We start from the raw sequence: 56,644 nt of genomic DNA on the forward strand, positions 1-56,644 counted from the left end.
GACCTTCATCCCCGGCGTGCTGTCGTGGAACGACTCGAACAACAACAAGGCGTTCCTCAACGGCGAGCTCAGCCTGACGCTGAACGGCATCTCGATCTGGACCGTCGGAAAGAACTCGACCGATCCGAAGCAGCAGGAGATCGCCAAGGACATGAACCACGCGCCGATGCCGATCGGTCCGGTCGGCGTGTCGACCGAGCAGCAGAACGTGCTGGTTTATTACGGCTACAAGCACTCGAAGTATCCGAAGGCGGTCAAGGAATACATCAAGTTCATGATGGACAAGGCGAACTACGACGCCTGGGAGGTCTCCTCCAACGGCTACGTGTCGCCGCCGCTTCCGGCCTACAACGACAACCCGGTGTGGACGTCGGATCCGAAGATCACGCCGTATCGCGACTGCCTGAAGCGCTGCCGCGACAACGGCTATGCCGGCGATCTCGGCTATGCCTCGGCCGCGGTGATGGGCGACTTCGTCGTCGTCGACATGTTCGCCGAGGCGGCGTCGGGCTCGGTGACGCCGAAGGCGGCAGCCGCACGCGCAGCCGAGCGCGCCAAGCGCTACTATCAGGTCTGATCAGCTCCAATCTACGCGGCATCCGGTTCGCCGGACGCCGCGACTTTTCGTCGAGGGGAATCCGACATGGCAGTTATGGCCGAGTCCACTGTCGCGCAGGCCAAGCGCAGCAGCTTGTGGACCAGAGCATTCGAGAGCCGGCATTTCCTCGGCGCGATGTTCATGGTGCCGGCAATCGCCATCCTCATCCTGTTTCTGGCTTACCCGCTGGCGCTGGGCTTCTGGCTCGGCATGACCGACACCAAGATCGGCGGCGCCGGGCGCTACATCGGCTTCCAGAATTTCGTCTCGCTGGCGAAGGACTCAGTGTTCTGGCTTTCGGTGTTCAACACGATCTTCTACACGGTCGCCGCCAGCGCGGTGAAATTCGCCATCGGCCTTTACCTGGCGCTGCTGCTCAACGAGCGGCTGCCGATGAAGTCGATGATCCGGGCGATCGTGCTGTTGCCCTTCGTCGTGCCCACAGTGCTCTCTGCGATCGCGTTCTGGTGGATTTATGACAGCCAGTTCTCGATCATCTCCTGGGTGTTGATCAAGGCCGGCCTGATCACGCGCTATATCGATTTCCTTGGCGATCCCTGGAATGCGCGCTGGTCGGTCGTCGCCGCCAATATCTGGCGCGGCGTGCCTTTCGTGGCGATCACGCTGCTGGCGGGATTACAGACCATCTCGCCCTCGCTCTATGAGGCCGCCAATCTCGACGGCGCCACCAATCTGCAGCGCTTCCGCCACATCACGCTGCCGATGCTGTCGCCGATCATCGCGGTCGTGATGACGTTCTCGGTGCTGATGACCTTCACCGACTTTCAGCTCATCTACACCATCACGCGGGGTGGACCGATCAACTCCACCCATCTGATGGCGACGCTGTCGTTCCAGCGCGCCATCACCGGCGGCAATCTCGGCGAGGGGGCGGCGATCTCGAACGCGATGATTCCGTTCCTGGTCGCGGCGATCCTGCTCAGCTTTTTCGGGCTTCAGCGTTCCCGCTGGCAGCAGGGCGGGAGGGACTGACCATGACCACGGCAGACGACCAAAGCGTCGGAATGGACTATCTCGAGAGCTTCCCGCGGAAGTTTTTTCGGGTCTACCTTCCGCTCGGCCTGATCATCTTCTTCCTGCTGTTCCCGTTCTACTGGATGGCGGTCGCGACGTTCAAGCCGGACGCGGAGATGTACGACTACGAAAAGTACAATCCGTTCTGGATCGTGCATCCGACGCTGGAGCACATCAAGAAGCTGTTCTTCGACACCGACTATCCGCTCTGGATGTGGAACACCGTGATCGTCTCGGTGTCCTCGACCTTCATCTCCCTGTTCGCCAGCGTCTGCGCCGCCTATGCGATCGAACGCCTTCGCTACAAGGGCTCGCGCTATGTCGGCCTTGCGATCTTCCTCGGCTATCTGGTGCCGCCCTCCATTCTGTTCATTCCGCTGGCGGCGATCGTGTTTCAGCTCGGGCTGTTCGACGGCAATTTGGCGCTGATCCTGACCTATCCGACCTTCCTGATCCCGTTCTGCACCTGGCTCCTGATGGGCTATTTCCGCACCATCCCCTATGAGCTGGAGGAGTGTGCGCTGATCGACGGGGCGACGCGGCTGCAGATTCTGATGAAGATCACGCTGCCGCTTTCGCTGCCGGGCGTGATCTCGGCGGGCATCTTCGCCTTCACGTTGTCCTGGAACGAGTTCATTTACGCGCTGACCTTCATCTCCTCGTCCGAAAACAAGACGATCCCGGTCGGCGCGATCACCGAGCTCGTCAATGGCGACGTCTACCACTGGGGGGCCCTGATGGCGGCGGCTCTGACCGGCTCGGTTCCCGTAGTTATCCTTTATTCCTTCTTCGTGGAGTATTATGTGTCGGCGATGACCGGCGCCGTGAAGGAATGATCGCGGGGCCTGCCTCGAGAGCGCGCCAGGACGAATTGCCGAAATCGGCGCGTTCCGGCCAATAAAAAGGAGTAGGCTCTTGCACATTCTGGTTCTGGGCGCCGCCGGCATGGTCGGCCGCAAATTGTGCGAACGGTTGTCGCGCGACGGCCGGCTCGGCAAGAGCGACATCACCAAGCTGACCATGCATGACGTGGTCGAGCCGAAGGCGCCCGAAAGAGCCGGTTTTGCCGTCGAGACCGTGTCGAGCGATTTCGCCGTGCCGGGTGCGGCCGAAAAGCTGATCGCCGGCCGTCCGGACGTGATCTTTCATCTCGCCGCGATCGTCTCGGGCGAAGCCGAGCTCGATTTCGACAAGGGCTACCGCATCAATCTCGACGGCACGCGAATGCTGCTCGATGCCGTCAGGCTTGCAGGCGGCGGCTACAAGCCGCGCGTGGTCTTCACGTCCTCGATCGCGGTGTTCGGCGCGCCGTTCCCCGATGCGATCGGCGACGAGTTCTTCCACACGCCGCTTCTGAGCTACGGTACGCAGAAGGCGATCGGCGAATTACTGCTGGCCGACTATTCCCGCCGCGGCTTCCTCGATGGCATCGGCATCCGCCTGCCGACCATCTGCATCAGGCCCGGCCTGCCCAACAAGGCGGCATCGGGCTTCTTCTCCAACATCCTGCGCGAGCCGCTGGCCGGCAAGGAAGCGGTTCTTCCCGTGTCCGAGGACGTCCGCCACTGGCATGCCACGCCGCGCTCCGCCGTCGGCTTCCTGCTGCATGCCGGCACCATGGACCTCGCCGCGGTGGGGCCGCGCCGTAATTTGACCATGCCGGGCCTGTCGGCGACGGTTGGCGAGCAGATCGCTGCGCTGAAGCGCGTCGCCGGCGACAAGGTCGCCGCCCGCATCAAGCGGGAGCCCGATCCCTTTATCGTCGGCATCGTCGGCGGCTGGCCGCGCAACTTCAATGCAAAGCGGTCGCTCGAGCTCGGCTTCACCACTGCCGAGAAGACTTTCGACGACATCATCCGCATTCACATCGAAGACGAGCTCGGCGGCAATTTCGTCGCCTGATCTCTGACTGAGCGGGTAAAGTGATGGCGAGCGTTGCTTGCATCGGCGAATGCATGGTCGAGCTCCGGCAGGCCCAGGGTGGACAATCCGCCGGACCTTCCAGCGGGCAGGGCGGGGGCCTCTACTCGCGTGGATTCGGCGGCGACACCCTCAACACGGCCGTTTACCTCGCGCGGCTCGAGATCAAGGTCGATTATTTCACCGCGCTTGGCGACGATGCCCTGAGCGATGAGATGATCGCGGCCTGGACTGCGGAGGGCGTCGGCACGAGGCGCGTCGCGCGGCTGCCGGGCAAGCTGCCCGGCCTCTACATGATCCAGCTGGATGCGAAGGGAGAGCGCCAGTTCTTCCACTGGCGCGACAGTGCGGCGGCGCGCCAGCTGATGAACCTGCCGGAGACGGACGATCTCCTCAACTCGCTGATGAGCTACGACATCGTCTATCTCTCTGCGATCACGCTCTCGATCTACGACGCGGCCGGGCGCGAGCGCCTGTTCGCGGCGATCAAGCGCGCGCGTCTGCTTGGCACCCGCTTCGTGTTCGACACCAATTTTCGCGCGCGGGGATGGCCGGATCGTGAGGTCGCGCGCCAGGTGTTTTCAGCGGCCTTCGCGGCAGCCGACATCGTGCTGACCTCGACCGAGGATCTGCTCGCCCTCTATCCCGGTGAGAGCCACGAGCAGTTGATGGCGCGCATCCCAAGCTCCGAGCTGGTGTTCCGGCTCGCCGAGCCGGTCAGCCTGCTGCGCTTTCCCGGGGGGCCCTATGAGGTCCGCGCGGAGCCCATGACTAAACCCGTGGTCGACACCACCGCGGCCGGCGATAGCTTTGCGGCGGCCTATATCGCGGCACGGCTCGCCGGTTCCGACCCGGTCGAGGCCGCCCAGGCCGGGCACCGCCTCGCCAGCCTCGTCATCTGCTATTCCGGCGCCATCATTCCGGGTTATGCCATGCCGCCGAAGAAACGGCACCGGCCGGCGACCACGCGTCAAGCGACCAAGTGAAACGAAAGCCAAGATGACCACGACTGCCCAACAGAACCACCTCGCCGCGCTGTTCAAGGCCGCGACTGTCATTCCCGTCCTCACCATCGAGCGTATCCAGGATGCGGTGCCGCTGGCGCGTGCGCTGGTGGCCGGCGGCGTCCGCACGCTGGAGGTGACCATGCGTACCCCTGTTGCGATCGAGGCGGCGAGGGCGATGATGGCCGAGGTGCCCGAGGCGGTGGTCGGCATCGGCACGATTCTCAATCCGGCCGACTTTACCCGTGTCGAGAAGCTCGGCGTTGCGTTCGGCATCAGCCCGGGCTTGTCCCCGGACCTCTTGAAGGCCGCCACCCATAGCTCCTTGCCGTTTGCGCCGGGTATCGCCACGGCCTCCGAGCTGATGATGGCGCTGTCCTACGGCTTCGACATCGCAAAATTTTTCCCGGCCGAGCAGGCCGGCGGCATCAAGGGGCTGCGCTCGCTGGGTGGGCCGTTCCCGAACGTGCGGTTCTGCCCGACCGGCGGGGTCGGCGAGGCCAATGCGGCAACCTGGCTCGCGGAGCCCAACGTGGTCGCGGTCGGCGGTTCCTGGCTGTGCCCGACGGCGGAGATCAGGGCCGGGAACTGGGCCGGCATAACTGCCATCTGCCAGCGCACCCTCGAGGCCCTTAAACCCGCGTGAAGTCTTGCCATCCCTGAGCTAAGACTTAGGTCAGCAAGAGACCGCCAGGGAGAATGACCATGACCGCCAGCATCGTCGGATGGGCGCATACGCCGTTCGGCAAGTTCGACACCGAGACTGTGGAAAGCCTTGTGGTGAAGGTCGCCAATGAGGCGCTGGCGGATGCCGGCATTTCGGCCGGCGATGTCGACGAGATCGTGCTCGGCCATTTCAACGCCGGCTTCTCGCCCCAGGATTTTACCGCCTCGCTGGTGCTCCAGGCCGACCCGAAGCTGCGCTTCAAGCCGGCGACCCGGGTCGAGAACGCCTGCGCCACCGGCTCCGCCGCCGTCCATCAGGGCGTGCGCGCGATCGCGGCCGGCGCGGCCAGGATTGTCCTCGTTGTCGGGGTCGAACAGATGACGCGCACGCCGGGCCCGGAGATCGGCAAGAACCTGCTCAAGGCGTCCTATCTTCCCGAGGACGGCGACACTGTCGGCGGCTTCGCCGGCGTGTTCGGCAAGATCGCCAGCTCCTATTTCCAGAAATACGGCGACCAGTCCGATGCACTGGCGCTGATCGCGGCCAAGAACCATAAGAACGGCGTCGCCAATCCCTTCGCCCAGATGCGCAAGGACTTTGGCTTCGACTTCTGCCGCGCCGAGAGCGAGAAGAACCCCTACGTCGCCGGCCCCCTGAAGCGCACCGACTGCTCGCTGGTCTCGGACGGTGCCGCTGCCCTGGTGCTGGCCGACGCGGAAACCGCCAAGGGCATGAGCAAGTCGATCGGCTTCCGCGCCACCGCGCACGCCCAGGATTTCCTGCCGATGTCCAAGCGCGACATCCTCCAGTTCGAGGGCTGCACGGTCGCTTGGCAGCGCGCACTGGAGAAGGCGGGCGTTACACTTTCCGATCTCTCCTTCGTCGAGACCCATGACTGCTTCACCGTCGCCGAGCTGATCGAGTACGAAGCGATGGGCTTGACGCCGCGGGGGCAGGGTGCCCGTGCCATCAAGGAAGGCTGGACGCTCAAGGACGGCAAGCTGCCGGTCAATCCGTCCGGTGGCCTGAAAGCCAAGGGCCATCCGATCGGCGCCACCGGCGTCTCCATGCACGTGATGACCGCGATGCAGCTCGCCGGCCAAGCGCCCGAGGGCATGCAGCTTAAGAATGCAAAGCTCGGCGGCATTTTCAACATGGGCGGTGCGGCGGTTGCCAACTACGTCTCCGTGCTGGAGCCGCTGAAGTAAGGCTGCTGCACGGTAGGCAAGGCGTGAAGCGCCGTGCCCACCTTCTTATCTTGCGCTAGATCATGGTGGGCTCGCTGGGGGCCCTTAAAGCTCTTGATCGATTTGCAGGGGATGCATCATGAGCAATGACTACGAAGATTCGCTGTCGATGGACGCACTCAACGATCGCATCGCGATTCTCGAGGACAATATCCGCCAGCTCATCGAGCAGGCCGCGGCCGCCTCGGGTGAGCAGAACGAGTCGCGGATCGCTGACCGCATCAACCAGCAGAATGATGAGCTCGACCGCCTCCTCAAGATTCGCGATTCCCGTCAGAAGAAATAGCCGCCTTTCGCCGCCGGCGCATGCGGCCATACGCCGGCGGCTCTTGCGCATGCGCCGCCACTGCCGTTAGCTGGACCGAGATCGCAGGCCTCACTTGAGGCCGCGCAATCGGGAGCGAACGATGGGGCCGCTGAAGGGCATCAAGGTCGTCGACATGACCACCGTGCTGATGGGCCCCTATGCGACCCAGATGCTCGGCGATTACGGCGCAGACGTCATCAAGGTGGAGTCTCTGGACGGCGACGTCACCCGCCTGATCGGCCCGATGCGGCACGCAGGCATGGGCCCGGTGTTTCTCAACACCAACCGTAGCAAGCGCTCGATCTGCCTTGACCTGAAGAAGCCCGCCGGCCGCGAGGCCGTGCTGCGCTTGCTGAAAGACGCCGACGTTCTCGTCTACAACGTCCGCCCGCAGGCTATGGCGCGGCTTCAACTCGGCTATGACGTTGTTGCCAAGATCAATCCGCGTCTGGTCTATGCCGGCGTGTTCGGCTTCGGCCAGGACGGGCCGTATGCTGCAAAACCCGCCTATGACGATCTGATCCAGGGTGCCACCGCGCTGCCGGCCTTGATGGCGCAGACCGGTGACGGTGTGCCGCGCTATGTGCCGAACGCACTGGTCGATCGCATTGTAGGCTTGGCTGCCGTGGGCGCGATCTGCGCCAGCCTCGTGCACCGCGACCGCACCGGCCGCGGCCAGCGCGTCGACATCCCGATGTTCGAGACCATGGCCGGCTTCGTCATGGGCGACCATATGGGCGGATTGACCTATGAGCCCCCGCTCGACAAGGGCGGTTACGCCCGCCACCTCTCGCGCGACCGCCGGCCCTACAAGACATCGGACGGTTATCTCAGCGTCATCGTCTACAACGACAAGCAGTGGGAGAACTTCTTCAAGGCGACGGGACGCGACGACCTGCGCGCCGACGCGATGTTCGCGACATTCGCCGGCCGCGCCGCCAATATCGACGTCGTCTATGCCGAGCTCGCGCGCATCTTCGAGACGCGCAGCACCGCGGAATGGATCGACCTGCTCACCAAGGCCGACGTGCCGGTGATGCCCATGCACGACCTCGCGTCGATGCTGCACGATGAGCATCTGGAGGCGACCGGCTTTTTCCCAGTGGTGAACCATCCAACTGAAGGGCCGATCCGGAGCATGAGGGTGACGGCCACCTGGTCCGAAACCGAAGCCGAACCGGTGCGGCTCGCGCCGCAGCTCAACGAGCACGGCGCGGAAATCCTGCGCGAGATCGGCTATTCCGCCGACGAGATCGACGCCATGGTCCGCGATGGCGTCACCCGTTCGCCGCCCCGGAATGACGATGCACTGGTGCGCCCATGAGCTTCATCACCGGCGTCGGTCTCACGCCTTTCGGCAAGCACGAAGACTCGTCCTCGCTGGAGCTGATGAGCAAGGCCGCGCAGGCTGCGCTCGACGATGCCGGGCTCAAGCGTGCCGAGATCGACGGCATCCTCTGCGGCTACTCCACCGTCTCGCCGCACATCATGTTGGCGACCGTTTTTGCCGAGCATTTTGGCATCCGCCCCAGTTACGCCCATGCCGTCCAGGTCGGTGGCGCGACCGGGCTCGCGATGACCATGCTCGCCCATCATCTCGTCGAAGCGGGCGTCGCCCGCAATGTGCTCGTCGTGGCCGGCGAGAACCGCCTCACTGGACAGAGCCGCGACGCCTCGATCCAAGCGCTGGCGCAGGTCGGCCATCCCGACTACGAACTGCCGCTCGGCCCGACCATCCCCGCCTATTACGGCCTCGTCGCTAACAGATACATGCACGAGTACGGCGTGACGGAAGAAGACCTCGCCGAATTCGCGGTGCTGATGCGCACCCACGCCTGCACTCATCCTGGTGCGCAATTCCAGGATCCCATCGAGGTCGCTGACGTCATGGCCTCGAAGCCGGTGGCGATGCCGCTGAAGCTGCTCGATTGCTGCCCGGTGTCCGACGGCGGCGCAGCCTTCGTCGTCAGTCGCGAGCGGACCGGAGAGGCCGGCGTGCGCATTCGCGGCTGTGCCCAGGCTCATACCCATCAGCACGTCACTGCAGCGCCGCGCTTAAGCGAACTCGGCGCCGAGATATCCGTCGCCCGCGCCAGGGAGGCCACCGGCCTGGCGATTTCCGACGTGCGCTACGCGGCGATCTACGACAGCTTTACCATCACGCTCGCGATGCTGCTGGAAGATCTTGGCCTCGCTGGCCGGGGCGAGGCAGCCGCGCGCGTGCGCGTTGGCCATTTCAGCCGCAATGGAGCGATGCCGCTGAACACCCATGGCGGCCTGCTCAGCTACGGTCATTGCGGCGTTGGTGGCGCCATGGCGCATCTCGTCGAAACGCATCTGCAGATGACGGGGCGGGCGGCGAATCGTCAGGTGCGCGACGCCTCGATCGCGCTGCTGCACGGCGACGGCGGCGTGCTGTCGTCTCACGTCAGCATGTTCCTGGAGCGGGTGCGATGAGCGAGCGTCTAGCCGACTGGACCAAGGGCGAACAGGCCGTCATTTATCAGACCTGCACCGCATGCGGCCATGTGCAGTATATTCGTCGCGCCTTCTGCGCGGCCTGCGGCGCGTCCGATCCGCGCGAGCAGTGCGCCAGCGGCAAGGGCAGGGTCTACGCGACGTCGCTGGTCTGCCGCGCCGCCACGCCCGAGACGCGCGCGTACGTGCCCTACAACATCCTGCTGGTCGATTGCGCCGAGGGTTTTCGCATGATAGCGCATGGTGAGAATGATCTCGCCATCGGCGATGAGGTCAGTGCGAGCTTCAAACTGTTCGCCGGCAAGCTGGTGCCGTTCTTCGCCAAAGACAGATAGCGAACTTTGGATGCTCGAATGTAGCCCGGATGGAGCGAATCGAAATCCGGGTTTTCGCCTCACCGACAGACTTTCCCGGATTGCGCTGCGCTCCATCCGGGCTACTGCAGCAAAGCGAGCGGTGGGATCCGTCATTCGGGGGCGGTCCTGAGAGACCGAGCCTGGAACGGGAATTCTGGGCCTGGCCTGTGCGAGGGCCACCCCGGAATGACGAAAGCTCTCACCCGACTCTTAACTAGCGCCCGTAGAACAGGATGCTGGCGATGACGAGCATCGCCATCACCGCCAGCATATGCGCGAACGCTTCCGAGGCCGCCCCCTTGGTGGCTTCCTTCATTCCATTTTCTCCCTAGACTTGGGCGTGACTCATCGATGCGCGGTTAGCGCCCAACGGCCAATTGTTTTTACTCGGAACACCCCTTGCGAGTATCCGCCGCGATCAAGTCCCCACGCGGCGAATATCGACTGTGCCAAGGTCGTTCAGCAATGCGGCGGCATTTTGACTCGATGTTGTTGCTCCTGCGGACGCGCAAGAATACAGTTTCGTGGAAATTTCGCCGCTAACGACAAAAAGCATCAAAGGCTTAGGGAAAAACTTCAGGAAAATCATGGCCCGCATCAACTACAGCGACCCGTCCAAGGCATCCGACCGCACCCGCGAGATCCTCGACAAGAACCGCAATGCCAACATCTTCCGGATGATGTCGCATTCGCCGAGCTATTTCGAGCAGTACTGCCGGCTCGGCGGCGCCATCCGCCACAAGGGCGAGCTCGATCCGATCGTGCGCGAACTCGCGATCACCCGCACCGGCATTTTGTGCGAGGCGCCGTATGAGATCGTCGCGCACAAGCGCATCGGCAAGAATGTCGGCGTCACCGACGAGCAGAACGAGGCGCTCGAGAACTGGCAGGCCGCGAACTGTTTCAATGAAGTGCAGCGCGCCGCGCTCGCCTTCACCGACGAGATCGTCAAGCTGAACAAGCCGACGGATGCGACCTTCAAGGCGATCTCATCGAAGCTGACGCCGGCCGCACTGGTTGAACTGCAGCTCTCGGTCGGATTCTACATCATGACGTCAAAGTTTCTGGAGACCTTCGAGATCGACCTTCAGCCGGTCACCGAAGTGGTCGGCTGATCGAGCAATTGCTGTGAGGGATGCTCATGACGATCGATGAATATGCCGCCTGGGCTGCAACGATTGCGAAAGTCGATGAGCGTCCGTCGAACGAACGGCTGTCCTATCTCGGGCTCGGCCTCGCCGGCGAGTCCGGCGAAGTCGCCGACCATATCAAGAAGCTGCTCCGCGATGACTGGCTCGACCAGGCGGGCCTCGTCGAAGAGCTCGGCGATGTCATCTATTACTGGGCCTGCCTCTGCGTGGCGACCGGCCAGCAGCCATCGGAGCTGCTCAAGACCAGTGCCGCCAAGATCAAGCGGCGGATCAGCGAGGCGGCGAGCCGCTAGGCCGCTCAGGTGGAGGTCAAGATATCCACTTTGGCGTTGGCGACGATCAGGCGCTCGGCCAGAAGCTGCGCAAGATTGCGCATGATGCGTTCGCTGGCGTGCGGGTGCTGCTTGCGGAAGCGCTCGAACGCTTTCAGAGGCGCCTCGAACGCGGTCGCAGCCATATCCGCGAACACGTCCGCGGAGCGGGTGGTCTCGATCAGGGCCATCTCGCCGAACGCCATGCCGGCGGTGAGTGTTGCGAGCCGCACTCCGTCGGGCAGGGTGACATGCACCGCGCCGCTGCGCAGGAAGAACAGGGAATCGGCTGCGGCGCCAGTGGTGAGGATTTTCGCGCCAGACTGATAGATCCGGATCGTGCAGATCGAGGCGAGGTCGGTCAGCTCTTCCGCGCTGAGGCCTGCGAGCAGCGGCTGCTCGGAAAGCTCGGTGGTCTCGTGAAAATCGATCGAGCCGCCATAGCGGTAGACGATCTGGTCTTCGGCCCATTCGATCGCGGTGTCGAGCACATAGAAGTCGCGGACGTTCTTCAGCTCCGCGGTCCACTCCCGCAGGCTGTCCCATTCTTTGGAGGCGCGCCTGACGCCTGACAGGACGACGGTCACATTCAGCGCCGCCAGCTCCTCGAACGCTTCAGCCACCAGCCGCGCCCCGGCGCGTGTGGTGGAGGTGACGCGGTGGAGATCGAAAATCACGAATTGCGGCCGCGGCCGGCCCGCAAGCCGGCGTGAGACATAGTCGACCGCCGACAGCGACAGCGTGCCGACCAGCTCGATGATCCGCACCTCCTGCTCGTGGGCTGCGAGAATATCGCGCTCCTGCGGGCGGCGCACGCGCCGCGACGGGCTCTTGCCGATGTCGTAATCGGCGATGACGGCGTTGCGTGCGTCGTCGCTGCGGTTGAGCATATGCAGATCGTAATGCGAGGACAGCGCCTCGCAGACCTTGATGCCGCGCACGCTGTTGCCGTGCTTGTCGAGCCTTGGCGAATAGCTGCCGAGCCCGAGGCGGGCGGGGAGTGCGGCGAGAATTCCGCCGCCGACGCCACTCTTGGCGGGGATGCCGATCCGATAGATCCATTCGCCGGCATAGTCGTACATGCCCGACGACGTCATCACCGACAGCGTGCGCGAGATCGCGTAAGGCGTCAGCACCTGCTCGCCGGTAACCGGGTTGACGCCACGGTTGGCGAGCGTTGCCGCCATCACCGCGATGTCGCGCGCGGTGACCAGCACCGCGCATTGCCGGAAATAGACGTCGAGTACGGCCGCGACATTGTCCGAGATCACCGCATTGGTCTTGAGGAGATAGCCGATGGCGCGGTTGCGGTCGCCGGTCTGGCTTTCGGAAGCGTAGACGGCCTCGTCGACGGCGAGGTCGCGGCCGGCAAAACGACTGAGCGCGAGGCGAATTTGCTCGAAGGCGTCCGGACCCTTGCTGTCGTGGATCAGCCCGGTGCAGGCGATCGCGCCGGCATTGACCATCGGGTTGAATGGATGATTCTCCGAGTTGAGCCGGATCGAGTTGAAAGGATCGCCGGAGGGCTCGACGCCGATTGCGCTCTCCACCCTGTTTGCGCCGAGCAGGTCCAGCGCCAGCGCGAACACGAACGGCTTTGACATCGACTGGATGGTGAAGGGCGCCCTGGAGTCGCCGACCTCGTAGACATGACCGTCCAGGGTCGCGAGGCTGATGCCGAAACAGGCAGGATCGGCCTTGCCGAGCTCGGGAATGTAGTCGGCGACCGCGCCCGAGGTCTCTGCCGAGAATTCGTTGAGGCAATTGTCCAGAAACCGCAGCAAAGGCGGCTTCGAGCGCGTCCAGGCGGTAGCGAGAGGCGAAAGCGGTTTCATTGCCTCTCTTTGTGCAACGCAATCAGGGCACGCGCAACCCGTCCGGCACCACGGTCTGCCGCCGGACCAGCAGCAGGGCGAGCAAAATCGTGGGGATCAGGATGGCGAGGCCGAGCAGCGTCACCTGCATCTGCGACAGCGGCATGATGCCGCCGCCGGGGGTGGCCACCACGAAACCGCCGATCACCAGCAGCACGCGGATGGGCCACTCCAGCGCACCGGCGCCGCGGAGATCGCCGACGAAGGGCTGGTAGCCCTGGATGCCGCCGCAGATGAACAGCGTGCCGAACGCCGCGAGCGCCATCAAGCCGAGACCGGCCAGATAGGGGCTCGGCCCCTGCAGCACCAGCGCGGGATTGAGCACGAAGAAGAACGGGATGAAATAGATGATGCTGCCGACCCACATCGATTCCCAGCCCGTCTTCATCGCCGGCGAGCCGGCAATACCTGCCGCTGCGAATGATGCAATCGCGACCGGCGGGGTGATCGACGACAGCATGCCCCAGTAGAAAATGAACATGTGCACGGCCATCTTGTTCAGCCCGAGCTTCTCCAGCGCGGGTGCGACCAGGATGGCGAGGAAGATGTAGCAGGCCGTCGTGGTCAGGCCGAGCCCGAGAATCAGGCTAGTCAGGGCGCACATGCCGAGCAGCAGGAACGGATTGTCGCCGGCGATATGCAGCAGGTCGTTGGCGAGGCTCGACACCACGCCGGTCATCGAGAAGGCGCCGATCAGCAGGCCGCACCCGGCGAGGATGCCGACAAGCTCGACGAAGGTGCGGCCGTTGACCTCGAGGAATTTGCCGATGGTCGCGACAGTCCAGCGCGTGTCCTTCGAGAACAGCTGGTTGAGCACAAGAAGCAATGCGGTGGCGTAGAATGGCGCATGGCTCTCGCGCTTGAAGTAGAGCAGCATCACGATCAGAAGGGCGATGACGAAGACGTAGTACCAGCCATCCTTGATCGTATCCATGACCCGCGGCAGCTCCGCGCGCGGAATGCCCTTCAGCCCGTGTCGTGCGGCGTAGGAATCGACCTGCATGAACAGGCCGATATAATAGAGCGCGGCGGGAATGACGGCCGCGATCGCGACATCGGCGTAGCTGACATTGAGGAACTGCGCGATTACGAAGGCGGTCGCGCCCATCACCGGCGGCGCCAGCACCGCGCCGGTCGAGGCACAAGCCTCGATCGCGCCCGCATAGGAGGCGCGAAAGCCGCTCTTCTTCATCACCGGAATGGTCATGGTGCCGGCGGTCAGCACGTTGGAGATGATCGAGCCTGACATCATGCCGAGCAGGCCGCTGGCGAAGATGCACACCTTGGCCGCGCCGCCGCGGAACGTGCCACACAGCGCGAAGGCGAGATTGATGAAGAACTTTCCGGCGCCGGTCATCATCAACGCGGTGCCGAACACCAGGAAGCCGATCACGGTGTCGGCAAACGCCTGGATGGGAATGCCGAGCAGGCTCTCGCCCGACAGCACGTGATAGGCGGTCGCCTGCTCCAGCGTCGACTGCGTGCCGCGGAACGGCCCGAGCCAGCTGGATTCCGCGAACAGCGGATAGACGGTGAAGGGAAGCACGCTCAGTAGCAGGCTCCAGCCGCCGGTGCGGCGCAGCGCCTCCATCAACATCACCCACATCACGAGACCGGCTGCGATCACGCTGTTCGGCGCGCCGCCGAATTCCCAGCCGGCCTCGGCGGCCTTGCGGACGTTCGACATCAACAGCAGCGCGGCGGCAAAGGTCACGACGAAGCAGAGAAGGTCATACCAGGGAATGCGATCGAGCGGCGCGCGCGGGGTCCCCGGGAAGATCAGGAACGTGAACGGCAGCATCAGGGCGATCAGGAGGTAGAAGTATTCCGTGTTGAGCTGGGTGTAGCCGACGAAGAAGCGCAGCGAGAATTGCTGGTTGATGCAGAGCAGGATGGTCGCGGCGGTCGCGAGGACGAGTAGCCAGCGCCAGGCGCCACGCAAGCTTCGCACGCGCGTAACTTCCGCTTCCTGCATGTTGGCGGCGGCGCCATGCGGATCGTCGAACACGATCCGCTTGGCCTCGTCCTGGGAGGGGGTGGAGACTGAAGCAGACGACATGATCGACCCCGGGCGTGGACAATTAACGCTGTGAACTAATCCTCGAACCCGTTCGGCATGTCGGCCTTCGCAAGCGCCGCGGCACGCGCCTTCATCCAGGCGTCGAGGAACGCCTTATCATCCGCAGGCGGATTGGATTTTCCGTAGTCGGTCCACGCGGCGCCAAGCACCTCTTGCCGCTTGATCAGTCCGTTGTTGTGCGCCTCCTGTGCGTCGTTCCATTGCCCGGCCTCCTTCAAAGCCTTCACCGCGCCGGGATGCACCGGCACCACCCAGTTCTTGGTCTGGCGATCGGCCGCAAGCCCGCCGGCGCCGGGCGCGGAGTCCTTGTAGGAATCGTAGTTCACGATCATCGCCTTGGTGATCGCATAGACCTGCTCGGGGGCTTGCGAGGCGTAGGCGACGAAGATCGGATAGGGATAGTTGCCGAGCTCGATCGGCTTGTCCGGCGAGATACCGGCGCCGCAGGTCGCGGTCTGCGGGAAGAAGAACGAGCCGACCTTCTGCATCCGTGCCCAACCTTCCTTGTCCTTGGCGGGCAGCGGCGGCCAGACCAGCCCGCGCGGCGAAGTATCGGCTTCCTTGGCGGGACCGGTGATGGTGGTGCCGAAGGCCGCATCGGTGTCGTTGTTGATCAAGCCCTTCCACATCGCGCCGTAGCTTGCGAACTCGACGATCTTGACGTCCTTCTGCGTCAGGCCGGCGAAGGCGAGCACCGCGAGCGAGTTCTGGTTCAGTGCCGGCGAGCCGACGACGAAGCCGACGCGCTTTCCCTTGAGGTCCTTCAGCTCCTTCACCCCCGTATCCGCGGCCACGCCGAGCGAACCGCAATTGCAATCAACGCTCGAGAGCAGGATCTGGAGCGGCTGCGGGCCCCATTCCCTGGAGCCGAACTCGAACACGCCCTCCTGCGCGAAATATGTCCCCGATCCCATCGCCGCGGAGACCGCGCGCTTGGCGCGCAGCGGCGCCAGACGCGCGACATCGTTGCCTGCGGGGAGCACGCGCACGTCGGTCGAGTATTTGTCCTTCATCATCTTGCCGACGCCGACCGCGATGTTGAAGCCGGCGGTACCGGTGTCATAGGCGGTGAACGTCAATGTTGCCGGCAGCTTGATGTCGTCGGCGAATGCATAGCGTGTAGACACAAAAGAAAGGCCTGCCACCACGGCAGGCGCGAGCATGATCAGCCCACGACGCATGTTTCCCTCCAATGATCCTCGCGTTTGCCGCGACGATTTCTTTCTTTGTTTGAAACAGGTTTTGTTTGAGAGATCATGTCATCGCGGTCAGGCGATGGCAACGCCGTACCGCGAACGCAGCAATGAGGCTGACAGAATGTCGCGGAAAACGACGGAGAATGCAGTCAGCTTGCGACGATTGCGATCGCCTGTCCTTCGGTAACGACGTCGTCGAGCTTCACCAGAAGCGATGTGATCTCGCCGCTCACAGGCGAAAGCACCGGTATCTCCATCTTCATCGCTTCGACCACCACAATCTCATCGCCATCTGCAACGGTTCCTCCAACTTGCACGGGAGTTGCGCAGACGCGTCCGGCGATCTCCGTGACGATCTTAATTTCTGGCATGCCATCGCCTTTTTGTTGTGGTCGCAAAATGCCTGAGGTAGTTTCTTCTGCAAGCGGAATTTAATTCCGCACAGCGGAACAAGCGGTAGGGATCATGGGACGACGTTCGGAGCGGTTGAGTAGACAAGGTGCGCTCGCTGGCGAAGCCGGTGAGGGTGATGTCATCCAGGTGGTGTCGCGCGCGTTCGACGTGTTGCGGTGCTTCGAAGGCCACGAGGCCAGGCTTGGCAATCTCGAAATTTCAAATCGCTGCGGCCTGCCGCGCTCCACGGTGTCGCGGTTGACGCACACGCTGACGCGGATGGGGCAACTGGTTTATCTGCCGCGCGATCAGAAATATCGCATCGGGCCGAGCGCGGTGGCGATGAGCGCCTCGATGATGAAGGGCGCGCAGCTGCGCAGCATGATCCGCCAGCGGCTCCAGGAAGTCGCCGAGCAACTGCCGGGCACCGTCGGCTTCGTGGTCCCCGATCGCTTCCATCTGGTCTATCTCCAGTTCGCGCGTTCGGCCTCGGCACTCGGGCTGCACGAGGGCACCGGCAGCCGCATCTCGATGGCCTCGACCGCTGCAGGCGCAGCCTACACCGCGGCATTGGCGCCCGAGGTCGGCGATGCCTTCATCGCGGACATGGAGCGGGAAGCTCCCGAGGCTGCGAAAATCCTGCGGCCCCGCATCGAGGCCAACCGGCAGTCGCTGCATGAGCGCGGCTATGTCGTGGCCTGCGGCCTGTGGAGCCCGCATATCAACGGGCTCGCGGTGCCGATCTGGTCGCCGCAATACCAGACCTTCGTCGTCATCACGATCGGTCTTCTGTCGGCGATGTACGACGAAGAGCGCCTGCATGCCGAAGTCGCGCCGCTGATGCTCGCGCTCGGCCGTTCGCTCGGCAGCCTGATGGAGGGCGCGGAAGGCGACGTCTTCAACGCCCGCATCCCGCGTAAACCGGTCGCCATGGCCGTGCACAACAATAACAAGCCGATCAATTCGGAGGGAGTGAATGAACTGGAAGCCGGAACTCGACGAGCTCGCCCGGCGCGAAGCCTTCGCGCGGGAGATGGGCGGCGTTGACAAGGTCAAGCGTCAGCATGACCAGGGCCGACTGACTGTTCGGGAGCGTATCGACAGACTGACCGACAAGGGCAGCTTTCACGAGATCGGCGCCGTCTCCGGCGTCGGTGAATACGATTCCAACGGCGAGTTGCAGAAATTGACGCCGGCGAACTGCGTGTTCGGCCGCGCGCGCATCGAAGGCCGCACCGTCGTCGTGGTCGGCGACGATTTCACCGTGCGCGGCGGCTCGGCGGACGCGTCCATCTCCGCAAAACCGCTGATGGCGGAGGAGATGGCGCATGATCTCCGCCTGCCCATCGTCCGCATCATCGAAGGCTCCGGCGGCGGCGGCTCGGTCAAGACTATCGAGACCAAGGGCGCGGCGAACTTGCCGGGCGGCATCGGCGGCACACGCTGGTATCGCTTCACCACCGACAATTTGTCGCGCGTGCCCGTGGTCGCGCTCGGCCTCGGCTCGGTCGCAGGGCTCGGTGCCGCGCGTCTTGCCGCCAGCCACTATTCCATCATGACCCGGAAGTCCGCGATGTTCGTCGCAGGTCCGCCGGTGGTGAAGGCGCTGGGGCAGGACCTCTCGAAGGAAGAGCTCGGAGGCGCCGACATCCAGACCCGCGCCGGCGCGGTCGATCATGCCGTCGACACGGAGGAGGACGCCTTCGCCTGTGCGCGGCGATTCCTGTCCTATCTGCCGTCGTCGGTTTACGAGCTGCCGCCGACCTTGCCCTGCACCGACAATCCGGAGCGTACCGAAGAGACGCTGATGAGCGCGGTGCCACGCAACCGCAAGCAGGTCTACAAGATACGGCCGATCGTCGAACAGGTCGTGGACAAGGGCTCGTTCTTCGAGGTCGCCAAGAATTTCGGCAAGCCGATCATTGTCGGCCTCGCGCGGCTCGAGGGCAGGGCGGTGATGGTGCTCGCCAGCGACAGCTTTCACTATGGCGGCTCCTGGACGGCGGATGCCTGCCAGAAGGTCGTGCGCTGGGTCGACTTCGCCGAGACCTTCCATCTGCCGATCGTCTATCTCATGGACTGCCCCGGCTTCATGATCGGGCTCGATGCGGAGAAGGCGGGCACCATCCGCCATGGCGTTCGCGCTATGGCCGCGGTCAACCAGGCCACGGTGCCCTGGTGCACGGTGATCCTGCGCAACGCCTTCGGCGTCGCCGGCGTGGTGCATCAGCCCGCCGACCGCTTCTCGATCCGCTACGCCTGGCCGTCGGCCTATTGGGGCTCGCTCCCGCTCGAAGGCGGCATCGAAGCCGCCTACCGCGCGGACATCGACGCGGCCGAGGACAAGGCGGAGAAACTGAAAGAGATCGAGGACCGCCTCAACAAGCTGCGCTCGCCGTTCCGCTCCGCCGAAAAATTCTGGGTGGAGGAGATCATCGATCCCAGGAAGACGCGGTCGCTGCTGTGCGAGTTCGCGCGGCTGTCGGAGCCATTGCGAAAGCCAGGGCCGCCGGGGAATTTTTCGATCAGGCCGTAGCTTCAGCCGTCACTGCGAGCAGCTGTTGCCGATCTCAGCCTAATTGCAGTTCGGCAAAATTGATCTATCGCAACACGTCGCGTCCGATTGTCTGCAAGCGTCTCGTTTGAAACGAGGGAGAGACGTCATGACAAATGCGGGTAACGCGCTGCTTTGGACGGCCATATTTTTCTGCCTGTCGTTCGCTTCGATTTTTGTAGTCTGGTTTGCCGAGCGGTTGCGCGCGGGCTTCGTGAGGAAGCCGTAAAGCCTCCTCGGTTCGCTCCCTCGTCACCTGCTGACCGGACGGCGGATGCCAGCCGCCGGGCGGTGCCCTTGGCGTCGACGGCCTTGTGCTCGCGCTTTGCGCGGCAGCGATGACGTGACCTCAAAACAATAACGCGCTACGCTTCCCGGGCAAGAACAAGAGGAAGCGCCAATCGTGTATGACTTCATTATCGTGGGCGGCGGCTCGGCGGGGTCCGTGCTGGCCCACCGGCTCTCCGCGAGGAGCGCCAACAAGGTCCTGCTCTGCGAGGCCGGACAGGACACACCGCCCGGAGACGAGCCGGCCGAGATCAAGGACAGCTATCCGGGTACGGCCTATTTCGATCCGCGCTTCCACTGGACCGAGCTCAAGGTCACGACCCAGATCGTCAGCCACAACAATCCGGATGAAGGGCGCGCACCCCTGCGCAAATACGAGCAGGCTCGCGTGCTCGGCGGCGGCTCCTCGATCAACGGCCAGATGGCCAACCGCGGCGCGCCGACCGATTACGACGAATGGGAAGCGCGCGGCGCTGCGGGGTGGAGCTGGAATGATGTGCTGCCCTTCTTCAAGAAGGTCGAGCGCGACCTCGATTTCGACGGTCCCTACCACGGCAAGGACGGCCGCATCCCGGTCCGCCGAATCCCCAGGGAGCACTGGACGCGGCATTCGCAGGCGTTCGCGCAGGCCTTCCAGCAGGCCGGACATCAGTTCCTGCCGGACCAGAATGGCGAGTTCGTCGACGGGTTTTTCCCGGTGACGCACTCGAACCAGGCCGAGCAACGCGTCTCGGCTGCTATGGGCTATCTCGATCGCGACACGCGCAAGCGCGCCAACCTCACGATCTCCACCAACACGCAAGTCAGGGAATTGCTGTTCGAAGGCACGCGGTGCGTCGGGGTGAAGGCGGTGGTCGACGGGCGGGAGCAGGAATTCCGCGCCCGCGAGATCATTCTCTCCAGCGGCGCCATCCATTCGCCGGCGCATCTGTTGCGCGCCGGCATCGGCCCGGTCGGTCACCTCAGGGATATGGGCATTCCCGTGTTGATGGGGCTGCAGGGCGTCGGCCAACGCCTGATGGATCATCCCTCGATCTCGCTGTCGTCCTTTGTCCGCCGCGGCGCGCGGATGAACGAGCACACCAGGCGCCACATGCAGCTTGGCCTGCGTTACTCGTCCGGGCTCGAAGGCGTACCGAAAGGCGACATGTTCGTCGTGCTGCTCAGCAAATCGGCCTGGCACGCCGTCGGTGAGCAAATCGGATCGCTCCTGACATTCGTCAACAAGACCTATTCGGAGACCGGACAGGTCAAGCTTGCCTCGCGCGACCCGGCAGTCGAGCCGATCGTCGAATTCAACCTGTTGTCCGACCGGCGCGACCTTGATCGCCTGATGAGCGGTTTCCGCAAGATGGCGGCCGTGCAGATGAGCGACGTGGTCAGGGCCGTGACGGACAAGCCGTTCCCGGCCTCCTATACCGATCGTGTGCGCAAGATCGGCGTGGTCAACACCAAGAATCGGATTCTGACCAAGATCGCCGCGGCCCTGATGGACGGGCCGGCGGCGCTGCGCCACTACATGATCGACAATTTCGTGGTCGAGGGCTTCACCTTCGACGACGTCATCAACGATGACGAGGCGCTGGAAGCCTTCGTGCGCAAGGCCACGATCGGCGTGTGGCACGCCTCCTGCTCGTGCCGCATGGGCCGGACCGATGATCCGATGGCGGTGGTCGATCCAGAGGGGCGCGTCAAGGACGTGCAGGGCCTGCGCGTCGTCGATGCCTCGATCTTCCCGGTGGTGCCGTGCGCCAACACCAATTTTCCGGTCCTGATGTCGGCGGAGAAGATCGCGGCCGCGATGATGCAGTGAGCCGGCGCGGCTTTTCGGGCTGGCGAACCGCCTTGTCGACGCTGACCGTCCAGGACCGCTAGTGATACCGCAAAAGCTGAAATGGTGGGCGAGAACGGTTCCGCGGCCGACGGTCTGGCCGACATGCGTGCTTAGGCGGAACTTGGAACCCGGCTTCGGCGTTCTTTGCCAGATTTCGCCTTACGACTGAGACGGGCCGCTGACCGCGCGTCCCATCTCGGGGCCGGAGCGCACTGTCGGCGATGGAGCTTCACGGGGGTTCAATGATCAATTCATCAAGCCGGGCGCAAACCAGCGATCCCGGAGAGTTGCCTAGGATTTCGACCGGCAGTGACGGTCTCGACGATATCCTCTACGGCGGGCTCGATCCCAATCGCATGTACCTCTACGAGGGCCGGCCCGGCTCGGGCAAGACCACGATGGCGCTGCAATTCCTTCTCGAGGGCGCCCGTTGCGGTGAACGCGTGCTCTATATCTCCTTGTCGGAGACCAAGCGTGAGCTGACGCTGGTTGCACAGCGGCACGGCTGGTCGCTGGAAGGGGTCGACATCTTCGAACTGGTGCCGCCCGAGACGACGCTCGATCCGGAGCGCGAGCTCACCGTCTTTCACCCCGCCGAAATGGAGCTGAGCGAAACCACGGGCCTGATATTCAAGGAGGTCGAACGGATCAATCCCGCGCGCGTGGTGCTGGACAGCCTGTCCGAGCTCCGCCTCCTTGCGCAGAACCCGCTGCGGTACCGGCGCCAGGTTCTGGCCCTGAAGCACTTTTTCACCAACCGCAACTGCACGGTCATCCTCCTCGACGATCTCTCGTCCTCCCAGGACGACCTGCAACTCCATTCGATCGCGCATGGCGTCGTGATGCTCGAACAGCTCGCCATTGATTATGGGGCAGAGCGCCGGCGGCTTCGCGTGATTAAGATGCGCGGCATTCGATTTCGCGGCGGTTTCCACGATTTCACGATCGAAGCGGGAGGGGTGCGGATATTCCCCCGTCTGGTGGCGGCGGAACATCACACCTCGTTTATCGGTGAATTGACGCCCAGCGGCAATGCACAACTCGACCAGCTCCTGGGAGGAGGGCTCGAGCGCGGCACCAGTGCGCTGCTCTTGGGCGCCGCCGGTGTCGGCAAGTCGTCTCTCGCGCTGACCTATGCGATCGCGGCGGCAGATCGCGGTGAGCATGCGGTGTTCTTTGCCTTCGATGAAGGTCGCGGTACAGTGGAGGCCCGGGCTCGAACGCTGGGCCTGCCGCTTGAAAGCCATCTGCAATCGGGACTCATCCGATTTAAACAGATCGATCCCGCCGAAATGTCCCCCGGCGAATTCGCCGCCAATGTGCGCAACAGCGTCGAAAAGGACAACGCCCGAATTGTTGTCATCGACAGTCTGAACGGCTACCTCAACGCAATGCCGGATGAGCGATTTCTCATCCTCCAGATGCACGAGCTCCTGAGCTATCTCGGGCAGAAAGGCGTGCTGACCGTCCTGATCCTCGCTCAGCACGGGCTGGTCGGTCCGATGGAAACGGCTCTCGATATCAGCTATTTGAGCGATGCCGTGCTCATGCTGCGCTATTTCGAGGTCGGCGGAACGGTGCGGCGCGCCCTCTCGGTCGTGAAGAAGCGCAGCGGCAATCATGAAAATTCCATCCGCGAGTTTCGTCTTGGCAGTGCCGGCATTACGGTCGGTCCTCCGCTGACCGGATTCAGCGGCATCTTTTCCGGGAATCCGCGTTACTCGGGCACGGAGATACCGGAGGGGCTGTCGGAATGAGCGCCGACCGCGATCATTGCGTCCTCGTGTTTGCTCCGATTGGCCGCGATGGACCGGCATCGGTCGAGCTTCTCCGCAGTTCGAATCTCGTGGCAATCAATTGTCGAGGTCTGCCTGAACTGGTCAACGAGATGTCGGCTGGCGTGGGCGCGGTGCTTCTCGCCGAGGAGGGCTTGTTCGGAAAGGATACCCAGCCGCTGGCACATTGGATCGAGCGGCAGCCGCCCTGGTCCGACCTGCCCTTTGTCATTCTTACCAGCCACCGGGAGCAGCCGGCGGTGGTTGCCTGGCGCCGCAGCATCGTCGATACACTCCGCAACGTTTCGCTGCTCGAGCGCCCGGTTCAGCCGATCACGCTGACGAGCGCAATTCAATCCGCAATGCGGGCCCGCCGGCGGCAATATGAGATTCGGACCTTGCTGCAGGCGCGCGAGCGGACGGCCCAGGAGCTCGAGAAGCTCGTGGTCGAGCGCACCCGTGCCCTCGAGGAGGCCAACAAGCATCTGCGGGCCGAAATGGAAGAGCGCGCCCGCGTCGAGGAGACCCTTCGTCAGGCCCAGAAGATCGAGGCCATTGGGCAATTGACCGGCGGAGTAGCTCACGATTTCAATAATCTGCTGATGGTGATCTCCGGTGGATTGGACATGCTCGACCGACAGACCGATCCTGATCGGCGGCGTCGGCTGTTGGAAGGAATGGTTCAGGCGGCGCAGCGTGGTGCGGGCCTGACCAGGCAGCTTCTGGCTTTTTCACGGCGGCAGAAGCTCCGGCCCGAGGCCGTCGACATCCCCGCGCAGATCGGCGGCATGCGCGAATTGCTCGATCGGAGCCTGAGAGGCGACGTTCACGTCGAGTTCGATTTTCCGGAGGGGCTTTGGCCGGTTGAGGTCGATCCGGGAGAGCTCGAACTGGTCATTCTCAATCTGGCGGTCAACGCCCGCGATGCGATGCCGAACGGCGGTACGATCGTTGTCCGTGGCGAGAACCTGGCCGGCCTGAACGAGAACGAGATCGCGGGCGATTACGTTCGCCTATCCGTGGTCGACAGGGGTGTTGGAATGAGCCCCGAGATCCTGGCGCGGGTCTTCGAACCGTTCTTCACGACCAAGGATGTGGGGAAAGGCTCGGGCCTGGGGCTTGCTCAGGTCCACGGATTTGCGACGCAATCACGCGGGATGGTTCGAATAAAATCGATCGTCGACGAGGGCACCAGCATCGAGCTCTATTTGCCGCGATCCAGGAATATCCCTTCGGGTGAACGGCACCTCATCGACCTGAACAGGGCTCGGCCCAAGAAGGCCAATCAGGGCCGAATCCTCCTCGTCGAAGACGACGACGAGGTCGCCGCGCTCGTCAGCGAGATGCTTGCGCAGCTCGGTTACCAGGTCACGCGCGCGGCCAGCGCTGCGGCGGCTCTCGGTGCCCTAGCGGACGGCCGCTCCGTCGATCTGGTGTTTTCCGATATCATGATGCCGGGCGGCATGAACGGTGTCGAACTCGCGCGCGAGATCAGAAGAAGGCGAAGCGACATTCCGGTCCTGCTGACGAGCGGATACGCCGAAGCCGCGGTTCACGACGCCGAGCAGGCTGGGATCCGGATCCTGTCGAAACCCTACCACATCGACGAGCTCGCCGCAGCGCTCGGCGCTGCAAAATCGGACTTTGCGATAGCCACAGGAGCGGGGTTGGCGACGACTCGGGGCTGACCAAGCGCGCAACAATCACTGCCCGGGTTTATGGCTCGAGGGGCACCCTGCGCAATTGCGCGCTCGGGCCGGTCGACGCCCGTCGCTGAGCGGCGCGTGCACATGCGATCGCATTTCGGTTGCGACGACACGCGTTCGTTCTCTGCGAATATCTATCTCCGCCGCTACGTCTGGGCTATGAGGACTGCAGAAATCGGCCCGCTAATGAAGCCACTTTTGGCCGTTCTTTTAGCCGATTTCAGCCAAACTGTTATTGGTTTCTCATTGCCGGGGCAGGGATCTTCAATTTGGAGCCCTGCAATGTTCAAGGCAGTTCTTTCTGCGTGTCTCTTGGTTGCCCTCAGCTCCGTCGCTTCCGAAGCACGGACTTATCGCATTCATCAAGTACCTGAATGCAACGTCACGATGCCCTGCGACTTCTCATATGCGCAACCGCGCCGTGAGCGGACTTCCCGGTCCCCACTGAATCCCAGGTCCTCGCTACAAGCCTATCGCGCGACGCAATTGACAGTGACCGACGCGGGCGGCGCCCCGACGACGAGCATCTCCAGCGCCCGCATCGTCGGCAGTCGTCCGGCAGGGTGTCCTTCCTCCTTCTGCGGCTGCGGCGCGGCTCTGCGCGTGTTCGGCCGTATCGTGCCGGAATTGAATCTTGCGGCCAATTGGCTGCGCTTCCCGCGGACATCACCCGCACCGGGAATGGTCGCAGCGCGACGTGGACATGTATTCGTCCTCGAGCAGCATTTGGAAGGGGACACCTGGATGGCGTACGACGCCAACTCGGGCGGACACGCGACGCGAATGCATGCGCGTTCATTGCGTGGCTATACGATCGTCAACCCGCGCGGGGGGTCCCTCGCCTGAGCGGCCAGCCGACATAATTGCGACGCATGAACATCCGCAAGGCGTCTGTTGACGGTTACGGCAGGTTCGCCTTGCTGATTTTCGATCTGCGACGGCTGGTCGCGCTTTATTTCAGGTACGTCTTCCGCAATCGAGCGGCACCCCGAACCCGGACGACCCGCCTCGTGTCGGGCGGATCGGTGACGCCGCATTTTACGGCGTCACCGGCACCATCAGATACTAAGCCATCGCCGCTTGCGGCTTCGGCTTAGGTTGTCGCGACAGCGTCAGCACGATCAGCGAGGCGAACACGCAGAGCGCGCCGGCGATGAAGAAGGCGGGCAGGTAGCTCTGATAGACCGTCCGCGAGAGACCGGCGCCGAAGGCAGCGGTGCCCGCGCCGAGCTGGTGGCCTGCAAAGATCCAGCCGAACACCAGATTGGCGCGCTCAGGTCCGAATTTCTGCGCGGTCAGGCGCACCGTGGGCGGCACAGTTGCAATCCAGTCGAGCCCGTAGAACATCGCGAAGATCGAGAGCCCATAGAACGAGAAATCGCTGAAGGGGAGGAAGATCAGCGAGAGCCCGCGCAGGCCGTAATACCAGAACAGCAAATAGCGGTTGTCGTAGCGGTCCGAAAGCCATCCCGACATGATGGTGCCGAAGAAGTCGAAGATGCCCATTGCAGCCAGCAAGCCCGCGGCCTGCACCTGCGGGATGCCGAAATCGAGGCACATCGGAATCAGATGCACCTGCACGAGGCCGTTTGTGGATGCGCCGCAGACGAAGAACGTCGCAAACAGGACCCAGAACGCGCTGCTCTTCGAGGCCTCGCGCAGCGTGCCGAGTGCGACGCCGGTGATCGAGCCATGGCTGATGGGCGGCGCTGGCAGGGGTGTGGTGCCTTCGTCGCCGAACGGGCGCAGGCCCAAATCGCTCGGACGGTCGCGCATCGCGAGCAGGACCGCGAGGGCGGAAACACCAAGTGCGATGCAGACGAAGCCGAGCGCAAGCCGCCAGCCGAAGCGTTCGGTGAGGCTTGCCAGCAGCGGCAGGAACACGAGCTGACCGGTGGCGACGCTCGCGGTCATGATGCCGACGACGAGGCCGCGCCGCGCCGCGAACCAGCGCGTCGCGATGGTAGCGCCCAGCACCAGCGCGGTCATGCCGGTGCCGATCCCGATCACGACGCCCCACAGCGCGACGAGCTGCCAGACCTCCGTCATGCCGAGCGAGAGCACCAGCGCCGAGACCACGATGAGCTGCGCGGTCAGCGTGACATTTCGCAGGCCGTAGCGGTTGAGCAGGGCCGCCGCGAACGGCGCCATCAGCCCGAACAGGATGAAGCGAATCGACAACGCCGACGAGATCTCCGCCGTGCTCCAGCCGAATTCCTTCTGAAGCGGAACAATGAAAACGCCGGGCGCGCCGACCGTGCCGGCGCTGATCAGCGCGGTGAGGAAGGTCACGCCGACCATCACCCAGCCGTAGTGGATATTGCGGCGGCCGAGTGTTGCCGCGAGCCAGTTCGAGATCATTGGGCCTCAATCTTGATGGGCAGGCGAGAGCCTGCGCAAGTTTTCAGAATGGCACGGGACGCGTCTGTCGGAAATGACGGAGTTCCCTCATTTCCGGACGTTCTCGTCAGTGCGTCAGGCGCTCTACCGCGATCGCAGTAGCTTCGCCGCCGCCGATGCAGAGCGCGGCGACGCCACGCTTGAGGTTTCGCGCCTCGAGCGCATGCAGCAGCGTCACGATCAGCCGTGCGCCGGTGGCGCCGATGGGATGGCCGAGCGCGCAGGCGCCGCCGTTGATGTTGAGCTTGTCGCGGGGAATGCCGAGATCGCGCTGGGCCGCCATCGCCACCACGGCGAAGGCTTCGTTGATCTCGAACAGATCGACATCGCCGGCATTCCAGCCGACTTTGTCCAAGAGCTTGCGGATCGCCGGGATCGGGGCCGTAGTGAACCATTGCGGCTCCTGGCTGTGGGTGGTGTGGCCTTTGATCACGGCGAGAGCCGGCAGGCCGCTGCGATCGGCGAGCGAGCGCTTCGTCAGAACCAGCGCAGCGGCGCCGTCGGCGTTGGCGGAGGAGGCCGCCGGCGTGATGGTGCCGTTGGCGCGGAACGCCGGCTTCAGCCCGGGGATCTTTGCGGGATCGACCTTGAGCGGATGTTCGTCATTGGCGACGATGCGGGGGCCGGCCTTCTCACTCAGCGTGATCGGCGCGATCTCGGCCTTGAACGCACCGCCCTCGACCGCCTTGCGTGCGCGGCTGAGCGTTTCCATCGCAAAGGCGTCCTGGTCCTTGCGGGTGAACTGATAGGCTTCTGCGGTGGCCTCGCCGAAATCGCCCATGGAGCGGCCGGTCTCGTAGGCGTCTTCGAGGCCGTCCATCATCATATGGTCGATGATGCGATCATGGCCGGCGCGATAGCCGCCACGCGCCTTGGCGAGCAGATACGGCGCGTTGCTCATGCTTTCCATGCCGCCGGAGACGACGATCTCGGCCGAGCCGGCGCAAATGATGTCGTGCGCCAGCATGGTCGCTTTCATGCCGGAGCCGCAGACCTTGTTGACAGTAGTCGCGCCGGTGGCATCGGGTAGGCCGGCGGCCCGCGCCGCCTGGCGCGCGGGGGCCTGGCCCTGGCCGGCGGGAAGGACGCAGCCCATGAAAACCTCGTCGATTTTCTCCGGCGCAAGCTTGGCACGCTCCAGTGCCGCGCCGATCACGTGCGATCCGAGCTTGTGCGCGGCCAGCGGCGAAAGCTCGCCCATGAAGCGGCCGAGCGGTGTCCGGACGGCGGAGACGATGACGACGGGATCGGCGGCTTCGGCCATGGGTGAGACTCCGTGAGATGCCAACTATGTAAGATTACGGTCATCATATGATGCGGCGCAAAAAATGCAACTGCGCGGGGCATGAGAAATTGTCGTAGGTCGGATGAGATTTGCTCGTTCGATCGGACGAGGTGGAGAGCGCCTACCGCTTCCGATTCACAAACGCGCCCATCAGCCGCGTCGGCTCGTCCGTCAGGAACGACTCGCCGAAGACTTTGACGCTCAAATTTACCGACTCGGTCAGCGGCAGCTCCTCCCATTGCCGCAGCAATGCCTTCTGCGACCGCAGCGCCTCGGGGCCGCATTCGAGCAGGGCCTTCACGAGGTGCTCGACCTCGGCATCGAGCCCACCCTCCGGCGCGACCTTGTCGACCAACCCCCAGGCCAGCGCCGTCGGCGCGTCGATGTTCTCAGCGGTCATCACCAGCCAGCGCGCGCGGGCCCACCCGATCAGGCGCGGCAGCAGCGCGGCATGGATCACCGAGGGAATGCCGACCCGCACCTCCGGCATGCCGAAATGCGCATCACGGGCGGCGATCCGGAAATCGCAGGCCGCGGCGACTTCGAGCCCGCCGCCGAGGCACCAGCCGGGCATGCGCGCGATCATAGGGGCCGGGAAGGCGCGCACGGCCTCGCAGAGGTCGCGCAGGCGGCTGATGAAGGCCTCGGCGGACTTCTGGTCGAGCTTGGCCATCTCCTTGATGTCGGCGCCGCCGATCATGCTCTTCTCGCTCTGGCCGCGCAGCACCACGACCCGGATGCTGCGGTCGGACGAGAGCTGCTGCAGGCCTTCGCGCACCGCATCGGTGACGGGCGAGCTCAAAATGTTCAGCGAGCCGGCATTGCAGATCGCGACATGAACGACGCCGCGCGCATCGCGCGTCACCCCGCAGTGGTTGTTGAGCATTTCCATGAGAGGATCTCTGAGCTTCGTAGACGTGCGAATACGCCGGTCAGGTCACACTTCCGGGCCGAAACGCATTGCTTGTCAAGCCGGCGGGGAGGGAGTTGCCAGCGCTAAGTCCGCAGCATAGTATGATGAAAATCATACAAAAGAGGCCGCGATGACCGACATCGATCAACTCGACCTGTTTTCGCCTGCGGGCCGGCGCGAGCGGGTGGTTGAATGGCAGGTGCCTGCGCCGGTTGCGAAAGTGGCGATGGGCCTGTCAGGCATGGATGCGATGCTGGGCATCCGCGACGGAAGGCTGCCGCCGCCACCCTTTGCCAAGCTGATCGGCTTCATCATGGCCGTGGTCGAGCCGGGCCGGATCGTCATGGAACTCGAGCCGCGCGAGGATCTCGAAAACACCATAGGCCTCCTGCACGGGGCCACAGCCGCCGCGCTGCTCGACACCGCCATGGGGTGTGCGATCTCGACCCGGCTGGAGCCCGGGCAGGGCTCCGTCACCCTCGATCTGAAAATGACCTTCCTGCGTCCGCTCTCGGTCCGGTCCGGGTTGATCTCCGCCGAAGGCAAGGTGATCAAGCTGGGACGCCAGGCCAGCTACGCCGAGGGATTTGTCCGCGACGGTAAGGGGGCGCTTGCGGTGCACGCAACGGCGACCTTTTCCATGATCGGCAACAATTTTACCGGGAATTAATGCGCCGTCCGGCCGATATCCGTGTTATTAGATGACCCCCGACATCCAATGAGATCCGCATGCGCTATTCCCGGGAACACAAGCAGGAAACCCACGACCGCATCGTGAAGAAGGCTTCCGTGCGGCTGCGCGAAAAGGGCGCCCACGGCATCGGTGTCGCCGACCTCATGAAGGAAGCGGGCCTGACCCATGGCGGCTTCTACGCCCATTTCGATTCCCGCGAGGCGCTGGTGATCGAGGCGTTTGGCTACGCTATGGATCGCTCGATGGAGCACTGGCGCAAGCAATCCGATCAGGTCACGCCGGAGAAGCAGCTCAGTCAGATCGTTGAGACCTATCTCTCCGCGGTGCATCGCGACAACCCCGGTCACGGCTGCTCGATCCCCGCGCTCGGCGCCGAGATCGCCCGAGAGAGCCCGAAGACGCGAAAGGCCTTTGCCGGCAAGCTCGACGAGATGATCGAGATGATCACGGACTTCATCCCGAATCTGCCGCGCAAGGCCGCGCGCAAGCAGGCGATCGCGACGCTGGCGACCATGGCCGGCACCATGTTGCTCGCGCGCATTGCCGGCTCAAGCGAGCTGTCGGATGAGGTGCTGAAGACGGGCAAGGACAGCGCGCTGGACGGCGCGCGGCGTGAGCCGAAGGCTGCGGCGGCGAAAAAGGCGAAGCAGAGCTAGGCTTCAGAGCCCCGCAAACAACGCCCGCTCGCGCTCCACAATCTCGGAAATATAATCCGCCACCGCGCGGATGCGTGCGAGGTCCTTGCTGTCAGCGTGCATCAGCATCCAGAAGGTGCGGGTGATCGAGACCTCTTCCGCCAGCACCGCAATCAGCTGCGGATAGTCGGCCGCCATGAAGTGTGGCAGCACGGCGATACCGAAGCCGGCGAGCGTGGCGTTGAGTTGCGCGATTAGATTGGCGCTGCGCAAGCGTGCGGAGATCTTCGGCGACACCTGCGGCAGATAGTCGAGCTCGGGCGTGAACAAGAGCTCCTCGATATAGCCGACAAAGCGATGCTGCGGCAGCACCTCGCGCGAGGTGATTTTCGGGAAGCGTTCGAGATAGGCGGGCGCGGCATAAAGTCCGAGGCGGTAGTCGAGCAGTTTGCGGCCGACGATGCGGCCTTCCTTCGGCATGGTCAGGCTGATGGCGATATCGGCCTCGCGCTTGGAGAGGCTGAACAGCCGCGCGGTGGCCACCAGTTGCAGGTCGAGATCGGGATACCGGTCGGCGAACTGAGCGAGCCGGGGCGCCAGGAAGGCGGTGCCAAATCCGTCTGGCGCGCCGATCCGCACCGTGCCGGTCAGCCGCGCCACGGAGCCACCGACCTGCTCCTGGTTGGCGACGATGGTCGATTCCATCGCTTCCGCGCTGTCGGCGACGCGCTGGCCGGCCTCTGTCAGCAGGTAGCCGGTCTTGCGCCGGTCAAACAGCTTGGCCGAGAGGTGCTTCTCCAGCCGGTCGACGCGGCGGATCACGGTGGCATGGTCGACGCCGAGCTGTTTTGCCGCAGCCGAAACCGAGCCGCCCCGCACGATGGACAGCACGAAGCGGAAGTCGTCCCAGTCGATAGCGCCTTGATCCAGCATTTTCGCACATCTATGGTGCATTATCTCAGACTTGAATCCTATAAAATGCAGGTCGATAGGATTTGTCAAAGCGTTCAAGCTCGCCTCAAGGAGACCATTCCATGCGTTCAGTCGGACATTTCATTGGTGGCAAGGAGGTCAAGGGCACCTCGGGCCGCACCGCCGACGTTTTCGAGCCGATGACCGGTGACGTTCAGGCCAAGGTGGCGCTGGCGTCCAAGGCCGAGGTTCGCGCCGCCGTGGAAAACGCCCGCGCCGCGCAGCCGGAATGGGCCGCGACCAACCCGCAGCGCCGCGCTCGCGTCATGATGAAGTTCGTCGAGCTGGTGCAGCGCGACTACGACAAGCTGGCCGAACTGCTTGCCCGCGAGCATGGCAAGACCGTTCCTGACGCCAAGGGTGACATCCAGCGCGGCCTCGAGGTCGCGGAGTTCGCCTGCGGCATTCCGCATCTGATGAAGGGCGAGTACACCGAAGGCGCCGGCCCCGGCATCGACATCTATTCGATGCGCCAGGCGCTCGGCGTCGTCGCCGGCATCACGCCGTTCAATTTCCCGGCGATGATTCCGATGTGGAAGTTCGCTCCTGCGATTGCCTGCGGCAACGCCTTCATCCTGAAGCCGTCGGAGCGCGATCCCGGCGTGCCGATGATGCTTGCCGAACTGATGATCGAGGCGGGCCTGCCGTCCGGCATCCTCAATGTCGTCAACGGCGACAAGGAAGCGGTCGACGCCATCCTCGACGATCCCGACATCAAGGCCGTCGGCTTCGTCGGCTCCACCCCGATCGCGCAATACATCTACGAGCGCGCCGCCCAGACCGGCAAGCGCTGCCAATGTTTTGGCGGCGCCAAGAACCACGCCATCATCATGCCGGATGCCGACATGGACCAGGCAGTCGACGCACTGATCGGCGCCGGCTACGGTTCGGCCGGCGAACGCTGCATGGCCGTGTCAGTCGCGGTTCCGGTCGGCAAGGCCACTGCCGACCGCCTGATGGAAAAGCTGGTCCCGCGCGTCGAGAGTCTCAAGATCGGCACCTCGATCGATCCCTCCGCCGATTACGGTCCGCTGGTGACGCGCGAGGCGGTCGAGAAGGTCAAGGGCTATATCGACATCGGCATCAAGGAAGGCGCGACGCTCGCCGTCGACGGCCGCGGCTTCAAGATGCAGGGCTACGAGAACGGCTTCTATCTCGGCGGTTCGCTGTTCGACAACGTCACCAAGGACATGCGGATCTACAAGGAAGAGATTTTTGGCCCCGTGCTCTCGGTCGTGCGCGCGCACGATTACAAGGAAGCGCTGGCGCTGCCGTCGGAGCATGATTACGGCAACGGCGTTGCGATCTTCACCCGCGACGGCGACGCCGCGCGCGACTTCGCGGCCAAGGTCAATGTCGGCATGGTCGGGATCAACGTGCCGATCCCGGTGCCGATTGCGTATTACACCTTCGGCGGCTGGAAGAAGTCGGGCTTCGGCGATCTCAACCAGCACGGCCCGGATTCGGTCCGCTTCTACACCAAGACCAAGACGGTGACCTCGCGCTGGCCGTCCGGCGTCAAGGAAGGCGCGGAGTTCTCGATCCCGCTGATGAAGTAACCGTCGTTGGAGCGAAGCTAACAGATGCAGTTCGCTCTGAACGAGGATCAGATCGCGGTTCGCGACATGGCGTTGGCGTTTGCGGCGGAAAAGATCGCGCCGCACGCGCTGCGCTGGGACGAGGAGAAGCATTTTCCCGTCGAGGTGATGCGCGAGGCCGCCACGCTCGGCATGGGCGGCATCTACATCCGCGAGGATGTGGGTGGCTCCGCCATGACACGGTTCGACGCGGCGCTGATCTTCGAAGCGCTGGCGACGGGCTGTCCGACCACCTCGGCCTTCATCTCCATCCACAATATGGCGTCGTGGATGATCGATGCCTACGGCAGCGACACCCAGCGCCACAAATGGCTGCCCAAGCTCTGCACCATGGAGCTGATCGCGAGCTACTGCCTGACCGAGCCCGGCGCCGGCTCGGACGCGGCAGCGCTCCGCACCCGTGCCGTGCGCGACGGCGATCATTACGTTCTCAACGGCCAGAAGCAGTTCATCTCCGGCGCCGGCGGGACCGATCTCCTGGTCGCGATGGTGCGCACCGGCGGCGATGGCCCCGGCGGCATCTCGACGCTGGTCATCGACGGCAACACGCCGGGCGTCTCGTTCGGCGCCAACGAGCGCAAGATGGGCTGGAACGCGCAGCCGACCCGCGCCGTGATCTTCGAGAACGCCCGCGTGCCGGTCGCCAACCGGCTGAGCGAGGAGGGCGTCGGTTTCAAGATCGCGATGGCAGGCCTCGACGGCGGGCGTCTCAACATCACAGCGTGCTCACTAGGCGGCGCGCAGACCGCGCTCGACAAGGCGCGTTCCTACATGAAAGAGCGCAAGGCTTTTGGAAAACGCCTCGACGAATTCCAGGCATTGCAGTTCCGTCTCGCCGACATGGCGATCGAGCTCGAGGCCGCGCGTACGTTCCTGTGGCGCGCAGCGGCGGCGCTAGACCGCAAGGATCCCGACGCCACGATGCTCTGCGCGATGGCCAAACGCTTTGGCACCGATGCCGGCTTCGAGGTCGCCAACCAGGCGCTTCAGCTGCACGGCGGCTACGGCTATCTCAGCGAATACGGCATCGAGAAGATCGTGCGCGATTTGCGCGTGCACCAGATTCTCGAAGGCACCAACGAAATCATGCGGCTGATCGTGGCGCGCAAATTGATCGAGGGCGCCCGATGAGTGGAGCGGAGGAAGGCGATCTGGTCGCATGGGTCGAAGGCTCGGCCGGATTTATCAGGCTCAACCGCCCCAAGGCGATCAATGCCGTGACGCTGGAGATGTTTCGCGACATCGACAAGGCGCTCGACCGTTTTGAGGCCGATCCCGCCGTTGCCGTGATCGTGCTGGAAGGTGCCGGCGAGCGTGGCTTGTGTGCCGGCGGCGACATCCGTGCGCTCTGGGAAAGTTCGAAGGTCAATGGTGACCTCGGCAAGATCCTGTGGCGGGAAGAGTACATCCTCAACGCCCGGATCAAGAAATTCCCGAAACCTTATGTCGCCTTCATGGACGGCATTGTGATGGGCGGCGGCGTCGGACTCTCGGCGCATGCGAGCCATCGAATCGTGACTGACCGTACGAGGCTTGCGATGCCCGAGGTCGGGCTCGGTTTCTTTCCCGACGTCGGCGGCACTTGGCTGTTGTCACGCTCGCCGGGCGAGATCGGCACTTATTTCGGCCTGACCGGCCAGACCATGAACGGCCCCGATGCGATCCATGCCAGGTTTGCCGACGCGGTGGTATCGGCGGCCAAATGGCCCGAGTTGCGCGACGCGCTGACCAAAGTTCGCCAGGGCGTCACCGCGGCCGATGTCAGCAAGCTCATCAACGGTTTTGCGACCGGGGAGATCGCGGGGCCGGTCGCCGCAAAGGAGCCGGCGATCGACGCACTGTTCGGCTTCGACCGCATGCAAGACATTTTTGCCGCGCTCAAGCGCGACGGTTCCGAGTTCGCGCTGGCGACGTTGAAGGCGCTCAACGAAAAATCGCCGCGCGGCATGGTGGTGACGCTCAAGCTGCTGCGGCTCGCGCGCACCGCGTCGAGCCTGGAAGAATGCCTGGTGCGCGAATATCGGGCTGCGCTGGAAGTCTTCCGCAGCGACGACTTTCGCGAAGGCGTGCGCGCCGCCGTGATCGACAAGGACCGCAATCCGACCTGGTCGCCGTCGCGAATCGAGGACGTCACGCCGGACATGCTTGCGCACTATCTCGCCGAGATCGGCGCCGACGAATTGAAGTTCAACTAACAACGTCTTTCAAGCGGAGGAAACCAAGATGGCCACGATCGCATTCATCGGTCTCGGCAACATGGGCGGCCCCATGGCCGCCAATCTGGTCAAGGCCGGCCACAAGGTCGTCGCTTTCGACCTCGCCGAGGCCTCCCGCAACCAGGCCAAGGCCGACGGTGCCGGCATCGCAGAGAGCGCTGCGGGCGCCGTGAAAGGTGCCGATGTGGTCGTCACCATGCTGCCGGCCGGCAAGCATGTGCTCGGCGTGTGGGGCGAGGTCGTTCCCGCGATGACCAAGGGCGCGTTGATCATCGACTCCTCCACCATAGACGTCGAGAGCGCGCGGCAGGCGCATGCGCTCGCGGCCAAGCACGGCGTGCTTTCGGTCGACGCGCCGGTGTCCGGCGGCACCGGCGGAGCCAAGGGTGCGACGCTCACCTTCATGTGCGGCGGCGAGGACAACGCGTTTGCAGCGGCAAAGCCCGTGCTGGAGAACATGGGCAAGAAGATCGTGCATTGCGGCGGTGCCGGCGCGGGCCAGGCGGCAAAAATCTGCAACAACATGATCCTCGGCATTTCCATGATCGCCGTGAGTGAGGCGTTCGCGCTGGCCGAGAAGCTCGGGCTCTCGCACCAGGCGCTGTTCGACGTTGCCTCGACCTCGTCGGGCCAGTGCTGGTCGCTGACGACCTATTGTCCGGTGCCCGGGCCGGTGCCGACCTCGCCCGCCAACAACGACTACAAGCCGGGCTTTGCCTCGGCACTGATGGTGAAGGATCTGACACTGGCGCAGGACGCCGCCAAGGCCGCCGGCGCGGCGACGCCGCTCGGCAAGCATGCGCAGGAAATCTATCAGGCCTTTGACGCAGCCGGCCAGGGCGGGGTGGATTTTTCCGGAATTATCGAGCACGTTAGGGGGCTGGCCGGGAAAGCCTAATGACGACATTTCAGGAAGCGCGCGCGTTTCTGCTTCACAACCGCACGGACTATGAGACAGCGGTCAAGGGCTTCCGCTGGCCGGATCCGATTCCCTTCAACTGGGCGCTCGACTGGTTCGATGCCGAGCTAGCGGCGAATGCGGACAGCAAGGATCGTCCTGCGCTCTGGATCGTCGATGCCGCGCAGGATCGGCAGACCAAGCTCTCGTTCGGGGCGTTGTCGCGCCGCTCCAACCAGGTCGCCAACTTCCTCCGCGCGCAAGGCTTGAAGCGCGGCGATCATCTCCTGCTGCTGCTCGGCAATGTCGTTCCGCTGTGGGAGACGATGCTGGCCGCGATCAAGCTCGGCGTCGTCGTGATTCCCGCGACGACGCTGCTCACCGCCGACGAGCTGCGCGACCGGCTCGATCGCGGCAAGGCAAAGGCGGTGGTGGCCGCGCAGGACCAGGTTGCGAAGTTCGCAAGTCTTGGCGCCGATAATATCGTCCGCATCGTCGTGGGCGAGGCCTCCGATGGCTGGCTTTCCTATGATGACGCCGCAAGGGCGTCGGAGAGCTTTGCAGCCGACGGCCCGACCAACGCTGACGACCCGATGCTGCTCTATTTCACCTCGGGCACCACGGCAAAGCCGAAGCTGGTGCGGCACAGCCAGCGCAGTTATCCCGTCGGCCATCTCTCGACCATGTATTGGATCGGGTTGAAGCCCGGCGACGTCCATCTCAACATCTCCTCGCCCGGTTGGGCCAAGCACGCCTGGAGCTGTTTCTTTGCGCCGTGGAATGCGGGCGCGACCGTCTTTGTGGTCAACCAGCCGCGCTTCGACGCCAAGGGGCTGCTTGCCACCATTGGCCGCTGCGGCGTCACCACGCTGTGCGCGCCGCCGACGGTGTGGCGGCTGTTCATCCAGGAGAATCTTGCGTCGTTCAAGGTGGCCTTGCGCGAGGTCTGCGGCGCCGGCGAGCCCCTCAATCCTGAAGTGATCGAGCAGGTGCAGGCCGCCTGGGGCCTCACCATCCGCGACGGGTACGGCCAGACCGAAACCACGGCGCTGGCCGGCAACTCGCCGGGGCAAAAGATCAAGGTCGGCTCGATGGGCCGGCCGCTGCCGGGCTATCGCGTGCAGGTCAGCGACGCCGATGGTCATCCGGCCAAAGAGGGCGAGGTGGCTCTAGTGCTCGGCGAAAACCGCCCCGCCGGCCTGATGCAGGGCTATCAGGGCGACGACGGTGGGCTGTCCGGCGCCGAAGGCGAGCTTTATCGCAGCGGTGACGTCGTGTTCGAGGATGACGATGGCTATCTCACTTTCGTCGGCCGCTCCGACGACGTATTCAAATCCTCCGACTATCGCATCAGCCCGTTCGAACTCGAGAGCGTGTTGCTCGAGCACGAGCTCGTCGCGGAAGCTGCCGTGGTGCCGAGCCCGGACCCGATCCGGCTCGCGATCCCCAAGGCCTATGTGCTGCTGACATCCGGTGCGGAGCGTTCGCCGGAGACGGCGCTCTCCATCTTCAGGCATCTGCACACGCGCCTTGCACCGTTCAAGCGCATCCGGCGCCTCGAGATCGTCACGGAGCTGCCGAAGACGATCTCGGGAAAGATCCGCCGCGTTCAGCTGAGACGGCTGGAGCGTGACGACGACCGCAATGATGCCCTGCGCGGCCGGGAATTCCGCGAAGAGGACTTTCCGGAGCTGCCGAAAACACGGAGTGAGACCTAAGTGAACGAAGTCTGGAAGAAGCCGCCGATTTCCTTGGACGCCTATCAGGCCATGGTTGGCAAGGAGATCGGCGTGTCGTCGTGGCACCTGGTCGATCAGCCCCGCATCGACACCTATGCCGACGTGATCGAGGATCACCAGTTCATTCACGTCGACCCGGAGCGTGCGAAGAACGAGACGGCGTTCGGCACCACCATCGCGCACGGCTTCCTGACGATGTCGCTGCTGTCGATTATGTCCTACGAGGTGATGCCCGTCATCGCGGGCACCACGATGGGGGTCAATTACGGTTTTGACAAGCTGCGTTTCATCTCGCCGGTGCGCTCGGGCAAGCGCGTTCGGGGCCGTTTCGTGCTGGCGGAAGCCAAGCTGCGCAAGCCGAATGAATTGCAGTCGCGCACCAACGTCACCGTGGAAATCGAAGGCGAGGACAAGCCCGCGCTGGTCGCGGACTGGCTCGGGTTGATCTATTTCGCCTGAGTGGGCCGTCGCTGCCGGGCTTGACCCGGCAGCCCATCGCTGCTCAAAAGTTGTCCAAATCGGTGCGCTCGAACCCTCTCCCTCGCGAGAGAGGGTGGCGAAATCGAGCGGAGCGAGATGAAGCCGGGTGAGGGGTATCTCTCCACACGCTCATCTGCCGAGACAGATCCCTCATCCGGCGCTTCGCGCCACCTTCTCCCACAAGGGGAGAAGGGAAGACAGCACAAGGAAGCACAATGGCAATCAGGTTCGACGGACGCGTCGCCATCGTCACCGGCGCGGGCAATGGTTTGGGGCGCGCGCATGCGCTGGGATTGGCAAGCCGCGGCGCGAAAGTCGTGGTCAACGATTTCGGCGGCGCGCGCGACGGCAGCGGCGGCTCGCTGTCGCCGGCGGAGACCGTTGTCGAGGAGATCCGCAAAGCGGGCGGCACCGCCATGGCCGACGGCGCCGACGTCTCGAATTTCGAGCAGGTCACCGCGATGGTCGAGCGCGCCACCAAGGAGTGGGGCAGCGTGGACCTCTTGTGTGCCAATGCCGGCATTTTGCGCGACAAGTCGTTCGGCAAGATGGAAGCGGCCGATTTCCAGAAGGTGCTCGACGTGCACCTCGTCGGCACCTTCTATTGCTGCAAGGCGGCCTGGGCCGGCATGCGCGATCGCAACTATGGCCGCATCGTCCTGACGACGTCGTCCTCCGGCCTCTACGGCAATTTCGGCCAGGCCAATTACGGAGCGGCCAAGTCCGGCATGGTCGGCCTGATGAACGTGCTGGCGGAAGAAGGCCGCAAGAGCGACATCCGCGTCAACATCATCTCGCCGACGGCAGCGACCCGCATGACGGAAGAGCTGCTGCCGCCGCAGGCGCTGCAGTTGATGAAGCCGAACGCGATCACGCCCGCGGTCGAGTACATGCTGAGCGAGGACGCGCCGACCCGCACCATCATGGGCGCCGGCGCCGGCTCGTTCGCGGTGATCAAGATCGTCGAGAGCGAAGGCATCAACCTGCCGGAGTCCGAGTGGACCCCGGATGCGGTCGCGGCGCATTTCGCCGAGATCAGCGACATGTCAAAAGCGAAGGCGCTGCAGGGAGCTTTCGAGCAGACGCAGAAATACGTGGCGCAAGCCGCTGCGCGCGCCGGGGTAAAACTCTGACAGCGGTCGCCGTCATCGGCGCCGGCCCTGCCGGTCTGATGGCGGCCGAAGTGCTCGTGCAGGGTGGTGCTCGCGTCACCGTCTACGATTCGATGCCGTCCGCTGGCCGCAAATTCCTGATGGCCGGCCGCGGCGGGCTCAATCTCACCCACAGCGAACCGCTGCCTCAGTTCATCACGCGCTACCGCGAGGCGGCGCAGAGGTTGCAGGCTGCGATCGAAGCGTTTCCGCCTGACGCGCTGCGCGCCTGGAGCGAGGCGCTGGGCGAGCCGACTTTTGTCGGCTCCAGCGGGCGTGTGTTTCCGAAGGCCTTCAAGGCCTCGCCCTTGCTGCGGGCCTGGCTGCGACGCCTCGATGCCGCCGGCGTGCACTTTGCGTTTCGCCAGCGCTGGATGGGCTGGGACGGGGACGGACGACTGGTCTTTGACCCACCCGGCGGCGGAGACGGCATCGCCGCGGACGCGATAGTGCTGGCACTCGGCGGCGCCAGCTGGCCGCGACTGGGCTCCGATGGCGGCTGGACGACGATCCTGGCCGACAAAGGCGTTGCGATCTCGCCGCTGCGGCCGGCGAACTCCGGCTTCACCGTCGCATGGTCCGAAATCTTCCGCACGCGCTTCGAGGGCCAGCCGCTCAAGGGCATCACGCTCTCCTTCGGCCCACACCGCGCCCGCGGCGAGGCCATGATCACAAGCGGCGGGATCGAGGGCGGGACGATCTATGCGTTGTCGGCCGAGCTGCGCGAGGCGATCGCAGCGAACGGCGCAGCGGTCCTGCACGTCGCGTTGCGGCCGGATGTCGATCATGGCGAACTCGTCAAGCGCCTGTCCGCCTCGCGCGGCAAGCAATCCTTCTCCAACTTCCTGCGCAAGGCTGCGCAGCTGTCGCCGGTCGCGGTCGGGCTGCTGCAGGAGGCCACCATCGGTGCTGGCCAGTCGTTGTCGGCAATATCGGCCGAGCGATTGGCGGAGCTCATCAACGCCGTGCCGGTCAAGCTCACACGCGTCGCGCCGATCGCGCGCGCGATCTCCAGCGCCGGCGGGATTTCCTTCGATGAACTCGACTCGGACTTCATGATCCGCAAACTGCCGGGCGTGTTCGCGGCCGGTGAGATGCTGGACTGGGAGGCGCCGACCGGTGGCTATTTGCTCCAGGCCTCGTTCGCGACGGGAGCTGCGGCGGGCAGGGGTGTGTTGCGACGGCTCGTCCAACTGTCGTCCTGACCATCCGCATCATGACGTCCCGGTCCGGGTTGCGAGATCCGTGAGGAGGCCGAGCACGCCGAAGCTTGCCGCCACCGCGCAGACCATCGTCCAGCCGCCAAAACTCCAGGCCAGCGATGCCGCCGCCGCGCCGATGCCACCGCCAACGAAGAACAGCGCGACGAACAGGCCGTTCATGCGACCGCGGGCCTCGGGGCGCAACAGGTTGATGGCGCGGCGGCCCAGCGTCTGATCGGTGGTGATGCCGACGTCGAGCAGGATCGTGCCGAGGCTCAGTACCAGCAGACCGGTGATCTGGGATTCAAGCACGCTCGCCCAGGCACAGAGCGCAAGCGAGCCGATGATGAGCAGATGGGCGGCAAAGAACATCGGCCGCGCCCGGCCCTTGTCGCCCCAGCGTCCCGCGATCGGTGTCGCCGCGGCGCCCGCCACACCGATCAGCGCGAAAGCCGCAATTCCCTTGGCGTCGAGGTCGAACGGCGCATCCGGCAGCCGCAGCGCGACCGCCGACCAGAACGCCGTGAAGGAGGCCATGACAAGCGAGGCGGTCCAGGCCCGCACGCGCAGCACCGGCTCTTCGCGCAGCAGTCTTGGAAAGGACAGCAGTAAGTCGGCGTAACTCGCGCGTGCCGACGGTCGAAGGGTTGGAAGGTAACGGGCGAGTGCGCCGGCAAGCAGGGCCATCAGAGCGGCCGAAACGACATAGTAGGCGCGCCAGCTCCAGAGATCGGCGATCAGGCTCGCCGCAGGTCGTGACAAGAGGATGCCGATCATCAATCCGCCCATCACCTCGCCGATGGCCTGACCGCGGCGATCCGGCGCCACCATAGATGCGACCAGCGGAACCATCATCTGGATCGCCGCGCAACAGGCGCCAAGGATGAAGGTGGCGAGCAGCAGAAGCGCAGGCGTCGGCGCGAGCGCCGTCGCGAGAGCGGCGAGGATCGCGCAGCCGAGTGTGCGGAGGATGACAAGCCTGTTCTCGACCAGATCGACAAGAGGCACGAGCAGCAGCAGGCCGAGTGCGTAGCCGAGCAAGGTCAGCGTGCTGATCAGCCCCGCCTGCCACGCCGGCATGGACATTGACCGGCCGATCAAGCCGAGCAGGATCTGTGGCGCGAACAGATTGGTGACGATGACACCGGCGGTGATCGCGCCGAGCCAGATCAGCGGCCGCTCGGCGAGCTGGTTTCGGGACGCAGGCCTGATGGTTTCGGAGACAGTCATGGGACCTCGCAGCTGTAGCGCGAGACCCTTTAAGCGGAGCGAGCAATATGCTACAATTCAAATAAGCCTATAAAGAATATGCGGGTTTGTTATGAATACCCATGACCTTGTCGCTTTCGTCGCCGTGGTCGAGACCGGATCGATCGTCGCGGCATCGGCGCGTCTCAACCTCACCCAGCCCGGCGTGACCCGGCGTATTCAGAATCTCGAGGAGATGCTGGGGGCGCAGCTACTGGATCGGCTCTCGAAGCCCCTGAAGCCGACGGCAGCGGGCCATGAAGCCTACGAGCAGGGCAGGCGTCTGCTCAGGATGCTGGAGGACCTCAAGTCCGGCGTTGCCAACGACGGAATGGTCCGCGGCGAGTTCAGGCTCGGTCTGACGCCGTTTCTCTCGGAGGCAGGCCTGACCGCACCACTCGATGCGGTGCGCGCCGAATTTCCCGCGCTGGCGGTGCGGGTGGTCTCCGGTTGGTCGCCGAACCAGCTCGAGCGTGTCTGCCGCAACGAGCTCGATGCAGCCGCGATTTGTCTCCCCGACGGTGCAGTGCCGCCCGCCGATCTGGCGGCCGACGATCTCGGCGCGCAGCCCGTCGTCTTCGTCGTCGCACGCGAGATGAAGATCCCGCGCACCGTCGACCTGGAACGGCTGTCCCAACTGTCGTGGGTGATCAACCAGGACGGCTGTGGATTTCGCGATACGCTGAAGCGAAAATTCGATGCCTCGCATCTTCCGTTCAACATCGCCGTCGAGGCGCTGGACAGTGAGCTCCGCCTGTCGCTGGTGTCGCGCGGCCTCGGCGTCGGGCTGGTCACCCCGATCGCCCTCAAGCGCAGCGCATTTCGCGACAGGCTCAAGCCGGTCGCTGCGCGCGACTTCAAACCCGCCGTGCGCGCATGGGTGGTGCATCGCGCCCCCGCCGGTCGGCTGGAGCGGCCGATCAAACTCTTTCGCGATGGATTGGTCCGGGAACTCGAGGCACTGATCGGGGGCTAGCTATCGCAGCTTCCCCCGTGCCGCCACCGGCAGCGTGCCGATGATCTCCTCGCCGCGCACCATCACCACTTCGTCCATCATGTTGACGACGACGCAGACATGATTTGGCACGACCCGCACGACGTCGCCGACGTTAGGCCGGGTGTTGCTGCGGGAGAGGTCGAGGAAGCCGTGCTCCTCGGCGAAGCGTGCGATCTTCGCTTCGGGGTGCTCCAGGATGAGGCCGTGGCCGTCGAGGCCGCCGGTGTCCGTCGTCAGAGTCTTTGAGCCGGCGTCCAGAATCCCGCGCTCAGGCGCGGCGCGGCTGACCACGGTCGAATAGATGTGCAGCGCGCAGTCGTCCCAGGTGGCGACGCCGGCCGCGACCTGCATGCGGTCGTTATAGATGTAGGTGCCGAAGCGATGCTCGGTGCCGCCCTTGAGCTTGCCGAGGTTCTTCAGGTTCGGCGTCCCGCCGGTCGAGACGATTTTTGCATCCAGCCCGTGTGCGCGCACGCCGGCCAGAGCTTCGTCATAGAATTTTTGGGCGTCCGCCCAACCAGTCTCGGTCGGATACAGCATGAAGCCGGCGAATTGCAGGCCCTTGGATGCGGCAATCTCCTGCGCCAGTGCAATCGCCTCGGCGGGCGTCTCGACGCCGGCGCGCTGGCGGCCGGTATCGCATTCGACCACGACCGATAGCGGTCGACCTGAGGCTGCGGCGGCCTTGGGCAGGCCGGCGACGACGGTCGAATTGTCAGCGGCGACCGTCATGTTGGCCTTCGCCTGCAGCGCCCCTAACCGCGCCATCTTCTCTTCGCCGAGCAGGTTGTAGCTGATCAGGATATCGTCGATGCCGGCATTGACCATGATCTCGGCTTCACCGAGCTTCTGGCACGTGATGCCCTTGGCACCGGCCGCGATCTGCATCTTCGCGATGGTGGGGTTCTTGTGCGTCTTGACGTGGGGACGGTTGGCGATCCCGGCGTCGTCGCAAGCCTTCTGAATCCGCGCGATGTTGCGCTCTACCTTGTCCATGTCGATAACGGCGCAGGGCGTGCCGTATTCGCGGGCGATCTTGGCGGCAAGGGTCGTTGTCATGGAAGTCTCTGAGTTGGCGCGCATCCCGTTTGCAAAAGCGGTGCCCACTTTTGCGGAATGCACGCTAGGCCTGTTCAATCTCTTCGCGCCGCACTTCGAGCTCCAGCCATTTGTCCTCGGCCTCGGCCAGTTCCTTTTGCGCCGTCGTCAGAGCGTCGGAGGCCTGGTCGAAGCGCTTGCGATCCTTGCGAAAGAGATCGGGGTCGTCAAGGAAGCGCTGCTGCTTGGCGATCTCGGCCTGCAGCTTGGCGATGGTCTTGGGCAGCGTCTCCAGCGCGTGTTGCTCGTTGAAGGTCAAGCGTCGTCTCGCGACGCCGGACGGCACGGCTGATCGCTGCTCTCTCGTCTCTTCGACGGCCTTCGCGGTCGCGCGCTTCACGTCGGCGCCGCGCTGGGCCAGCATGTCGGTATAGCCGCCGGCATATTCGAGCCAGCGTCCGTTGCCCTCGGGCACGATCACTGACGTCACCACGCGGTCGAGAAAATCGCGATCGTGGCTGATCAGAATCACGGTGCCCTCGTAGTCGCTGAGCATCTCCTCGAGGACGTCGAGGGTCTCCAGGTCGAGGTCGTTGGTCGGCTCGTCCAGCACCAGGAGGTTGGAGGGTTTTGCCAGCGCGCGTGCCAGCATCAGCCGGCCGCGCTCACCGCCCGACAGCACCTCCAGCGGCGTGCGCATCTGTTCCTGGGCGAACAGGAAGTCCTTCATGTAACTGACGACATGCTTCGGCTTGCCGCCAACCATGACATGGTCGCCGCGGCCGCCGGTCAGCGCCTCGGCCAGCGTCGTCTTCGGATCGAGACTTTCACGATGCTGGTCGAGCGTCGCCATCTCGATGTTGGCGCCGAGCCGTATGCTGCCGCTGTCCGGTGCGCTGCCGCCGGTCAGCATCTCGATCAGCGTGGTCTTGCCGGCGCCGTTCGGGCCGACGATGCCGATGCGATCGCCGCGCTGGACGCGGATCGAGAAGCCGTCGACGATCTTTCGCTCGCCATAGGACCGGCTGATATTCTTGGCCTCGATGACGAGCTTGCCGGACTTGTCGGCCTCGGCAGCCGCGAGGTTGGCGTTGCCCGTCGCGCCGCGATGGGTGCGGCGCTGGTCGCGCAGCGCGTGGAGATTGCCGAGTCGCTTGACGTTGCGCTTGCGGCGGCCCGAGACGCCGTAACGCAGCCAGTGCTCCTCGTTGACGATCTTGCGGTCGAGCTTGTGCTGGTCGCGCTCTTCCTCCGCGAGCACCTCGTCGCGCCAAGCCTCGAAGGCACTGAAGCCGCGGTCGATCTGCCGGATCTGGCCGCGGTCGAGCCAGGCGGTGCTGCGCGAGAGATTGCCGAGGAAGCGCCGATCGTGGCTGATGATCACCAGCGCGCAGCGGCGGCTCTCCAGTTCACTCTCCAGCCATTCGATGGTCGGAAGATCCAGATGGTTGGTCGGCTCATCCAGCAGCAGGATGTCGGGCGAGGGCGCCAGCACGCGTGCCAGCGCGGCGCGGCGCGCTTCGCCGCCGGAGACATGCGCCGGATCTTCTTCGCCGCTGAGACCGAGCTGCTCGACCAGATAGCGCGCCTGATAGTGGTCGTCGCCAGCATTGAGGCCGGCCTCGACATAAGCGAGCGTGGTGGAGAAACCGGAAAAATCCGGCTCCTGCGGCAGGTAGCGAATGGTGGCGCCGGGCTGCACGAAACGGCTGCCGCCATCCGGTTCGACCAGGCCGGCGGCGATCTTGAGCAGCGTCGATTTGCCGGAACCGTTGCGGCCGATCAGGCAGACGTGCTCGCCGGTCGAAACCGACAGTTCGACGCCCGCCAGGAGCGGCGTGCCGCCAAAGGTCAGCTTGATATCGCGCAGTTGAATCAGCGGTGGCGCCATGCGGTGTCTCAGTCCTGTCTTGTTGCGGCCTGGTCGGCGCGGCGGCGCTGAATGCGGCGGATGGTCTGGTCGAGCGTCGACAGAAACGTCGAGCGGTCGCGCGGTGAATACGATGTCGGACCGCCGGTGACTTCGCCGGCCGAGCGCAAATCGGTCATCAGGTTGCGGACCGCGAGCGTCATCCCGATCGATTCCTCGGTGAACGCCTTGCCGTTGGACGCGATCACATCGGCGCCGGCCTTCACGCAGCGGCTTGCGAGCGGAATATCCGAGGTAATGACGATGTCGCCGGGCCCGGCGCGTTCCGCGATCCAGTCATCGGCTGCGTCCATGCTGGCACCAGCGGCGATCCGCTCGATGAGTGGATCCTGGGGCACGCGGATGAAATTGCCCGCGACCACGCTCACGGGCAGGCCGTGCCTGCCGGCGACGCGATAGATCTCGTCCTTCACCGGACAGGCGTCGGCGTCGACATAGATACGGGTGGTGTTTTGAGGGTTCGTCATGGTCCGTAGATGGGGCTTGCGAAGCGGTTCCGCAGCAGCCGCGTGGTACCCCATTCGGGCCGCAAAGGCGAGGGGATTGACCCCGGTTCCTCAGGGCCTACGATCGGGCCGAAACAACAAGAAATTGGGGAAAGCCAAGCCATGCCGAACCGGCTCGAAACCTATCGCGTCCAGGCCTACAACACGGCCAAGCAATCCGAAAACAAGATGCATGACGATGCAGTGGCGCGCCGTTTCGGGTTTTCCGGTGGGCTGGTCCCCGGCGTCGACGTCTTCGCCTACATGATGCATGTGCCGGTGGCGCGCTGGGGCCGCGATTTCCTGTCGCGCGGGCTGATCGAGGCGCGTTTCATCAAGCCGGTCTATGACGGCGAGACCGCCGACGTCGATGCGACCGAGCACAACGGCCTGCTCACCATCGAGGTGTTCAGCCGCACCGAGCTGTGTGCCACCGGCACGGCGTCGCTGCCGGCGATTGCGACTGCGGTATCGTTGAGCGACTATGTCGAGGTCCCCGCGATTGCCGAGCGCAAACCGGTCAGCCCGGCAACATTCGAGACCGGCAAATGGCTGGGCACGACACCGCGCCGCTGGGCCGGGCAGGATGCCGCCGACTATCTCGCCGACATCCGTGAAACCGATCCGATCTTCGCGGGCGGGGGGCTCGGCCATCCCGGCCTGATTCAGCGCGTCATGAACCGCGTGCTGGTGGACAACACGATCCTCGGCCCCTGGATCCATGTCGGCAGCCGCATGCAATTGCTGTCAGCCGCGCGCGCCGGCGACGAGATCACCGCGCGGGCAAAAGTCACCGCGAACTACGAGAAGAAGGGCCACCGCTTCGTCGAGCTCGACGCGCTGGTGGTCGCCAACGGCACGACGCCGCTGGCGCACTGCCAGCACATCGCGATCTACCAGCCGCGCGAGCAGGCGGCGGCTTAGGCGGCATGTAAGGGGCGCAGCGCGTCCTCACCCTCGCTGTCATTCCCCGCGAAGGCGGGGAATCCAGTACGCCGCAGCCTATCGGTCAATCGCTTCCGTCTCGGAGTACTGGATCGCCCGGTCGAGCCGGGCGATGACAGTCTGCTTGTGGAGGCAGAAGGGCAGCCCTACGCCGCTTTCCCCTTCGCATCCTGGATCGCGCGCCACACGCGTTCCGGCGTCAGCGGCATGTCGATGTGCTTGATGCCGTAGTCGGAGAGCGCGTCGATCACCGCGTTCACGACCGTCGACAGGCTGCCGGCGCAGCCGGCTTCGCCGCAGCCTTTGCTGCCGAGCGGATTGGCCGTGGCCGGCACCGGGTGGTCGCCGACCGTCATGTTCGGAACGTCCTCGGCGCGCGGCAGAGCGTAGTCCATCAGCGAGCCCGTGATCGGCTGGCCGCTCTCGTCGTAGCGGACGTGCTCCATGAGAGCTTGGCCAATGCCCTGGACGACGCCGCCATGGAGCTGGCCTGCGACCAGCAGCGGGTTGATCACCGTGCCGAAATCGTTGACCGCGCTGTAGCGCACGATCTGCACGACGCCGGTCTCAGGGTCGATCTCGACCTCGGCGACATGGCAGCCGTTCGGGAAGGCTGACGGCACCGGTTCGCTGGTGTGATCGACGTCGAGGCTGTCGGGCACGCCCTCCGGCATCTTGCCGTCGTGCAGGCGCTTGGCGAGCTCCATGATGTCGATGCTGCGGTCGGTGCCGGCGATCGTAAAACTGCCGCCTTCGAATTCGATGTCGGCTTCGGATGCCTCCAGCATGTGCGCGGCGGCGCGCTTGCCCTTTTCGATCACGAGCTTGGCGGCGCCCACGATCGCCATGCCGGTCGCGGTGATCGAGCGCGAGCCACCGGTGCCGTTGCCGGTGTGGACGATGTCGCTGTCGCCCTGCACCAGCTTGACGCTGTCGAAGGGAACGCCGAGCTGCTGGCAGAGGACCTGCGCGAATGCGGATGCGTGGCCCTGACCGTAATCGAGCGTCCCGGTGATGAGCTGCACCGAGCCATCGGGATCGAACACGATCTTGCCGAGCTCGACGCCGGGAGGTGCGGTCACCTCCAGATAGGAGCCGACGGCGATGCCACGCAGCTTGCCGGACTTCTTGCTCTCCTTCTTGCGCTTGGCAAAATTCTCGTGGTCGGAGATTTCGAGGGCCTTGTTGAAGACGGCCTGGAAGTCGCCGCTGTCATAGGTGACGCCGGAGGACGCGGCGAACGGCATCTGGTTCTGCTTGATGAAGTTGCGCTTCCGCAGGGTCAGCCGGTTGATGCCCATCTCGTCCGCGGCGCGGTCGATTAGCCGCTCCATGTAGTAGTTGGCCTCGGGCCGGCCGGCGCCGCGATAGGCGCCCATCAACGTGGTGTTGGTCAGCACCGTCTTGATGTCGACGGCCATCAGCGGCGTGCGATAGACGCTGGAAAAGTTCTTGCTGGTGTTGAGCGAGAGCGGGCTGGGCGCAACGCCGGTGATGTAGGCACCGAGATTGCCGTAGCCCGAGAGCTTGGCGGCGAGGAAATGCCCCTCGGCATCCAGCGCGAGTTCGGCGTGAATTTTCTGCGCACGGCCGTGGCTGTCGGACAAGAAGCTGGTCGAGCGTTCGTCCAGCCATTTCACCGGCCGTCCCAGCGTCTTTGCCGCGTACAGGATGCACATGTATTCGGGGTAATTGATGTTCTTCATGCCGAAGGAGCCGCCGACATTGGCGGTGAGAATGCGCACATTTTCGTTCGGCACTTTCAGGTTCTTGGCGAGATTGGCACGGTTGCCTGCCACCCCCTGCGTGGGCACCTGAAGAGTGTAGCGCTCGGTCTTCTTGTCATAGGAGGCAAGGCCAACGCGTGGCTCCATCGAGACCACGGCGACGCGGGTGTTCTCGATGTCGACCTTGGTCACGTGAGCAGCACTGGCGAAGGCCGCGTTGACCTTGTCGGTGTCGCCATAGTGGTAGTCGAGCGCGACATTGTTCGGGATGTGGTCGTAGAGCTGCGGCGCGCCGGGTTTTGCGGCTTCCTCGGGATCGGTCACCGCCGGCAGCGGCTCGATGTCGAGTTCGACCGCCTCGGCCGCGTCGCGCGCCTGGGCCAGCGTCTCCGCCACCACGAAGGCGACGGGATCGCCGACGAAGCGGACCTTGTCGGTTGCGAGCGGCTGGCGGTTGGTCTGGAGCAGGGGCGAGCCGTCACGGCTCTTCAGCGGCAGGCCGCAGGTGAAGGGGCCGTAGCCGGCCGCATCGAGGTCTTTGCCGGTCCACACCCCGAGCACGCCCGGCATTGCTCTGGCTGCATCGATGTTGATGCCGCGAATGACGCCATGGGCATGGGTCGAGCGAACGATCACGGCATGGGCCTGGCCGGGCAGGTTGAAATCGTCGGTGTAGCGGCCCTTGCCGCGCACCAGGGTATCGTCCTCCTTGCGGCGGACCGGCTGCCCGACGCCATATTTTTGCAGTGCAATAGCGTTTTCGAGCGTGGAGGATTTGGTGTGTTCTTGCATGGAATTGACCTGAAAAGCCGGCAAATGCGCGGTTTGGGGGGCGCCTGGGGTCCGGACCCCTCAAAAATAACCCACCGGCCCGCTCACGACAACGCACGAATGGGCATGGTCCCATGTGATGCGTTGTTGCGCAGGATTGGTGCGCTGCTAATGTTTCAGGCGAAAAAGCAATTCCAGATCGGCCTAACCGGCCGCGGAAAGACAGTTTGTATGAATGACCACACGCGGCTCCGCGACGGCCTTGCGCCGCACGGTGAGCTGGGGTCGATGGCGGCGGCGTTCGCCACTGAACCGGCCGTCGGCGCGCAAGCGCCGGGAACCGGCGTCTACGCGGCGCTCGACCTCGGCACCAACAATTGCAGGCTCCTGATCGCCTGTCCGACCCACGACGGCTTTCGCGTGGTCGATTCCTTCTCGCGCATCATCCGGCTCGGCGAGGGCGTCTCGGCAACCGGGTGCATCAGCGAGGCCGCGATCGAACGCGCCATCGTGGCGCTTGGCATCTGCCGCGACAAGATCAACCTGCGCAAAGCGCGGCGGCTGCGGCTGATCGCCACCGAAGCGTGCCGCGCCGCCTCGAATGCCGAAGGCTTTCGCAGCCGCGTCGCTGCCGAGACCGGGATCGAGCTCGAGGTAATCGACCGCGAGACCGAGGCGGCGCTTGCCGTGCTCGGCTGCTCGCCGCTGGTCGATCCCAGGGGGCGCGGCGCAATCCTGTTCGACATCGGCGGCGGCTCGACTGAGCTGGTACGGATCGAGCGCGACGCCGCAAATCCGGAGCCGCGCATCAAAGCCTGGATGTCGATCCCGTTCGGTGTGGTCACGCTTGCCGAGCAGTTCGGGGGCCGCGACGTGACGCCCGAGATCTACGCCGCGATGGAGCGCGAGGTCGCCCATCACATCGCGCCGTTCGCCGAACAGCATGGCGGCGATCTCACTGATATGCATCTGCTCGGCACGTCAGGCACTGTGACGACGCTCGCCGGCATCCATCTCAACCTCGCGCGCTACGACCGCCGCCGCATCGACAGCGTCTGGATGAACGATACCGACGTCACCGCGACCATTAACAAGCTGCTTGGCATGAGCTACGAGGAGCGCGCCGCGAACAGCTGCATTAGCGTTGAGCGCGCCGATCTCGTCCTGGCCGGCTGCGCCATCCTCGACGCGATCCGCCGCGCCTTTCCGCTGCCACGCCTGCGCGTCGCCGACCGGGGCTTGCGCGAAGGCATGCTGGTCGAGATGATGCGCGAAGACGGCGCGCTCAGGAGCTGGTGAGATGGTCAAGGACACCACCGGCCGTTTGCACGTCCAGGTCAAGACCCACGGCAAGCGCAAATTGTCGTCGAAGCTCTGGCTGGAGCGGCAGCTCAACGATCCCTATGTGGTGAAGGCGAAGGCGCTGGGCTATCGCTCGCGCGCCGCGTTCAAGCTGCTCGAGATCGATGACAAATACCGGCTGCTGAAGCACGGCATGGCTGTGGTCGATCTCGGCGCCGCGCCGGGCGGCTGGAGCCAGATTGCCGCCAAGCGCGTCGGCTCGGTCGACGGCAAGGGCAAGGTCATCGCGATCGACCTGCTCGAAATCCCCGAGATTGCCGGCGTCGAGTTCGCGCAGCTCGACTTCATGGACAATGACGCGCCGGACAAGCTCAAGGCCATGCTCGACGGCGGCGCCGACATTGTCATGTCCGACATGGCTGCCAACACCACCGGTCATCGCAAGACCGACCAGCTTCGCATCGTCGGCCTGATCGAGACCGCTGCCGCGTTCGCCTGCGATGTGCTGAGGCCGGGCGGGACCTTCCTGGCGAAGGCGTTCCAGAGTGGCGCCGACGCCGAACTGCTCGCCCAGCTCAAGCGCGATTTCGCCACGGTGCGTCACGTCAAGCCGGCCGCAAGCCGTGCGGATTCCTCGGAGCGCTACGTTCTCGCGACGGGATTTCGGGGGGCTCGCAACGACGAGGTGGAGCACTAGCCCAGCCGCTGATCCCGCACATCCTGCGTATCCTCGGTCGCCGCCTTGACGGCCGCCTTGGCCGCGCCCTTGCCGGCACCTTTGCGGCTCGCGATCTCCACCGCTTTGCGGCCGGAAACTTCGTGGCCGGCATCCGCGGGCATCTGCCAGAAGAACCAGCTCGACGCCGCCGAAGTCAGGGCGATCACGAGAAAGGCCGGCGCAAACACGGTGGCGTCGAGCTCGCTGACGTGGCTGAACCACATTGTCGTCTCCACGGAGGCGGCGCCGACCGCGACGCCGGCCGAGACCGCGAGCTGCTGGTTGACGCTGACGAGCGTGGTGGCGCGGCTCATCTGCGCCTGCTCGACCTCGGCATAGGCCACCGTGTTGATCGCGGTGAACTCGAGCGAACGGAAGAAGCCGCCGACCACCAGGATGATCATGATGATCAGCAGGGGCGTCGTCACGGTGAAGAGGGCACAGGCGGCCAGGAAAACCGCACTGATGATCGCGTTAACCGTCATCAGGTTGCGGAAGCCGAAGGCGCGGATGATGCGCGCGGCCAGCGCCTTCATGCCCATGGCGCCGAGCGAGGAGCCAAACGTGACGAGGCCGGACTTGAACGGCGAGAGGCCGAATCCGATCTGCATCAGCAGTGGCAGCAGGAACGGTAGCGCGCCGATGCCGAGCCGAAACATGAAGCCGCCGAGAACGGCCGCGCGCAGTGTCGGCAGCCTCAGCAGCGTAAAGTCCAGCACCGGCGACCCCGTTCGCCGCGCGTGAAGGACATACAGCGACATCGAGATCGATCCGCCGACGACCAGGGCAGCAACCGTGCTCCATGGCAGCAGATTGAGTCCGGCGACCGACAGCCCGAAGGCGATGCCGGCGAGCCCGAGGCCCGCGAGCACCATGCCGTAGAGGTCGAACGGCTCTCGTTCCTCGCTTTTGATGGGATCGATGAAGCGCAAGGCCATGAAGATGCCGAGCAGCCCGATCGGGATGTTGATCAGGAAGATCCAGTGCCATGACGCGTAGGTGGTGATGAAGCCGCCGAGCGGCGGCCCGATCACGGGGCCGATCAGGGCAGGGACCGTCACCCACGCCATCGCGTTGACCAGCGCGCTCTTGTCGACCGACCGCAGCAGCACGAGGCGCCCGACCGGCGTCATCATTGCCCCGCCCATGCCTTGGAGGATGCGCGCGAACACGAAATCGGTGACCGATGTCGAGAGCGCGCAGCCGACCGAGCCGACCATGAATACGCCGACGGCAATCGCAAACACCAGGCGCGCGCCGAACCGGTCGGCGGTCCAGCCGCTCGCCGGGATGAAGACCGCAAGCGACAGCAGATAGGAAGTGATCGCGAGCTTGAGCGTCAGTGGGCTGGTGCCGATGTCGGCCGCAATCGCGGGCAGCGACGTGGCGATCACCGTCGAGTCCATGTTCTCCATGAAGAGAGCAGTGGCTACGATCAGCGGAATGATGCGTTGCTTGTCGACCATGACGGATTGGTAATGGACATCGGGAACGAAGGGCGAGAATTGCGGCTTATCACCGCCACTGGGCCGCGACCATTGCGGATCGACGCATAGCACCTAAATCCCGCGTGACCCCAAGTGGGTGCGCCCTGCGCCGGAGATCGATGATCTGCCGTTCGCCAGTACGTGCCGCCGCGAAGGCTATCCGCCGCCGAACTTGCCCAAAAAAGCCTGTGCATGGCTGGCCGGCGGTCCGAATTGCTTTGATTCGTCGCCCGCCCGTGCTATCGACCCGCGTCAACCCCACCGATGGGCTCCGATTCTCCGGCGTTGCCGCAAGGTACGCCGAGGGCGGCGCTCATCCATAGCTATTTGCGGCAGGGCCGCGGAAGGAGTTGGCACATGGCCACGGTGCAACAAGGCATTCGCGAAGCCCTCACGTTCGACGACGTGCTGCTGAAGCCGGGCCTGTCGGACGTCATGCCGGGCGAGGTCGACATCCGCTCCCGCGTCACCCGCGCCATTCCGCTCAACATCCCGATCATGGCCTCCGCCATGGACACGGTCACCGAAGCCCGCATGGCGATCGCCATGGCGCAGGCCGGCGGCATCGGCGTCATCCATCGCAATTTCGATCCCGAAGGGCAGGCTGCCCAGGTGCGGCAGGTCAAGCGCTACGAGTCGGGCATGGTGGTGAACCCGCTCACGATCAGCCCGGACGCCACGCTGGACGACGCGCTCAAGCTGATGAGCGATCACGGCATCTCCGGCATTCCCGTCGTCACCGGTGCGGGCAAGTCCACGCCGGGCAAGCTGGTCGGCATTCTCACCAACCGCGACGTCCGCTTCGCCACCGACCGCCAGCAAAAAATCTCCGAGCTGATGACCCATGAAGGTCTCGTCACGGTGCGCGAGAATGTCAGCCAGGACGAGGCGCGGCGGATGCTGCATCAGCATCGCATCGAGAAGCTGCTTGTGGTCGACGAGCAGTATCGCTGCGTCGGCCTGGTCACCGTGAAGGACATGGAGAAGGCGGTCGCCCATCCGCTGGCCTGCAAGGACGCGCAGGGCCGCCTCCGCGTCGCCGCCGCCACCACGGTCGGCGATAGCGGCTTCGAGCGCACCGAGCGGCTGATCGATGCCGGCGTCGATCTCGTCGTGGTCGACACCGCGCACGGCCATTCCCGTCACGTGCTCCATGCGGTCAACCGCATCAAGCGCCTGTCCAATTCCGTGCAGGTCGTTGCCGGCAACGTCGCGACCTCGGAGGGTGCGCAGGCGCTGATCGATGCGGGCGCGGACTGCATCAAGGTCGGCATCGGCCCGGGCTCGATCTGCACCACTCGCATCGTCGCCGGCGTCGGCGTTCCCCAGCTCACCGCGATCATGGATGCGGTCGAGGCGGCGAAGAAGTCGGACATCCCCGTCATTGCCGACGGCGGCATCAAGTTTTCCGGAGACCTTGCCAAAGCGCTCGCTGCCGGTGCCGACATCGCGATGGTCGGCTCGCTGCTCGCCGGCACCGACGAGACGCCCGGTGAAGTGTTCTTGTGGCAGGGCCGCTCCTACAAGGCCTATCGCGGCATGGGCTCGGTCGGCGCGATGGCGCGCGGCTCGGCCGACCGCTACTTCCAGCAGGACATCAAGGACACGCTCAAGCTCGTGCCCGAAGGCATCGAGGGCCAGGTGCCCTACAAGGGCCCGGTCGGCAACGTCATGCACCAGCTCGCCGGCGGCCTGCGCGCCGCGATGGGCTATGTCGGTGCAAAGGACATGAAGGACCTGCACGACAAGGCCCAGTTCGTCCGCATCACCGGCGCGGGCCTGCGCGAAAGCCACGTCCACGACGTCACCATCACGCGCGAGGCGCCGAACTATCCGGGCGGGGGTTAGGCTCGCGGCTGCGCGTTGGAATTGCCCAAATGACGGTGTCATGCCCCGCGAAGGCGGGGCATCCAGTACGCCGCGGCCTTTCGGCTCTACCACGACCCTCTCGGATTACTGGATCGCCCGCGGGCGATGACAGCGAGAGTGTGCTTTTGTGTTGACGTGCTCCGCTCCCTCCGCTTCCGTTCGCGCCGAAGCATAATCAGGAGGAAGCCATCATGTCCCAAGGCAAACGCATCGTTCTCGCCGCGCGTCCCGTCGGGGAGCCAAAGCCGTCCGATTTCCGCATCGAGGAATTCGCGGTTCCTACGCCTGCCGCAGGCGAAGTCCTGCTGCGCACGATCTGGCTCTCGCTCGATCCCTATATGCGCGGGCGCATGAGCGACGGTCCGTCCTACGCGACGCCGGTGCCCGTCGGTGGTGTGATGGAAGCCGGTACGGTCTGCGAGGTCGCAGCCTCCAACAATCCAAACTTTGCCAAGGGTGACATCGTGCTCTCGCGCGCGGGCTGGCAGACGCACGCGATCTCCGACGGCAAGGGGCTGAACAAGATCGACCCGAAGCTCGCGCCGATCTCGACGGCCGTCGGCGTGCTGGGCATGCCCGGCATGACCGCCTACACGGGCCTGCTCGATATCGGCAAGCCGCAGCAAGGCGAGACCGTCGTCGTCGCCGGCGCCTCCGGCGCGGTCGGCTCAGCCGTGGGACAGATCGCGAAGATCAAGGGCGCACGCGCGGTTGGAATCGCCGGCGGCAAGGACAAATGCGATTACGTCGTGAAGGAGCTCGGCTTCGATGCCTGCATCGATCACCGCGATCCCGATCTGGCCGCGAAGCTGAAGGACGCCTGCCCGAAGGGCATCGACGTCTATTTCGAGAATGTCGGCGGCGCCGTGTTCGAGGCGGTGTTCCCGCTGCTCAATGCGTTTGCGCGCGTACCCGTCTGCGGCCTCATCGCCCACTACAATGACACTGAAGCGAAGCCGCCGAAATGGGCCGCCAGCATGATGCGCGCGACCCTGACCAAGCGGCTGACCTTCCGCGGCTTCATCGTCTCCGACTTCGCCTCCCGCCATGGCGACTTCCTGCGCGACATGTCCGGCTGGGTCCGCGAGGGCAAGGTCAAGTACAAGGAGTTCGTCACCGAGGGCCTGGAGAGCGCGCCCGAAGCCTTCATGGGGCTTCTCAAGGGGGCCA

49 protein-coding genes and 1 pseudogene (2 of these 50 only partly in view) are annotated in these 56,644 nt (G+C 64.5%); 35 read left to right on the plus strand and 15 right to left on the minus strand.

All coding sequences use genetic code 11. The features are described from left to right. From AC0L23_RS06860 to AC0L23_RS06910, 11 genes are all read left to right on the plus strand, one after another. Positions 1-577: the 3' portion of an ABC transporter substrate-binding protein gene (locus AC0L23_RS06860; protein WP_018459245.1), read on the plus strand. The gene continues 737 nt to the left of window position 1, outside the view; 577 of the gene's 1,314 nt are visible here — the last part of the coding sequence; the start codon falls outside the window, past its left edge; the stop codon is at positions 575-577. 66 nt (positions 578-643) lie between these two features. Beyond that, complete coding sequence (locus AC0L23_RS06865; RefSeq protein ID WP_007592324.1) at positions 644-1,591, plus strand: carbohydrate ABC transporter permease; 948 nt, start codon at positions 644-646, stop codon at positions 1,589-1,591. A 2-nt stretch (positions 1,592-1,593) separates the two neighbouring features. Further along, positions 1,594-2,469 carry a carbohydrate ABC transporter permease gene (locus tag AC0L23_RS06870; RefSeq protein WP_007592322.1) on the plus strand — a complete coding sequence of 292 codons (876 nt, stop codon included), beginning with the start codon at positions 1,594-1,596 and terminating at the stop codon, positions 2,467-2,469. 79 nt (positions 2,470-2,548) lie between these two features. After that, on the plus strand, positions 2,549-3,535 hold the full coding sequence (gene denD / locus AC0L23_RS06875) for a D-erythronate dehydrogenase (protein WP_018459243.1): 987 nt from the start codon (positions 2,549-2,551) through the stop codon (positions 3,533-3,535). Between the two features lie 23 nt (positions 3,536-3,558). Next, positions 3,559-4,539 (plus strand): sugar kinase, encoded by a 981-nt coding sequence (locus AC0L23_RS06880; protein WP_085352802.1) that lies wholly within the window; start codon positions 3,559-3,561, stop codon positions 4,537-4,539. 13 nt (positions 4,540-4,552) lie between these two features. Further along, positions 4,553-5,203 (plus strand): bifunctional 4-hydroxy-2-oxoglutarate aldolase/2-dehydro-3-deoxy-phosphogluconate aldolase, encoded by a 651-nt coding sequence (gene eda / locus AC0L23_RS06885; protein ID WP_085385627.1) that lies wholly within the window; start codon positions 4,553-4,555, stop codon positions 5,201-5,203. Positions 5,204-5,262: 59 nt separating this feature from the next. Beyond that, entirely contained in the window at positions 5,263-6,432 is a 1,170-nt protein-coding gene (locus AC0L23_RS06890; RefSeq protein ID WP_007609038.1) for an acetyl-CoA acetyltransferase, read from the plus strand. A gap of 118 nt (positions 6,433-6,550) precedes the next feature. Beyond that, complete coding sequence (locus tag AC0L23_RS06895) at positions 6,551-6,757, plus strand: hypothetical protein (RefSeq protein WP_018459240.1); 207 nt, start codon at positions 6,551-6,553, stop codon at positions 6,755-6,757. Positions 6,758-6,878: 121 nt separating this feature from the next. Further along, a complete protein-coding gene (locus AC0L23_RS06900; protein WP_085352804.1) occupies positions 6,879-8,102 on the plus strand; it encodes a CaiB/BaiF CoA transferase family protein in 1,224 nt (407 codons plus the stop codon). Continuing rightward, positions 8,099-9,235: a thiolase family protein gene (locus tag AC0L23_RS06905; RefSeq protein WP_085352805.1), complete on the plus strand. Its 1,137-nt coding sequence runs from the start codon at positions 8,099-8,101 to the stop codon at positions 9,233-9,235. The genes AC0L23_RS06900 and AC0L23_RS06905 overlap by 4 nt, the downstream gene beginning before the upstream one ends. Further along, a complete protein-coding gene (locus tag AC0L23_RS06910) occupies positions 9,232-9,591 on the plus strand; it encodes a Zn-ribbon domain-containing OB-fold protein (protein ID WP_085352806.1) in 360 nt (119 codons plus the stop codon). The genes AC0L23_RS06905 and AC0L23_RS06910 overlap by 4 nt, the downstream gene beginning before the upstream one ends. 439 nt (positions 9,592-10,030) lie before the next feature. Here the strand turns inward: AC0L23_RS06910 and AC0L23_RS06915 are convergent, their stop codons facing one another. Next, positions 10,031-10,201, minus strand: coding sequence for a hypothetical protein (locus AC0L23_RS06915; RefSeq protein ID WP_158091581.1), 171 nt, complete (start codon positions 10,199-10,201; stop codon positions 10,031-10,033). On the opposite strand from AC0L23_RS06915, the gene AC0L23_RS06920 reads away from it, so the two are divergent. Both AC0L23_RS06920 and AC0L23_RS06925 read left to right on the plus strand, forming a co-directional pair. Continuing rightward, entirely contained in the window at positions 10,200-10,727 is a 528-nt protein-coding gene (locus AC0L23_RS06920; RefSeq protein ID WP_085352807.1) for a carboxymuconolactone decarboxylase family protein, read from the plus strand. The two genes, AC0L23_RS06915 and AC0L23_RS06920, sit on opposite strands and share 2 nt — an antisense overlap. 26 nt (positions 10,728-10,753) lie before the next feature. Next, entirely contained in the window at positions 10,754-11,056 is a 303-nt protein-coding gene (locus tag AC0L23_RS06925; protein WP_026233761.1) for a nucleoside triphosphate pyrophosphohydrolase family protein, read from the plus strand. A 5-nt stretch (positions 11,057-11,061) separates the two neighbouring features. On the opposite strand, the gene glsA is transcribed toward AC0L23_RS06925, so the two are convergent. From glsA to AC0L23_RS06945, 4 genes are all read right to left on the minus strand, one after another. Beyond that, entirely contained in the window at positions 11,062-12,909 is a 1,848-nt protein-coding gene (gene glsA / locus AC0L23_RS06930) for a glutaminase A (RefSeq protein WP_085352808.1), read from the minus strand. A gap of 22 nt (positions 12,910-12,931) precedes the next feature. Continuing rightward, complete coding sequence (locus tag AC0L23_RS06935) at positions 12,932-15,007, minus strand: TRAP transporter permease (protein ID WP_085352809.1); 2,076 nt, start codon at positions 15,005-15,007, stop codon at positions 12,932-12,934. Positions 15,008-15,042: 35 nt separating this feature from the next. Next, the gene (locus tag AC0L23_RS06940; RefSeq protein WP_085352810.1) at positions 15,043-16,209 is read right to left on the minus strand and encodes a TAXI family TRAP transporter solute-binding subunit; all 1,167 of its coding nucleotides are present in this window, start codon (positions 16,207-16,209) and stop codon (positions 15,043-15,045) included. Positions 16,210-16,373: 164 nt separating this feature from the next. After that, a complete protein-coding gene (locus tag AC0L23_RS06945; protein ID WP_018459231.1) occupies positions 16,374-16,595 on the minus strand; it encodes an acyl-CoA carboxylase biotin carboxyl carrier protein subunit in 222 nt (73 codons plus the stop codon). 94 nt (positions 16,596-16,689) lie between these two features. Here AC0L23_RS06945 and AC0L23_RS06950 point away from each other — a divergent pair, with 94 nt between their 5' ends. The 6 genes from AC0L23_RS06950 to AC0L23_RS06975 all read left to right on the plus strand — a co-directional run bounded on the left by AC0L23_RS06950 (position 16,690) and on the right by AC0L23_RS06975 (position 25,620). Next, on the plus strand, positions 16,690-17,664 hold the full coding sequence (locus AC0L23_RS06950) for an IclR family transcriptional regulator (protein ID WP_085352811.1): 975 nt from the start codon (positions 16,690-16,692) through the stop codon (positions 17,662-17,664). After that, on the plus strand, positions 17,594-19,153 hold the full coding sequence (locus AC0L23_RS06955; protein WP_085352812.1) for an acyl-CoA carboxylase subunit beta: 1,560 nt from the start codon (positions 17,594-17,596) through the stop codon (positions 19,151-19,153). The genes AC0L23_RS06950 and AC0L23_RS06955 overlap by 71 nt, the downstream gene beginning before the upstream one ends. 421 nt (positions 19,154-19,574) lie before the next feature. Then, positions 19,575-21,272 carry a GMC family oxidoreductase gene (locus AC0L23_RS06960; RefSeq protein ID WP_085352813.1) on the plus strand — a complete coding sequence of 566 codons (1,698 nt, stop codon included), beginning with the start codon at positions 19,575-19,577 and terminating at the stop codon, positions 21,270-21,272. Positions 21,273-21,535: 263 nt separating this feature from the next. Next, a complete protein-coding gene (locus AC0L23_RS06965) occupies positions 21,536-23,050 on the plus strand; it encodes an ATPase domain-containing protein (RefSeq protein ID WP_085352814.1) in 1,515 nt (504 codons plus the stop codon). Further along, positions 23,047-24,756: a response regulator gene (locus AC0L23_RS06970; protein WP_085352815.1), complete on the plus strand. Its 1,710-nt coding sequence runs from the start codon at positions 23,047-23,049 to the stop codon at positions 24,754-24,756. Before AC0L23_RS06965 ends, AC0L23_RS06970 begins: the two co-directional genes overlap by 4 nt. A 102-nt stretch (positions 24,757-24,858) precedes the next feature. Next, on the plus strand, positions 24,859-25,620 hold the full coding sequence (locus AC0L23_RS06975; protein WP_317244448.1) for a hypothetical protein: 762 nt from the start codon (positions 24,859-24,861) through the stop codon (positions 25,618-25,620). A 219-nt stretch (positions 25,621-25,839) separates the two neighbouring features. Here the strand turns inward: AC0L23_RS06975 and AC0L23_RS06980 are convergent, their stop codons facing one another. The 3 genes from AC0L23_RS06980 to AC0L23_RS06990 all read right to left on the minus strand — a co-directional run bounded on the left by AC0L23_RS06980 (position 25,840) and on the right by AC0L23_RS06990 (position 29,351). Continuing rightward, a complete protein-coding gene (locus AC0L23_RS06980; protein ID WP_085352817.1) occupies positions 25,840-27,135 on the minus strand; it encodes an MFS transporter in 1,296 nt (431 codons plus the stop codon). Positions 27,136-27,241: 106 nt separating this feature from the next. Beyond that, positions 27,242-28,438, minus strand: coding sequence for an acetyl-CoA C-acyltransferase (locus AC0L23_RS06985; RefSeq protein WP_085352818.1), 1,197 nt, complete (start codon positions 28,436-28,438; stop codon positions 27,242-27,244). A 142-nt stretch (positions 28,439-28,580) separates the two neighbouring features. Next, a complete protein-coding gene (locus tag AC0L23_RS06990; protein WP_018459221.1) occupies positions 28,581-29,351 on the minus strand; it encodes an enoyl-CoA hydratase in 771 nt (256 codons plus the stop codon). A gap of 151 nt (positions 29,352-29,502) precedes the next feature. Between AC0L23_RS06990 and AC0L23_RS06995 the strand changes: the two genes are divergently transcribed. Both AC0L23_RS06995 and AC0L23_RS07000 read left to right on the plus strand, forming a co-directional pair. Continuing rightward, a complete protein-coding gene (locus AC0L23_RS06995) occupies positions 29,503-30,042 on the plus strand; it encodes a PaaI family thioesterase (protein ID WP_085352819.1) in 540 nt (179 codons plus the stop codon). Positions 30,043-30,101: 59 nt separating this feature from the next. Next, a complete protein-coding gene (locus tag AC0L23_RS07000; RefSeq protein WP_018459219.1) occupies positions 30,102-30,722 on the plus strand; it encodes a TetR/AcrR family transcriptional regulator in 621 nt (206 codons plus the stop codon). A 3-nt stretch (positions 30,723-30,725) separates the two neighbouring features. Here AC0L23_RS07000 and AC0L23_RS07005 read toward each other — a convergent pair whose 3' ends face one another. Beyond that, positions 30,726-31,634: a LysR family transcriptional regulator gene (locus AC0L23_RS07005; protein ID WP_085352820.1), complete on the minus strand. Its 909-nt coding sequence runs from the start codon at positions 31,632-31,634 to the stop codon at positions 30,726-30,728. A gap of 101 nt (positions 31,635-31,735) precedes the next feature. On the opposite strand from AC0L23_RS07005, the gene AC0L23_RS07010 reads away from it, so the two are divergent. From AC0L23_RS07010 to AC0L23_RS07045, 8 genes and pseudogenes are all read left to right on the plus strand, one after another. Beyond that, positions 31,736-33,232 (plus strand): CoA-acylating methylmalonate-semialdehyde dehydrogenase, encoded by a 1,497-nt coding sequence (locus AC0L23_RS07010; RefSeq protein ID WP_018459217.1) that lies wholly within the window; start codon positions 31,736-31,738, stop codon positions 33,230-33,232. Positions 33,233-33,256: 24 nt separating this feature from the next. After that, positions 33,257-34,402, plus strand: a complete 1,146-nt coding sequence (locus tag AC0L23_RS07015; protein ID WP_018459216.1) for an isobutyryl-CoA dehydrogenase — start codon at positions 33,257-33,259, stop codon at positions 34,400-34,402. Next, entirely contained in the window at positions 34,399-35,466 is a 1,068-nt protein-coding gene (locus tag AC0L23_RS07020) for an enoyl-CoA hydratase/isomerase family protein (protein WP_018459215.1), read from the plus strand. The genes AC0L23_RS07015 and AC0L23_RS07020 overlap by 4 nt, the downstream gene beginning before the upstream one ends. A 13-nt stretch (positions 35,467-35,479) precedes the next feature. Next, positions 35,480-36,385 (plus strand): annotated as a pseudogene (mmsB, locus tag AC0L23_RS07025) (3-hydroxyisobutyrate dehydrogenase); the annotation flags it as partial. Further along, positions 36,385-38,103, plus strand: coding sequence for an AMP-binding protein (locus AC0L23_RS07030; protein WP_018459213.1), 1,719 nt, complete (start codon positions 36,385-36,387; stop codon positions 38,101-38,103). The pseudogene mmsB and the gene AC0L23_RS07030, both read left to right, overlap by 1 nt. Continuing rightward, the gene (locus AC0L23_RS07035) at positions 38,104-38,583 is read left to right on the plus strand and encodes a MaoC family dehydratase (protein ID WP_018459212.1); all 480 of its coding nucleotides are present in this window, start codon (positions 38,104-38,106) and stop codon (positions 38,581-38,583) included. A gap of 236 nt (positions 38,584-38,819) precedes the next feature. Next, complete coding sequence (locus tag AC0L23_RS07040) at positions 38,820-39,737, plus strand: SDR family NAD(P)-dependent oxidoreductase (RefSeq protein WP_018459211.1); 918 nt, start codon at positions 38,820-38,822, stop codon at positions 39,735-39,737. Further along, positions 39,734-40,960, plus strand: a complete 1,227-nt coding sequence (locus tag AC0L23_RS07045; protein ID WP_083926554.1) for a BaiN/RdsA family NAD(P)/FAD-dependent oxidoreductase — start codon at positions 39,734-39,736, stop codon at positions 40,958-40,960. Before AC0L23_RS07040 ends, AC0L23_RS07045 begins: the two co-directional genes overlap by 4 nt. Before the next feature lie 9 nt (positions 40,961-40,969). Here AC0L23_RS07045 and AC0L23_RS07050 read toward each other — a convergent pair whose 3' ends face one another. Next, positions 40,970-42,187, minus strand: a complete 1,218-nt coding sequence (locus AC0L23_RS07050) for an MFS transporter (RefSeq protein WP_018459209.1) — start codon at positions 42,185-42,187, stop codon at positions 40,970-40,972. A gap of 91 nt (positions 42,188-42,278) precedes the next feature. Between AC0L23_RS07050 and AC0L23_RS07055 the strand changes: the two genes are divergently transcribed. Next, entirely contained in the window at positions 42,279-43,181 is a 903-nt protein-coding gene (locus tag AC0L23_RS07055; RefSeq protein ID WP_085352823.1) for a LysR family transcriptional regulator, read from the plus strand. Here the strand turns inward: AC0L23_RS07055 and AC0L23_RS07060 are convergent, their stop codons facing one another. From AC0L23_RS07060 to AC0L23_RS07070, 3 genes are all read right to left on the minus strand, one after another. After that, positions 43,182-44,261: an alanine racemase gene (locus AC0L23_RS07060; protein WP_085353048.1), complete on the minus strand. Its 1,080-nt coding sequence runs from the start codon at positions 44,259-44,261 to the stop codon at positions 43,182-43,184. Between the two features lie 64 nt (positions 44,262-44,325). After that, positions 44,326-46,131 carry an ABC-F family ATP-binding cassette domain-containing protein gene (locus tag AC0L23_RS07065; RefSeq protein ID WP_085352824.1) on the minus strand — a complete coding sequence of 602 codons (1,806 nt, stop codon included), beginning with the start codon at positions 46,129-46,131 and terminating at the stop codon, positions 44,326-44,328. A gap of 8 nt (positions 46,132-46,139) precedes the next feature. Next, entirely contained in the window at positions 46,140-46,637 is a 498-nt protein-coding gene (locus tag AC0L23_RS07070) for a YaiI/YqxD family protein (RefSeq protein ID WP_473356804.1), read from the minus strand. A 141-nt stretch (positions 46,638-46,778) separates the two neighbouring features. Between AC0L23_RS07070 and AC0L23_RS07075 the strand changes: the two genes are divergently transcribed. Further along, positions 46,779-47,579 (plus strand): hotdog family protein, encoded by an 801-nt coding sequence (locus tag AC0L23_RS07075; RefSeq protein ID WP_085352825.1) that lies wholly within the window; start codon positions 46,779-46,781, stop codon positions 47,577-47,579. 167 nt (positions 47,580-47,746) lie between these two features. Here AC0L23_RS07075 and AC0L23_RS07080 read toward each other — a convergent pair whose 3' ends face one another. Next, positions 47,747-50,119 carry a xanthine dehydrogenase family protein molybdopterin-binding subunit gene (locus AC0L23_RS07080; protein ID WP_085352826.1) on the minus strand — a complete coding sequence of 791 codons (2,373 nt, stop codon included), beginning with the start codon at positions 50,117-50,119 and terminating at the stop codon, positions 47,747-47,749. A 210-nt stretch (positions 50,120-50,329) separates the two neighbouring features. Here AC0L23_RS07080 and AC0L23_RS07085 point away from each other — a divergent pair, with 210 nt between their 5' ends. Next, positions 50,330-51,397, plus strand: a complete 1,068-nt coding sequence (locus AC0L23_RS07085) for a Ppx/GppA phosphatase family protein (protein ID WP_026233757.1) — start codon at positions 50,330-50,332, stop codon at positions 51,395-51,397. A 1-nt stretch (position 51,398) separates the two neighbouring features. Beyond that, a complete protein-coding gene (locus AC0L23_RS07090) occupies positions 51,399-52,097 on the plus strand; it encodes an RlmE family RNA methyltransferase (RefSeq protein ID WP_018459201.1) in 699 nt (232 codons plus the stop codon). Here the strand turns inward: AC0L23_RS07090 and AC0L23_RS07095 are convergent. Next, positions 52,094-53,584 (minus strand): MFS transporter, encoded by a 1,491-nt coding sequence (locus tag AC0L23_RS07095; protein WP_085362189.1) that lies wholly within the window; start codon positions 53,582-53,584, stop codon positions 52,094-52,096. The genes AC0L23_RS07090 and AC0L23_RS07095 overlap by 4 nt on opposite strands. A gap of 378 nt (positions 53,585-53,962) precedes the next feature. Between AC0L23_RS07095 and guaB the strand changes: the two genes are divergently transcribed. After that, positions 53,963-55,453, plus strand: coding sequence for an IMP dehydrogenase (gene guaB, locus AC0L23_RS07100; protein ID WP_007609139.1), 1,491 nt, complete (start codon positions 53,963-53,965; stop codon positions 55,451-55,453). Positions 55,454-55,665: 212 nt separating this feature from the next. Continuing rightward, a protein-coding gene (locus AC0L23_RS07105; protein ID WP_085352852.1) for an NADP-dependent oxidoreductase crosses the window boundary here: on the plus strand, positions 55,666-56,644 show its 5' portion. 44 nt of this gene lie beyond the right edge of the window; only the first 979 of its 1,023 coding nucleotides appear in the window; its start codon is at positions 55,666-55,668; its stop codon lies beyond the right edge, outside the window.

The organism is Bradyrhizobium sp. MI1.4, from assembly GCF_055811315.1.

What these genes read in the sequence shown, in the direction of transcription:
- AC0L23_RS06905 (WP_085352805.1), top strand. Translation starts at nt 8,099, where the DNA reads ATGAGCTTCATCACCGGCGTCGGTCTCACGCCTTTCGGCAAGCACGAA.
- AC0L23_RS07060 (WP_085353048.1), bottom strand. Translation starts at nt 44,261, where the DNA reads ATGACAACGACCCTTGCCGCCAAGATCGCCCGCGAATACGGCACGCCC.
- AC0L23_RS07005 (WP_085352820.1), bottom strand. Translation starts at nt 31,634, where the DNA reads ATGCTGGATCAAGGCGCTATCGACTGGGACGACTTCCGCTTCGTGCTG.
- AC0L23_RS07040 (WP_018459211.1), top strand. Translation starts at nt 38,820, where the DNA reads ATGGCAATCAGGTTCGACGGACGCGTCGCCATCGTCACCGGCGCGGGC.
- AC0L23_RS06950 (WP_085352811.1), top strand. Translation starts at nt 16,690, where the DNA reads ATGGGACGACGTTCGGAGCGGTTGAGTAGACAAGGTGCGCTCGCTGGC.
- AC0L23_RS07075 (WP_085352825.1), top strand. Translation starts at nt 46,779, where the DNA reads ATGCCGAACCGGCTCGAAACCTATCGCGTCCAGGCCTACAACACGGCC.
- AC0L23_RS06880 (WP_085352802.1), top strand. Translation starts at nt 3,559, where the DNA reads ATGGCGAGCGTTGCTTGCATCGGCGAATGCATGGTCGAGCTCCGGCAG.
- AC0L23_RS07020 (WP_018459215.1), top strand. Translation starts at nt 34,399, where the DNA reads ATGAGTGGAGCGGAGGAAGGCGATCTGGTCGCATGGGTCGAAGGCTCG.
- AC0L23_RS06955 (WP_085352812.1), top strand. Translation starts at nt 17,594, where the DNA reads ATGAACTGGAAGCCGGAACTCGACGAGCTCGCCCGGCGCGAAGCCTTC.
- AC0L23_RS06865 (WP_007592324.1), top strand. Translation starts at nt 644, where the DNA reads ATGGCAGTTATGGCCGAGTCCACTGTCGCGCAGGCCAAGCGCAGCAGC.
- AC0L23_RS06995 (WP_085352819.1), top strand. Translation starts at nt 29,503, where the DNA reads ATGACCGACATCGATCAACTCGACCTGTTTTCGCCTGCGGGCCGGCGC.
- AC0L23_RS07030 (WP_018459213.1), top strand. Translation starts at nt 36,385, where the DNA reads ATGACGACATTTCAGGAAGCGCGCGCGTTTCTGCTTCACAACCGCACG.
- AC0L23_RS07015 (WP_018459216.1), top strand. Translation starts at nt 33,257, where the DNA reads ATGCAGTTCGCTCTGAACGAGGATCAGATCGCGGTTCGCGACATGGCG.
- AC0L23_RS07010 (WP_018459217.1), top strand. Translation starts at nt 31,736, where the DNA reads ATGCGTTCAGTCGGACATTTCATTGGTGGCAAGGAGGTCAAGGGCACC.
- AC0L23_RS06945 (WP_018459231.1), bottom strand. Translation starts at nt 16,595, where the DNA reads ATGCCAGAAATTAAGATCGTCACGGAGATCGCCGGACGCGTCTGCGCA.
- AC0L23_RS06965 (WP_085352814.1), top strand. Translation starts at nt 21,536, where the DNA reads ATGATCAATTCATCAAGCCGGGCGCAAACCAGCGATCCCGGAGAGTTG.
- AC0L23_RS07055 (WP_085352823.1), top strand. Translation starts at nt 42,279, where the DNA reads ATGAATACCCATGACCTTGTCGCTTTCGTCGCCGTGGTCGAGACCGGA.
- AC0L23_RS06970 (WP_085352815.1), top strand. Translation starts at nt 23,047, where the DNA reads ATGAGCGCCGACCGCGATCATTGCGTCCTCGTGTTTGCTCCGATTGGC.
- AC0L23_RS06920 (WP_085352807.1), top strand. Translation starts at nt 10,200, where the DNA reads ATGGCCCGCATCAACTACAGCGACCCGTCCAAGGCATCCGACCGCACC.
- AC0L23_RS07085 (WP_026233757.1), top strand. Translation starts at nt 50,330, where the DNA reads ATGAATGACCACACGCGGCTCCGCGACGGCCTTGCGCCGCACGGTGAG.
- AC0L23_RS06915 (WP_158091581.1), bottom strand. Translation starts at nt 10,201, where the DNA reads ATGATTTTCCTGAAGTTTTTCCCTAAGCCTTTGATGCTTTTTGTCGTT.
- AC0L23_RS06990 (WP_018459221.1), bottom strand. Translation starts at nt 29,351, where the DNA reads ATGGAAATGCTCAACAACCACTGCGGGGTGACGCGCGATGCGCGCGGC.
- AC0L23_RS07065 (WP_085352824.1), bottom strand. Translation starts at nt 46,131, where the DNA reads ATGGCGCCACCGCTGATTCAACTGCGCGATATCAAGCTGACCTTTGGC.
- AC0L23_RS06900 (WP_085352804.1), top strand. Translation starts at nt 6,879, where the DNA reads ATGGGGCCGCTGAAGGGCATCAAGGTCGTCGACATGACCACCGTGCTG.
- AC0L23_RS07050 (WP_018459209.1), bottom strand. Translation starts at nt 42,187, where the DNA reads ATGACTGTCTCCGAAACCATCAGGCCTGCGTCCCGAAACCAGCTCGCC.
- glsA (WP_085352808.1), bottom strand. Translation starts at nt 12,909, where the DNA reads ATGAAACCGCTTTCGCCTCTCGCTACCGCCTGGACGCGCTCGAAGCCG.
- AC0L23_RS06870 (WP_007592322.1), top strand. Translation starts at nt 1,594, where the DNA reads ATGACCACGGCAGACGACCAAAGCGTCGGAATGGACTATCTCGAGAGC.
- AC0L23_RS07095 (WP_085362189.1), bottom strand. Translation starts at nt 53,584, where the DNA reads ATGGTCGACAAGCAACGCATCATTCCGCTGATCGTAGCCACTGCTCTC.
- AC0L23_RS06925 (WP_026233761.1), top strand. Translation starts at nt 10,754, where the DNA reads ATGACGATCGATGAATATGCCGCCTGGGCTGCAACGATTGCGAAAGTC.
- AC0L23_RS06980 (WP_085352817.1), bottom strand. Translation starts at nt 27,135, where the DNA reads ATGATCTCGAACTGGCTCGCGGCAACACTCGGCCGCCGCAATATCCAC.
- AC0L23_RS06940 (WP_085352810.1), bottom strand. Translation starts at nt 16,209, where the DNA reads ATGCGTCGTGGGCTGATCATGCTCGCGCCTGCCGTGGTGGCAGGCCTT.
- AC0L23_RS06975 (WP_317244448.1), top strand. Translation starts at nt 24,859, where the DNA reads ATGCGATCGCATTTCGGTTGCGACGACACGCGTTCGTTCTCTGCGAAT.
- AC0L23_RS07000 (WP_018459219.1), top strand. Translation starts at nt 30,102, where the DNA reads ATGCGCTATTCCCGGGAACACAAGCAGGAAACCCACGACCGCATCGTG.
- AC0L23_RS06895 (WP_018459240.1), top strand. Translation starts at nt 6,551, where the DNA reads ATGAGCAATGACTACGAAGATTCGCTGTCGATGGACGCACTCAACGAT.
- AC0L23_RS06890 (WP_007609038.1), top strand. Translation starts at nt 5,263, where the DNA reads ATGACCGCCAGCATCGTCGGATGGGCGCATACGCCGTTCGGCAAGTTC.
- AC0L23_RS06910 (WP_085352806.1), top strand. Translation starts at nt 9,232, where the DNA reads ATGAGCGAGCGTCTAGCCGACTGGACCAAGGGCGAACAGGCCGTCATT.
- AC0L23_RS06985 (WP_085352818.1), bottom strand. Translation starts at nt 28,438, where the DNA reads ATGGCCGAAGCCGCCGATCCCGTCGTCATCGTCTCCGCCGTCCGGACA.
- eda (WP_085385627.1), top strand. Translation starts at nt 4,553, where the DNA reads ATGACCACGACTGCCCAACAGAACCACCTCGCCGCGCTGTTCAAGGCC.
- guaB (WP_007609139.1), top strand. Translation starts at nt 53,963, where the DNA reads ATGGCCACGGTGCAACAAGGCATTCGCGAAGCCCTCACGTTCGACGAC.
- AC0L23_RS07090 (WP_018459201.1), top strand. Translation starts at nt 51,399, where the DNA reads ATGGTCAAGGACACCACCGGCCGTTTGCACGTCCAGGTCAAGACCCAC.
- AC0L23_RS07070 (WP_473356804.1), bottom strand. Translation starts at nt 46,637, where the DNA reads ATGACGAACCCTCAAAACACCACCCGTATCTATGTCGACGCCGACGCC.
- AC0L23_RS07080 (WP_085352826.1), bottom strand. Translation starts at nt 50,119, where the DNA reads ATGCAAGAACACACCAAATCCTCCACGCTCGAAAACGCTATTGCACTG.
- AC0L23_RS06935 (WP_085352809.1), bottom strand. Translation starts at nt 15,007, where the DNA reads ATGTCGTCTGCTTCAGTCTCCACCCCCTCCCAGGACGAGGCCAAGCGG.